The organism is Streptomyces sp. NPDC056883, assembly GCF_042788835.1.
GTDB classification, from domain to species: domain Bacteria; phylum Actinomycetota; class Actinomycetes; order Streptomycetales; family Streptomycetaceae; genus Streptomyces; species Streptomyces stoeckheimensis.
Genome location: NZ_JBHUBS010000012.1, coordinates 68642 through 125449, shown reverse-complemented (window position 1 = coordinate 125449; position 56808 = coordinate 68642). Strand labels below are relative to the sequence as shown.

Annotated in this window: 50 protein-coding genes and 1 pseudogene (1 of these 51 running past the window's edge); 28 read left to right on the top strand and 23 right to left on the bottom strand. The window is 72.6% G+C overall.

All coding sequences use genetic code 11. The features are described 5' to 3' along the window. On the bottom strand, positions 1-46 hold the 5' portion of the coding sequence (locus tag ACFRU2_RS26915; protein WP_382976555.1) for an acyl-CoA dehydrogenase family protein. The gene continues 1187 nt to the left of window position 1, outside the view; the window shows 46 of its 1233 coding nt (coding positions 1-46); it begins with the start codon at positions 44-46; its stop codon lies beyond the left edge, outside the window. A 205-nt stretch (positions 47-251) separates the two neighbouring features. Here ACFRU2_RS26915 and ACFRU2_RS26910 point away from each other — a divergent pair, with 205 nt between their 5' ends. Together ACFRU2_RS26910 and ACFRU2_RS26905 are read left to right on the top strand one after the other, a co-directional pair. Further along, positions 252-1487 carry an acetyl-CoA acetyltransferase gene (locus ACFRU2_RS26910; protein WP_382976553.1) on the top strand — a complete coding sequence of 412 codons (1236 nt, stop codon included), beginning with the start codon at positions 252-254 and terminating at the stop codon, positions 1485-1487. Between the two features lie 96 nt (positions 1488-1583). Further along, complete coding sequence (locus ACFRU2_RS26905) at positions 1584-2516, top strand: D-alanyl-D-alanine carboxypeptidase family protein (protein WP_382976551.1); 933 nt, start codon at positions 1584-1586, stop codon at positions 2514-2516. A gap of 131 nt (positions 2517-2647) precedes the next feature. On the opposite strand, the gene ACFRU2_RS26900 is transcribed toward ACFRU2_RS26905, so the two are convergent. Next, positions 2648-3097 (bottom strand): hypothetical protein, encoded by a 450-nt coding sequence (locus ACFRU2_RS26900; protein WP_382976549.1) that lies wholly within the window; start codon positions 3095-3097, stop codon positions 2648-2650. A gap of 139 nt (positions 3098-3236) precedes the next feature. Between ACFRU2_RS26900 and ACFRU2_RS26895 the strand changes: the two genes are divergently transcribed. Beyond that, the gene (locus tag ACFRU2_RS26895) at positions 3237-3914 is read left to right on the top strand and encodes a pyridoxal 5'-phosphate synthase (protein ID WP_382976547.1); all 678 of its coding nucleotides are present in this window, start codon (positions 3237-3239) and stop codon (positions 3912-3914) included. Positions 3915-4137: 223 nt separating this feature from the next. Here ACFRU2_RS26895 and ACFRU2_RS26890 read toward each other — a convergent pair whose 3' ends face one another. Then, positions 4138-4590, bottom strand: coding sequence for a Zn-ribbon domain-containing OB-fold protein (locus ACFRU2_RS26890; RefSeq protein WP_382976546.1), 453 nt, complete (start codon positions 4588-4590; stop codon positions 4138-4140). Between the two features lie 225 nt (positions 4591-4815). Between ACFRU2_RS26890 and ACFRU2_RS26885 the strand changes: the two genes are divergently transcribed. The 4 genes from ACFRU2_RS26885 (at position 4816) to ACFRU2_RS26870 (ending at position 10265) form a co-directional block, all read left to right on the top strand. After that, positions 4816-6018 (top strand): flavin-containing monooxygenase, encoded by a 1203-nt coding sequence (locus ACFRU2_RS26885; RefSeq protein WP_382976544.1) that lies wholly within the window; start codon positions 4816-4818, stop codon positions 6016-6018. A gap of 97 nt (positions 6019-6115) precedes the next feature. Further along, on the top strand, positions 6116-6457 hold the full coding sequence (locus tag ACFRU2_RS26880; protein WP_382976542.1) for a DUF5713 family protein: 342 nt from the start codon (positions 6116-6118) through the stop codon (positions 6455-6457). Between the two features lie 326 nt (positions 6458-6783). Then, positions 6784-9018, top strand: coding sequence for an acetate--CoA ligase family protein (locus ACFRU2_RS26875; protein WP_382976540.1), 2235 nt, complete (start codon positions 6784-6786; stop codon positions 9016-9018). A 443-nt stretch (positions 9019-9461) separates the two neighbouring features. Then, positions 9462-10265, top strand: a complete 804-nt coding sequence (locus tag ACFRU2_RS26870) for an enoyl-CoA hydratase/isomerase family protein (RefSeq protein WP_382976538.1) — start codon at positions 9462-9464, stop codon at positions 10263-10265. Here the strand turns inward: ACFRU2_RS26870 and ACFRU2_RS26865 are convergent, their stop codons facing one another. Then, positions 10266-11051 carry a VOC family protein gene (locus ACFRU2_RS26865; protein ID WP_382976536.1) on the bottom strand — a complete coding sequence of 262 codons (786 nt, stop codon included), beginning with the start codon at positions 11049-11051 and terminating at the stop codon, positions 10266-10268. A gap of 260 nt (positions 11052-11311) precedes the next feature. Here ACFRU2_RS26865 and ACFRU2_RS26860 point away from each other — a divergent pair, with 260 nt between their 5' ends. Both ACFRU2_RS26860 and ACFRU2_RS26855 read left to right on the top strand, forming a co-directional pair. Further along, positions 11312-11974 carry an HD domain-containing protein gene (locus tag ACFRU2_RS26860; RefSeq protein WP_382976535.1) on the top strand — a complete coding sequence of 221 codons (663 nt, stop codon included), beginning with the start codon at positions 11312-11314 and terminating at the stop codon, positions 11972-11974. Next, positions 11962-12975 (top strand): GlxA family transcriptional regulator, encoded by a 1014-nt coding sequence (locus ACFRU2_RS26855; protein ID WP_382976533.1) that lies wholly within the window; start codon positions 11962-11964, stop codon positions 12973-12975. Before ACFRU2_RS26860 ends, ACFRU2_RS26855 begins: the two co-directional genes overlap by 13 nt. Here ACFRU2_RS26855 and ACFRU2_RS26850 read toward each other — a convergent pair. After that, the gene (locus tag ACFRU2_RS26850; protein ID WP_382976531.1) at positions 12906-13808 is read right to left on the bottom strand and encodes a hypothetical protein; all 903 of its coding nucleotides are present in this window, start codon (positions 13806-13808) and stop codon (positions 12906-12908) included. The two genes, ACFRU2_RS26855 and ACFRU2_RS26850, sit on opposite strands and share 70 nt — an antisense overlap. A gap of 114 nt (positions 13809-13922) precedes the next feature. On the opposite strand from ACFRU2_RS26850, the gene ACFRU2_RS26845 reads away from it, so the two are divergent. Then, positions 13923-14540, top strand: coding sequence for a flavin reductase family protein (locus ACFRU2_RS26845; RefSeq protein ID WP_382976832.1), 618 nt, complete (start codon positions 13923-13925; stop codon positions 14538-14540). A 48-nt stretch (positions 14541-14588) separates the two neighbouring features. On the opposite strand, the gene ACFRU2_RS26840 is transcribed toward ACFRU2_RS26845, so the two are convergent. Next, positions 14589-15152: a dihydrofolate reductase family protein gene (locus ACFRU2_RS26840; RefSeq protein WP_382976529.1), complete on the bottom strand. Its 564-nt coding sequence runs from the start codon at positions 15150-15152 to the stop codon at positions 14589-14591. 135 nt (positions 15153-15287) lie between these two features. Between ACFRU2_RS26840 and ACFRU2_RS26835 the strand changes: the two genes are divergently transcribed. Both ACFRU2_RS26835 and ACFRU2_RS26830 read left to right on the top strand, forming a co-directional pair. After that, positions 15288-16193, top strand: coding sequence for a hypothetical protein (locus tag ACFRU2_RS26835; RefSeq protein ID WP_382976528.1), 906 nt, complete (start codon positions 15288-15290; stop codon positions 16191-16193). Further along, positions 16190-17074 (top strand): hypothetical protein, encoded by an 885-nt coding sequence (locus tag ACFRU2_RS26830; protein WP_382976526.1) that lies wholly within the window; start codon positions 16190-16192, stop codon positions 17072-17074. Before ACFRU2_RS26835 ends, ACFRU2_RS26830 begins: the two co-directional genes overlap by 4 nt. Positions 17075-17129: 55 nt before the next feature. Here the strand turns inward: ACFRU2_RS26830 and ACFRU2_RS26825 are convergent, their stop codons facing one another. From ACFRU2_RS26825 to ACFRU2_RS26815, 3 genes are all read right to left on the bottom strand, one after another. Continuing rightward, entirely contained in the window at positions 17130-18197 is a 1068-nt protein-coding gene (locus tag ACFRU2_RS26825; RefSeq protein ID WP_382976524.1) for a Zn-dependent alcohol dehydrogenase, read from the bottom strand. Next, positions 18194-19429, bottom strand: coding sequence for an acyl-CoA dehydrogenase family protein (locus tag ACFRU2_RS26820; protein WP_382976521.1), 1236 nt, complete (start codon positions 19427-19429; stop codon positions 18194-18196). The genes ACFRU2_RS26825 and ACFRU2_RS26820 overlap by 4 nt, the downstream gene beginning before the upstream one ends. Before the next feature lie 184 nt (positions 19430-19613). Further along, entirely contained in the window at positions 19614-20534 is a 921-nt protein-coding gene (locus tag ACFRU2_RS26815; RefSeq protein ID WP_382976519.1) for an SDR family oxidoreductase, read from the bottom strand. 120 nt (positions 20535-20654) lie between these two features. Between ACFRU2_RS26815 and ACFRU2_RS26810 the strand changes: the two genes are divergently transcribed. Next, positions 20655-21581 carry a cyclase family protein gene (locus tag ACFRU2_RS26810; RefSeq protein WP_382976830.1) on the top strand — a complete coding sequence of 309 codons (927 nt, stop codon included), beginning with the start codon at positions 20655-20657 and terminating at the stop codon, positions 21579-21581. Between the two features lie 63 nt (positions 21582-21644). On the opposite strand, the gene ACFRU2_RS26805 is transcribed toward ACFRU2_RS26810, so the two are convergent. The 6 genes from ACFRU2_RS26805 to ACFRU2_RS26780 form a co-directional block, all read right to left on the bottom strand. After that, on the bottom strand, positions 21645-22337 hold the full coding sequence (locus tag ACFRU2_RS26805; protein WP_382976518.1) for a hypothetical protein: 693 nt from the start codon (positions 22335-22337) through the stop codon (positions 21645-21647). Between the two features lie 136 nt (positions 22338-22473). Further along, positions 22474-22959: a hypothetical protein gene (locus ACFRU2_RS26800; protein WP_382976516.1), complete on the bottom strand. Its 486-nt coding sequence runs from the start codon at positions 22957-22959 to the stop codon at positions 22474-22476. 331 nt (positions 22960-23290) lie between these two features. Continuing rightward, positions 23291-23797 carry an ATP-binding protein gene (locus ACFRU2_RS26795; protein WP_382976514.1) on the bottom strand — a complete coding sequence of 169 codons (507 nt, stop codon included), beginning with the start codon at positions 23795-23797 and terminating at the stop codon, positions 23291-23293. Between the two features lie 363 nt (positions 23798-24160). After that, on the bottom strand, positions 24161-25102 hold the full coding sequence (locus tag ACFRU2_RS26790) for an acyl-CoA dehydrogenase family protein (RefSeq protein WP_382976512.1): 942 nt from the start codon (positions 25100-25102) through the stop codon (positions 24161-24163). A gap of 7 nt (positions 25103-25109) precedes the next feature. Continuing rightward, complete coding sequence (locus tag ACFRU2_RS26785; protein WP_382976510.1) at positions 25110-26273, bottom strand: acyl-CoA dehydrogenase; 1164 nt, start codon at positions 26271-26273, stop codon at positions 25110-25112. A gap of 5 nt (positions 26274-26278) precedes the next feature. After that, complete coding sequence (locus tag ACFRU2_RS26780) at positions 26279-27487, bottom strand: amidohydrolase family protein (protein ID WP_250742735.1); 1209 nt, start codon at positions 27485-27487, stop codon at positions 26279-26281. A 180-nt stretch (positions 27488-27667) separates the two neighbouring features. Between ACFRU2_RS26780 and ACFRU2_RS26775 the strand changes: the two genes are divergently transcribed. Continuing rightward, entirely contained in the window at positions 27668-29221 is a 1554-nt protein-coding gene (locus tag ACFRU2_RS26775; protein WP_382976508.1) for an AMP-binding protein, read from the top strand. Positions 29222-29298: 77 nt separating this feature from the next. On the opposite strand, the gene ACFRU2_RS26770 is transcribed toward ACFRU2_RS26775, so the two are convergent. Then, positions 29299-29817 carry an EF-hand domain-containing protein gene (locus ACFRU2_RS26770; protein WP_382976506.1) on the bottom strand — a complete coding sequence of 173 codons (519 nt, stop codon included), beginning with the start codon at positions 29815-29817 and terminating at the stop codon, positions 29299-29301. Positions 29818-30139: 322 nt separating this feature from the next. On the opposite strand from ACFRU2_RS26770, the gene ACFRU2_RS26765 reads away from it, so the two are divergent. After that, entirely contained in the window at positions 30140-30718 is a 579-nt protein-coding gene (locus tag ACFRU2_RS26765; protein WP_382976504.1) for a sigma factor, read from the top strand. Then, positions 30715-32118: a maleylpyruvate isomerase N-terminal domain-containing protein gene (locus tag ACFRU2_RS26760; protein ID WP_382976502.1), complete on the top strand. Its 1404-nt coding sequence runs from the start codon at positions 30715-30717 to the stop codon at positions 32116-32118. The genes ACFRU2_RS26765 and ACFRU2_RS26760 overlap by 4 nt, the downstream gene beginning before the upstream one ends. Positions 32119-32163: 45 nt before the next feature. Here the strand turns inward: ACFRU2_RS26760 and purU are convergent, their stop codons facing one another. Further along, a complete protein-coding gene (gene purU, locus ACFRU2_RS26755; protein WP_250742740.1) occupies positions 32164-33039 on the bottom strand; it encodes a formyltetrahydrofolate deformylase in 876 nt (291 codons plus the stop codon). A 19-nt stretch (positions 33040-33058) separates the two neighbouring features. Beyond that, entirely contained in the window at positions 33059-33505 is a 447-nt protein-coding gene (locus tag ACFRU2_RS26750) for a hypothetical protein (RefSeq protein ID WP_254387724.1), read from the bottom strand. A 231-nt stretch (positions 33506-33736) separates the two neighbouring features. Between ACFRU2_RS26750 and ACFRU2_RS26745 the strand changes: the two genes are divergently transcribed. Then, complete coding sequence (locus ACFRU2_RS26745; protein WP_382976500.1) at positions 33737-35098, top strand: ABC transporter substrate-binding protein; 1362 nt, start codon at positions 33737-33739, stop codon at positions 35096-35098. A 29-nt stretch (positions 35099-35127) separates the two neighbouring features. Here the strand turns inward: ACFRU2_RS26745 and ACFRU2_RS26740 are convergent, their stop codons facing one another. Continuing rightward, positions 35128-36495 (bottom strand): hypothetical protein, encoded by a 1368-nt coding sequence (locus ACFRU2_RS26740; RefSeq protein WP_382976498.1) that lies wholly within the window; start codon positions 36493-36495, stop codon positions 35128-35130. 214 nt (positions 36496-36709) lie between these two features. On the opposite strand from ACFRU2_RS26740, the gene ACFRU2_RS26735 reads away from it, so the two are divergent. Both ACFRU2_RS26735 and ACFRU2_RS26730 read left to right on the top strand, forming a co-directional pair. Beyond that, positions 36710-38386, top strand: a complete 1677-nt coding sequence (locus tag ACFRU2_RS26735; protein WP_382976496.1) for a hypothetical protein — start codon at positions 36710-36712, stop codon at positions 38384-38386. Positions 38387-38460: 74 nt separating this feature from the next. Continuing rightward, positions 38461-40143: a hypothetical protein gene (locus ACFRU2_RS26730; RefSeq protein ID WP_382976494.1), complete on the top strand. Its 1683-nt coding sequence runs from the start codon at positions 38461-38463 to the stop codon at positions 40141-40143. Positions 40144-40209: 66 nt separating this feature from the next. Here the strand turns inward: ACFRU2_RS26730 and ACFRU2_RS26725 are convergent, their stop codons facing one another. Further along, complete coding sequence (locus ACFRU2_RS26725) at positions 40210-41589, bottom strand: transcriptional regulator (RefSeq protein WP_382976493.1); 1380 nt, start codon at positions 41587-41589, stop codon at positions 40210-40212. Positions 41590-41808: 219 nt separating this feature from the next. On the opposite strand from ACFRU2_RS26725, the gene ACFRU2_RS26720 reads away from it, so the two are divergent. From ACFRU2_RS26720 to ACFRU2_RS26685, 8 genes and pseudogenes are all read left to right on the top strand, one after another. Continuing rightward, positions 41809-42489, top strand: coding sequence for a bifunctional DNA primase/polymerase (locus tag ACFRU2_RS26720; RefSeq protein WP_382976491.1), 681 nt, complete (start codon positions 41809-41811; stop codon positions 42487-42489). Positions 42490-42647: 158 nt separating this feature from the next. Then, positions 42648-43520, top strand: coding sequence for an ABC transporter ATP-binding protein (locus tag ACFRU2_RS26715; RefSeq protein WP_382976489.1), 873 nt, complete (start codon positions 42648-42650; stop codon positions 43518-43520). Then, a complete protein-coding gene (locus tag ACFRU2_RS26710; protein WP_382976487.1) occupies positions 43517-45184 on the top strand; it encodes a transporter in 1668 nt (555 codons plus the stop codon). Before ACFRU2_RS26715 ends, ACFRU2_RS26710 begins: the two co-directional genes overlap by 4 nt. Positions 45185-45263: 79 nt before the next feature. Then, positions 45264-45734, top strand: coding sequence for a hypothetical protein (locus tag ACFRU2_RS26705; RefSeq protein WP_382976485.1), 471 nt, complete (start codon positions 45264-45266; stop codon positions 45732-45734). After that, positions 45731-46363: a hypothetical protein gene (locus ACFRU2_RS26700; RefSeq protein ID WP_382976483.1), complete on the top strand. Its 633-nt coding sequence runs from the start codon at positions 45731-45733 to the stop codon at positions 46361-46363. Before ACFRU2_RS26705 ends, ACFRU2_RS26700 begins: the two co-directional genes overlap by 4 nt. Further along, positions 46363-47115 (top strand): annotated as a pseudogene (locus ACFRU2_RS26695) (putative T7SS-secreted protein); the annotation flags it as partial. The gene ACFRU2_RS26700 and the pseudogene ACFRU2_RS26695, both read left to right, overlap by 1 nt. An 18-nt stretch (positions 47116-47133) precedes the next feature. Further along, a complete protein-coding gene (locus ACFRU2_RS26690) occupies positions 47134-48069 on the top strand; it encodes a toxin glutamine deamidase domain-containing protein (RefSeq protein ID WP_382976827.1) in 936 nt (311 codons plus the stop codon). Between the two features lie 315 nt (positions 48070-48384). Then, positions 48385-49650, top strand: coding sequence for a YrhB domain-containing protein (locus ACFRU2_RS26685; RefSeq protein WP_382976481.1), 1266 nt, complete (start codon positions 48385-48387; stop codon positions 49648-49650). Here ACFRU2_RS26685 and ACFRU2_RS26680 read toward each other — a convergent pair. Both ACFRU2_RS26680 and ACFRU2_RS26675 read right to left on the bottom strand, forming a co-directional pair. Next, positions 49634-50203: an NAD(P)H oxidoreductase gene (locus tag ACFRU2_RS26680; RefSeq protein WP_382976479.1), complete on the bottom strand. Its 570-nt coding sequence runs from the start codon at positions 50201-50203 to the stop codon at positions 49634-49636. The genes ACFRU2_RS26685 and ACFRU2_RS26680 overlap by 17 nt on opposite strands. After that, positions 50200-51288, bottom strand: coding sequence for an NADP-dependent oxidoreductase (locus ACFRU2_RS26675; RefSeq protein ID WP_382976477.1), 1089 nt, complete (start codon positions 51286-51288; stop codon positions 50200-50202). Before ACFRU2_RS26675 ends, ACFRU2_RS26680 begins: the two co-directional genes overlap by 4 nt. Positions 51289-51455: 167 nt before the next feature. Here ACFRU2_RS26675 and ACFRU2_RS26670 point away from each other — a divergent pair, with 167 nt between their 5' ends. Then, entirely contained in the window at positions 51456-55181 is a 3726-nt protein-coding gene (locus ACFRU2_RS26670) for a BTAD domain-containing putative transcriptional regulator (protein WP_382976475.1), read from the top strand. Between the two features lie 395 nt (positions 55182-55576). Here the strand turns inward: ACFRU2_RS26670 and ACFRU2_RS26665 are convergent, their stop codons facing one another. Next, complete coding sequence (locus ACFRU2_RS26665; RefSeq protein WP_382976473.1) at positions 55577-56482, bottom strand: alpha/beta fold hydrolase; 906 nt, start codon at positions 56480-56482, stop codon at positions 55577-55579. Between the last annotated feature and the right edge of the window lie 326 nt (positions 56483-56808).

The window sequence follows — 56808 nt, the reverse complement described above, 5'->3', positions numbered from 1 at the left end:
GGGTACGGCGCATCTCGTCCTGCTCCGCGGTGAAGGCGGCATCCATCGTCGGGCTCCTCCCCGTATCTGACGGGCCGTCATGTTAGGGCGGGCGGCGCCAGAAGCACAGGGGGGCGGCGGGGGCGATAGCGAGGCGACGACCCCGGACCGGCAAGCACCCGAGGGCACCTGAGGGCAGCTGAGGGCAGCTGAGGGCAGCTGAGGGCAGCACCTCTAGCATCTGACGGTACGTCAGTTGTACCGTCAGTTCCATGCCTGGACCCCTCTCCGTCTCAGCCACCGCCTCCGCCGACTCCGCCACCTCCGTCGCCGCCGGACGTCAGGCCCGGCCCCGCCGGGTCGCCGTCGTCGGCGTCGCCCTCTCGGACTGCGGACGGGTGGACGGCCCCACCCCGTACGCCCTGCACGCGCAGGCCGCCCGCCGGGCCCTGGCCGACTCCGGCCTGGACCGGTCGGTGATCGACGGCTTCGCCTCGGCCGGGCTCGGCATCCTGGCGCCCGTGGAGGTCGCCGAGTACCTGGGCCTGCGCCCCACCTGGGTCGACTCCACCTCGGTCGGCGGCTCCACCTGGGAGGTCATGGCCGCCCACGCCGCCGACGCCATCGCGGCCGGCCACGCCAACGCGGTCCTCCTCGTCTACGGATCCACCGCGCGCGCCGACATCAAGGCCCGCCGCCGCACCTCGAACCTCTCCTTCGGCGCCCGCGGCCCGCTCCAGTTCGAGGCCCCGTACGGGCACACGCTGGTCTCCAAGTACGCGATGGCCGCGCGCCGCCACATGCACGAGTACGGCACGACGCTGGAGCAGCTCGCCGAGGTGGCGGTGCAGGCGCGGGCGAACGCCGCCACCAACCCGGACGCGATGTTCCGCGACCCGATCACGGTCGACGACGTCCTGTCCTCCGGGATGATCGCGGACCCCTTCACGAAGCTGAACTGCTGCATCCGCTCGGACGGCGGCTGCGCGGTCCTGCTGGCCGCGGAGGACTACGTACCGGACACGGCCAAGGAGCCCGTCTGGATCCTCGGCTCCGGCACCGCCGTCTCGCACACCACGATGTCGGAGTGGGAGGACTTCACCGTCTCCCCCGCGGCGGTCTCGGGCCGCCAGGCCTTCGCCCGCGCCGGGCTCACCCCGGCGGACGTGGACCTCGCCGAAATCTACGACGCCTTCACCTATATGACACTGGTCACCCTCGAGGACCTCGGCTTCTGCGCCAAGGGCGAGGGCGGCGCCTTCGTGGAGAAGGGCCGCCTCCTGCGGGACGGCGAATTCCCGGTCAATACGGACGGCGGCGGACTCTCCGCCTGCCATCCCGGCATGCGCGGCCTGTTCCTGTTGGTCGAGGCGGTACGCCAACTGCGCGGCGAGGCGGGGGCGGGCCAGGTGCGCAAACCAGGTGGAACCCTCCCACAGGTGGCCATCGCCTCCGGTACGGGCGGGTGGTTCTGCTCCTCGGGCACCATCATTCTCGGACGGGACTGATCTCCTTGTCGGTCAGGCTGCGTAAGCTCCCGGAGGGGCCGGCACCTCGGTGCCGACGGCCCCTTCGGGGAATCTCCAGCCATCACGGGAACTGACTTGATATCGAACCTGCTGCGGCGCTCGCGCGCCGCTCTCGCCATCACCGTCGCCACCGGCGCCCTCATCGCGGTCGCCTCGCCCGCCCAGGCAGTCACCGGACCGCCGACCCTCGCCAAGTCGCTCTTCCTCATGGACGGCACCACGGGCGCCACCCTCGCCAGCAAGGCCGGCGACACCAAGCTCCAGGGCGCCAGCACCACGAAGATCATGACGGCCTACGTCGTCCTCACCTCGCCGGGCATCGACCTCAACAAGAAGGTCACCGTCCAGCAGGAGTACCTGGACTACGTCGTCCGCGAGGGCGCGAGCACGGCCGGCCTGAAGGCCGGCGCCACCCCCACGGTCCGCCAGCTCCTCTTCGGGATGATGCTGCCCTCGGGCTGCGACGCCGCCTACGCCCTCGCCGACACCTTCGGCTCGGGCACGTCCCGGCAGGCCCGCATCAACGACTTCATCGCGAAGATGAACGCCAAGGCGAAGACCCTCGGCATGACCAACACGTACTACGACGCCTTCGACGGCATCTCGCAGCACGGCAACAACAAGATCACCGCGCGCGACCTGGCGAAGCTCACCCGCGCCGCGATGAAGGGCTCGACCTTCAAGTCGATCGTCAAGACCACCTCGTACAGCAGCGGCGGCACCTCCACCATCGCCACGTGGGCGAACACCAACCTGCTGATCAAGCCCGGCCACGCGTACCAGACCCAGGGCGCCATCGGCGTCAAGACCGGCAGCGGCTCGATCGCCGGCCAGTGCCTCGTCTTCTCGGTGACCCGCAACGGCAAGACCATCATCGGCGTCCTGCTGAACTCCACGGACCGCTACCCGGACGCCATCAAGCTCACCGACTGGGCCCTCGGCGCACCCACCGGCGCACCGGCGCTCCAGCGCAGCACCACCGAGCCGATCCCGGACGTCCTCGACTGATGCAGTGACGTACCAACGTCCTGACGCACCGAACTCCTGGCGCATCCGGACATCCACGGGGGCGTCCCGCCCGACCGAACAGGTCGGCGGGGCGCCCCCGTTCCGCGTTGCCGCTCGCGCTGCCAGTACGGCTAGTACTGCCAGCGGGCCTGCGCGCCGTCCATCCGGCAGTAGATCATCCGCCGGTTCGCGGCGTGGGTGGAGCGTCCGAGGTCGGCCTTGCGGCAGAACTGGCCGGCGTTGTAGCAGTTCCCGGCGTTGGAGACGATCTCGCAGACCCCGCTCGGGGGCTCCTGCGGCGCCTTGGTGGCGACCGGGGGCTTGGCCGTGCTCCGGCTGGGAGTGGGGGCCGGCTTCGGGTCCGCGGGCGTCGGCGTCCGGGTCTGCGGCGGAGCCTTCGTGGGCGTGGGGGTCGCCGTGGGCGTGGGAGTCGGCGTGGGAGTCGGCGTCGGCGCTGCGGAGGTGGCGGTCGCGGTAGGGGTGGTCGTTGCCGACACGGAGACGGACGGCACGGCGGGGGCCCCGCCACCCCCCGGAGCGGGCCCGCAGGCCACCGCGACACCGGCAACGACCAAGGCCACCAGGGCTCTTCGTATACCGCCGGCTCTGACGCCGCCGCTGTTATCCATTCCTACGTCTCCCCACGCTCACGAGTCACGTAAAGCACGTAAAACCCGCACATCCTAGTGACACCCAAGCCGCGTGGTGTTCGATTGAGAAATGACGAGCGACTTCGGCGACTTGAGCGACTTCCACACCACCCTGCACTCCCTGCGCGTCTGGGACGGCCCGCTGCCCTCCTTCGACACGGCCACCGCACCGGCCGAGCCCCTCGCCCTGTTCCGGGAGTGGTTCACGCACGCCGCCAAGGCGGGACAGCCCGAGCCTCACACGATGAGCCTGGCGACGGTGGACGCGGACGGGCACCCGGACGTACGCACGGTCATGCTGCACGACGCCGACGAGCGCGGCCTGCACTTCGCCTCGCACTCCACCAGCACGAAGGGCCGCCAGCTGGCGGGGCAGCCGGCGGCGGCGCTGGGCTTCTACTGGCCGTCGGTGGCCCGCCAGATCCGCATCCGGGGCCGGGTCACCGCGTGCGATGCGGTGGAGAGCCGCGCCGACCTGGCGGCCCGCACGCGCGGAGCGCTGGCGGCGGCGCTGACGGGGCGCCAGAGCGAGGTACTGGCCTCCCGGGAGGAACTGGCCGCCGCCGCGGCGGTGTCCTGGGAGCGGGCCGGAGCGGAGCCGGACGCCCCGGCGCCCACGTGGACCCGGTACGTCCTGTCCCCCACGGAGATCGAGTTCTTCCAGGGCGACGCGGCCCGCCTCCACACCCGCCTCCACTACACCCGCACCCCCACCACCCCGTGGACCCACCACCTCCTGTGGCCGTGACCTCACCTCCAGCCGTCCGGCACGTGAGGCGGCCGGGGCCACTAGAGCCGTCCGGCGTTTGAGGACCGGGGTCCGGGGCGGAGCCCCAGGGGGGTCCGGGCGCAGCCCGGTACCCCCCTCCAGCCCGTCCGGCGCTTGAGGACCGGGTCAGGGCAGAGCCCTGGGAACGGTGGAAGGGCGGGTAGGGGACAGCCCCGCAGGGCCGAGCCACCCGCACCCGGGGTCAGGCCGCGCGCGGAGCGAACACCGCCACCCAGACACCCTCCGCCGCCTCCCGGAAGGTCACCTCCAGCTCCATGCCCACCCGCAGCTCCACCCCCGGCCCCGGCCCCGCCCCCTCCCCACCCACGACCTCGGTCATCATCCGCAGCCCCTCCGCGAGATCCACCACCGCAGCCACGTACGGCACCCGCTCCCCGAAGGGCGGCAGGTCGTTCCGGTGGATCACCGACCAGGTGTACAGCGTGGCCCGCCCGCTCGCCGTTTCCCACGTGACCCGGTCCTCCCCCGCCCAGCAGGCCGGGCAGAACTCCCGCGGATAGTGGTGCGCCTTGCCGCACTCCCCGCAGCGCCGCAGCAACAGCCGCCCCTCCGCGGCCGCGTCCCAGTAGGGCCGCGTGAAGTCGTCGATCTCCGGCAGGTCGAACCGCGCAGCCGTACCGGCTCCAGTACTCACGACACCACTCCTCCGGGGCGAAACCCACCTGAACTCATCTGACGTACCGTCAGTTCACCGGATCCCACCCCCATCCCACAAGCCCCCACCCCCCGCGCAGCCCACCGCGCCCACCCGGCGACCCACCCCTCACCCCCTCCCCCACCACTCCCCGTAATCGATCCGCAACCGATTCCCTCCTCGTCCGAGACCCACCGCCCCCGTACGGCGATACGCTCACACCTCATGCCCGGAGTCCCCGCAGCACCCGACCTGTCCACCCAGCCCCGCCCGGTCTACGTGATCGGCGCCGGCCCCGGCGGCCTCGCCGTAGCCGCCGCGCTGCGCGGCCGCGGGATCCGCGCGGTGGTCGTGGAGAAGTCGGACTCGGTCGGCACTTCCTGGCGGCGGCACTACGACCGCCTCCACCTGCACACCACGCGCCGCCTCTCCGCCCTCCCGGGCCTGGCCATGCCGCGCCGCTTCGGGCGCTGGGTGGCGCGCGAGAACGTGGTGCGCTACCTGGAGAAGTACGCCGAGTTCCACGAGCTGGAGATCGCCACCGGCATCGAGGTGACCCGCATCGAGCTCGCCACGGACTCCCACCCCGACGGCCCGGACGCTCCCGCCGCCCCCGGCTGGACCCTGCACGCCACCGGCGGCCGCGTCATGGCGGCCCGGGCGGTCGTGGTCGCGACGGGCTTCAACCACACCCCCTTCGTCCCCGACTGGCCCGGCCGGGACACCTTCCCGGGCCCCCTCGCGCACGCCGCCGAGTACCGCAACCCCGCCCCCTACGCCGGCCGGGACGTCCTGGTCGTCGGCGTCGGCAACACGGGCGCCGAGATAGCCGTCGACCTCGCCGAAGGCGGCGCCGCCCGGGTCCGGCTCGCGGTGCGCACCGCCCCGCACATCCTGCGCCGCTCCACCGCCGGCTGGCCCTCCCAGCGGACCGGGATCCTGGTCCGGCGCCTCCCGGTCCGGCTCGTCGACCGGCTCGGCGCGATCGTCGGCAAGGCCTCCGTCCCGGACCTGTCCGCGTACGGACTCCCGCGCCCCACCACCGGCCTGTACAGCAGGGTCAAGCAGGGGGCGATCCCGATCCAGGACGTCGGCCTGATCGACGCGGTCCGCACGGGCCGGGTGGAGCCCGTGGCCGCGGTCGCCTCCTTCGACGGAGCCGAGGTGGTCCTCGCGGACGGTTCGCGGATCACCCCGGACGCCGTGATCGCGGCCACCGGCTACCGCCGCGCCCTGGAGGGCCTGGTCGGCGGGCTCGACGTACTGGACGACCGCGGCCGCCCCCGTACGCACGGCGCCAAGACCCCGCCGGACGCCCCGGGCCTCTATTTCACCGGGTTCACCAACCCCATCAGCGGCAACCTCCGCGAACTGGCCCTGGACGCCGAGAAGATCGCCAAGGGCATCGCCCGCACGGTAGGCGCGTAACCGTCCTCCCAGCGGTCCCCCACAGCACCGGGCCCGTTGTCAGTGGCCCGGTGCAGCATCGGCGTATCAGACCTCGACGGACCAACGGGGGATCACCATGTCGATCACGAACCACCACGCATCAACCCACGCCTTCCTGAAGCCGCTCTACGAAGACGCGTACTACCCCGATCACGTCCTCGACAAGGGCCGGGACATCCTGCTCCGCCTCTGCGCGCGCATCGAGGCCGAGCGGCCCGCGGACCTGGCCGGGCTGTACGTGCTGACGGGGGCGGCGACCGAAGAGTTCAACCTGCTGGAGGCGGAGTTCGAGGCCGCGGGGAGCGAGATCGAGACCGTGGCGCGCGAGGAGATAGCCGAGGACTTCGCGTTCGTGGCCTCCGCGTACGGATTCCCGGACGCGGACGTCGAGCAGCTCATCGCCCCCCGGGAGTGGTGAGCGCCCGGGGAGCGGCCCAACTGCCTGCCCGGCCGAGCGACCGCCCCCGCACGGCCGTCCCGACCCCCTGACCTCGGCCGAATACTGGTCTGGACCGGACCCCCGCGATCTGAGACCGTTCCCTGAACGGCCCCGCGAACCGGCCCGCACCCCACCCCGGGAGCCGGTCCGGGCACACCCTTGGACCGGCCCGCGAGCGTTCCACACATCACCTCCACCAGCTTTCCTGTGCATCCCTGTTCCTGACGGCACGTCAGTTCAGTAATCTGACTACGCGTCAGTTATTGAGATTCGTCGAGGTTCATCGAGCAGGAGCGGGCGGAACGATGCTTGGATCTACTCACGGCACCCTCACCACCGACTTCCGCGCACGTGTCGAGGCCTGCGGGGAGACCCCCAGGACGGCCGTCCACTCCACAGCGGCTCCGTCCGCCGAGGACACGGTCGCGCTGGACGTCAGCGGTCGGCCCCTGCACGCCGACGCTCCCGACCTGGACCGGTTCTTCCGGCCCGAGTCCGTGGCGGTCATCGGCGCCTCGGACGCCGAGGGCAGACCGAACACCGGCATCACCCGCCAGCTCATCGCCTGGGCGGAACGCGTCGGTGCCCGGCTGCACCCCGTACACCCCACCCGGGCCACGGTCTTCGGGCTGCCGTGCCACGCCTCGGTGGCCGATCTGCCCGAGCAGGTGGACCTGGCCGTCCTCCTCGTGGCCGATCCGCTCCCGGTCGTGGAGCAACTGGCGGAGGCCAAAGTGAAGTTCGCGGTCGCCTTCGCCTCGGGCTTCGCCGAGACCGGCGACGAGGGCGCCGCCGCACAGGCCCGCCTGGGCGCCGCCGTACAGCGCTCGGGCCTGCGCCTCCTCGGACCCAACACGAACCTCAACGCCTTCGAGAAGTTCCGCGAGGACCTCGACGGCCCGGCCATCGCCCTCATCACCCAGTCCGGCCACCAGGGCCGGCCGGTCTACACCCTCCAGGAGCTGGGCATCCGCCTCTCCCACTGGGCGCCCACCGGCAACGAGGCCGACCTCGAAACCTCCGACTTCATCTCCTACTTCGCCGAGCAGCCCGAGGTCGGGGCCATCGCCTGCTACGTGGAGGGCCTCAAGGACGGCCGGCAGTTCCTCCTCGCCGCCGACCGGGCCGCCCGCAACGGCGTCCCCGTCGTCGCCGTCAAGGTCGGCCGCACCGAGACCGGCGCCCGCATGGCCGCCTCGCACACCGGGAAGCTGACCGGCGCGGACACCGTCGTGGACGCCGCCATGCGGCAGTTCGGCGTCATCCGCGTCGACGGCCTGGACGAACTCCAGGACACCGCCGCCCTCCTCGCCCGGGCCCGCAAGCCGCTCGCCGAGGGCGTCGTCGTGTACTCCATCTCCGGCGGCACCGGTGCCCACTTCTCCGACCTGGCCACCGAGGCGGGACTCACCCTCCCCACCCTCTCCCAGGCCAAGCAGGACGAACTGCACCAGTGGATCCCCCCCTACCTGGGCGTCTCCAACCCCGTGGACAACGGCGGCCACCCCGTGGGCGACTGGCGCGGCCGCAAGATCATCGACGCGATCCTCGCGGACCCCTCGGTCGGCGTCCTGATCTGCCCGATCACGGGCCCCTTCCCCCCGATGAGCGACAAACTCGCGCAGGACCTGGTCGACGCGGCCGAACAGACAGACAAGCTGATCTGCGTGATCTGGGGCTCCCCGGTCGGCACGGAGGAGGCCTACCGCACCACGCTCCTCGGCTCCTCCCGGGTCGCCACCTTCCGCACCTTCGGCAATTGCATCACCGCCGTCCGCGCCTACCTCGGCCACCACCGCTTCACCGCCGCCTACCGCTCCCCCTTCGAGGACGCCCCGCGCACCACCTCGCCCTCCTTCCGCAAGGCCCAGGCCCTCATGCGTCCGGGCCAGCAGCTCAGCGAGCACGCGGCGAAGCAGCTCCTGCGCGCCTACGGGATACGGGTGCCCCGGGAGCAGCTGGTGACCAGCGCGGCAGCGGCCGTACGGGCGGCCGGGCTGGTCGGCTACCCGGTGGTCATGAAGGCCTCGGGCCCCCAGCTCGCCCACAAGACCGAGCTCGGCCTCGTGAAGATCGGACTGACCTCGGCGAGCCAGATCCGCGACGCCTACCGCGAACTGACGGACATCGCCCGCTACGAGAACGTCCCGCTGGACGGGATCCTCGTCTGCCAGATGGTGGAGCGCGGCGTCGAGATGGTCGTCGGAGTCACCCAGGACGAGCTCTTCGGCCCCACCGTGACCGTCGGTCTGGGCGGGGTCCTGGTGGAGGTACTGCACGACGTGGCGGTCCGCGTGCCCCCCTTCGGGGAGGACCAGGCGCGGGCGATGCTCGGGGAACTCCGGGGGCACGCGTTGCTGGAGGGTGTCCGTGGAGCGCCTCCCGCCGACGTCGACGCGCTGGTGGAGGTCATCCTCCGGGTCCAGCGGATGGCGCTGGAACTGGGCGACGAGCTGTCGGAGCTGGACATCAACCCGCTGATGGTCCTCCCCCGAGGCCAGGGCGCGGTCGCCCTGGACGCCCTGGCCATCTGCCGCTGACCCCCGGCGGGGGCCCTGCGGGGCAAAGTCCCCTACCCGCCCTTCCACCGTTCCCCGGGCCAGCCCGGACCCCGGTCCTCAAACGCCGGACGGGCTAAAAGAAGAGGGCCCGGGCTGCGCCCGGACCCCCTGGGGCTCCGCCCCAGACCCCGCGCCTCAAACGCCGGCGAGGCTGAGATTGTCCGGCTGGAAAGCTCGCGGGGTCGGATCGTCGCCCGGCCGGGGGCGGAGGGCTGCGGCCGGGTCGGGGACGGGGACGGGGTGGGGTGTTGGCCTGGACGTAGAGCGTGATTTGTGGCGCTAGACCACGCCGCGCCCTGTCGAAGCTCGGGGCAGGGCGCCTAAATCATGCAGTCCAGGCCAACACCCCACCCCGGCCCCGGCCCCGACCCACCACCCGCAGCCCACCCATCCACCCACCCACCCACGAACAGGAGTCCCACATGGCCGGCACGCCCGAGGACGAAGTCCTCCACCGTTTCGAGAGCGGTGTCTGCTGGATCACCCTCAACCGGCCGGAGGCCATGAACGCGGTCACCTGGGACCAGCGCGAGCGCGTCATCGGGCTGCTCGCCGAGGCCTCCGCCGACCCGGACGTGCGGGCCGTCGTCATCACCGCCACCGGCAAGGGCTTCTGCGCGGGCGCCGACCTGCGCGGGGCTCCGGCCGCCCCGGCGGAGCGGGTCGTCGGCGACGTGGCCCGCATGATCCGGCTCGGCGCGCAGCGGCTGATCACGGCCGTGCTCGACTGCGAGAAGCCGGTCATCGCCGCCGTGAACGGCACCGCGGCGGGCATCGGCGCCCACCTCGCGCTCGCCTGCGACCTGGTCATCGCCGCCGAACCGGCCCGTTTCATCGAGGTGTTCGTCCGCCGCGGCCTGGTCCCCGACGGCGGTGGCGCGTACCTCCTCCCCCGCCTCGTGGGACCGCAGAAGGCGAAGGAGCTGATGTTCTTCGGGGACGCCGTCCCGGCGGCCGAGGCCGAGCGGCTCGGGCTGGTGAACAAGGTGGTTCCCGCCGAGGCACTGGAGGAGACCGCCCGGGAGTGGGCGGAGCGCCTCGCGCAGGGCCCCACCCGCGCCCTGGCCCTGACGAAGCAGCTCGTCAACGCCTCCCTGGACGGTGACCGGGCGACGGCGCTCGCCGCCGAGGCCACCGCCCAGGAGCTGAACATGACCACGGCCGACGCGAACGAGGGGGTCGCCAGCTTCGTGGAGCGCCGCACCCCGAAGTACCTTGGCCGGTAGCTACATCCGCGGGTCCGGCGTGAGCAGCGCGAACACCGCTCCCGCCGGGTCCGCCGTCCACGCCATCCGCCCGACCTCCGGAACGTCGGCGGCGGGCATCAGCACCGAGCCGCCGCCGCCCCGGATCGCGGCCACGGTCGCGTCCACATCGGCGACGTTGAAGTACGGCACCCAGCGCGGGACTTCATCCCCCGCGCCGTCACCCTGGGGTGCGACGCCGCCGAAGGAGCCGTCCTCCTGGTCCCCGTCGGCGATGCTCAGTACCCGGTACGTCATCCCGGGGGCCTCCATCTCGGCGGAGCGCCACCCGAAGAGGCCGGCGTAGAACTCGACGGCCGCAACCGGGTCGGGTACGTGCAGTTCCGCCCAGATCAGGGTGTTCACCTCGGAGGCCCGCCCCAGCCCGGCGGTCTTCCCCGGCTGCCAGCACGCGAACTCCGCACCCTGCGGGTCGGTGAACTGTGCCAGCCAGCCCTCCCCCATCACGTCCCCGGGCTCCATGCGCACCACTCCGCCACCCGCCCTGACGGCCGCCGTCGTCTCCTGGATGTCGGGGGTGTCGAAGTGCAGCATCCACGCCGGGGTGGCGCCCTCCTCGGTGAGCGGCCCGAGGGCGGCGACGGTCTTGCCGTCGACCTGGAAGAAGCCGTAGCCGCCCGCCTCCGGGCCGAGGGAGACGTACTCCCACCCGAAGACGCCGGTGTAGAACGAGACGGCCCCGTCGGTGTCGGGGCTCCCGAGGTCGAGCCAGTTGGGCGATCCCTTGCGGAATTCGGTGCCGAGCATGAGGGTCCTCCTGTGCGTGCGCGCTGCTGCGGGGCCGGGTCCGGGGCCTGCCTCCGGGCCCCGACCCCCGCCACGATGCCGAGCCCGTACGGGGCACGCGCCCCGGGGAGCCCCGCACGTCGGTGGAATCACCCGTACGGCCGCGCCCCCGCCCATGTCCGTATCTGTGGGATGTATGGCCCGACGGCCATGGCGCGAGGACGTGCGGGCCCCGAAGACTGGTGGGGACCCGCAGGGAGCCCACGAAGGGACGACCGGACATGACGACGACACCGACGAGCAACGCGTACACCCACACGCCACCAGTACCCGTACCGGACTCACGGCTCGCGAAGGAGGCGACCGAGCTGGTCCGGGACGGTGTGAGCGAGCTGCTCTACGACCATTCCCGCCGCGTGTACTTCTTCGGCAGCCTCCAGGGCCGGCGCCTGGGCATCGAGGCGGATCCCGAACTGCTCTACGTGGCCGCGATGTTCCACGACCTCGGCCTCACCGAGCCCTTCCGTGCCAGCGGCCGCCGCTTCGAGGTGGACGGCGCCGACGAGGCCCGCCGGTTCCTGCGGACCCACGGGGTCCCCGAAGACGCGGTGCGCCGGGTGTGGACGGCGATCGCCCTGCACACCACCCCGGGCATCCCGGAGTACATGGAACCCGAGGTGGCGCTGGTGACGGCGGGCGTGGAGTACGACGTGCTCGGCATCGGCTACCACGACCTCTCCGAGGCGGACCGTGCGGCGGTCGTCGCCCTGCACCCGCGCCCGCGGTTCAAGGAGCGCATCCTGCGCGCCTTCGCCGACGGCGTGGCGCCCAAGCCCGGCACCACCTTCGGCAACATCAAGGCCGACGTGCTCGCGCACCACGTGCCCGGTTTCGAGCGCGGGGACTTCGTCCGCGTGGTCCTGGACTCCCCGTGGGACGAGTAGCCGCGCGGCCCGCCCCGCACGGCGTCGTCATCGTCGCCTTCGACGGCGTGCAGCTGCTCGATGTCACGGGGCCCGCCGAGGTGTTCGGCACCGCCAATGTCCACGGCGCCCGCTACGAGGTCCGGATCATCTCCCCGGACGGGGCCGAGGTCCGCACCTCCTCGGGCGTGCGCATCGGCGCGGACGGCGGCCCGGACGGCCTGCCGGCCCGGCCCGGCACGCTCGTCGTCCCCGGCCGCAGCGACTGGCGGCGGGCCGTCTCCGATCCGGCCCTGACGGGCCTGGTCGCCGAGCTCGTGCGCCGCTCGCGCCGGGTCGCCTCGGTGTGTGCCGGGGCCTTCGTGCTGGCGGAGACCGGGGTGCTGGACGGGCGGCGGGCGGTCACGCACTGGCGGCTGGCGGCGCAGCTCGCGGCCGCGTACCCGCGGGTGCGGGTGGAGGCGGATCCGCTGTTCGTCCGGGACGGGCACGTCGTCACCTCCGCCGGGGTGACCTCGGGCATCGACCTCGCGCTGTCCCTGGTCGAGGAGGACCACGGGGCGGCGATCGCCCGGGAGGTCGCGCGGGAGCTGGTCGTCTTCATGGCCAGGCCCGGCGGGCAGTCCCAGTACAGCGCCCGCCTGACCCCGCGCGAGGCCGGGCATCCGGTCCTGCGCGGGGTCATGGACGCCATCGGGGCCGATCCGCGGCTCGCGCTCGACGAGGTCTCCCGGGACGCCGGGGTCAGCGCCCGCCACCTCGCCCGGCTGTTCCGCGCGGAGACCGGGATGACGCCGGGGCAGTACCTGGAGTCCGTCCGTCTCGAAGCCGCCCAGGCGCTCCTGGAGGCCGGTGACGATCCGGTGGACGCGGTGGCCGCGCAGTCGGGCTTCGGTTCCGCGGAGACGATGCGGCGGGTGTTCCAGCAGAGCCTGGGCCTCGCCCCGACCTCCTACCGCAGCCGCTTCCGCAGCACGCGCACGTCCCAGCTGTCCGGGTCGCCGATCAGCACGAACAGCTGAGGCTCCTCCTCCGTGCCCGCCACCTGCCAGTTCAGCACGGCGTTCGCGCACCCCGGGACGGCGAGGGTCACGCCCGCCCCGTAGCTGCCGGCCGCCCCGGCGTCCTCCCAGGTCCCCTCCCCCGAACAGCGGCCCGCGTCGTCGAATCCGTGGTCCACCGGGAGGCCCTCCGCCTTGACCGCGCCCTGGTCGTCGAGTTCCAGGTCGGTTCCGTCGCCGCTCCACACGCCGACGTAGTCGGCGCGCTCCAGGACCGGCGGCTCGTACGGAGGCATGAGGAAGCCCGCGACGAGGGCGGTGGGTACCGCGATCACGGACGCCGCCAGCGCCCACAGCCGCACCCGGCCCTTCGTCCGCTGCCGCATCCGCGCGAACACCGCGACCCCTACGGGGATCACCCCGGCGGCCGCGATCCAGCCCCAGGTGGCGGCGTACGAGGTGCGCATGATCAGGGCCACCGGTGCGGCGTACGCACCGGCGAGCAGGACCACCGCCGGCAGGGCCCACCGGGGCGCCGGGATCCGGGTGCGCACGCCCGCGGCGTTCGAGAGCAGCATCACCGGGGTGGTGAAGAGCGTGCCGTGCACCAAGCCCGCCCCGAGGGCCAGCGGCGGGAGGACGATGCATCCGAAGACCACCGCGAAGACCAGGCCGATGGCGAAGGTGCCGTAGCCCCCGCCGTAGGCGTCGCTCTCGCCCGGAGCGGCCCACCAGAACAGCGTCCCGGCGAGGAACTGCACCCCGGCGACGGCTCCCGCGCCGGGTGCGATACCGCCCCAGGAGCCTCTGCTCCGCGGCGCGACGGCCACCTGGTTCACCATGCGATCCCCCACGTCCACACTCTGCGGAACCTCTATTGAACACGTTCAATTGATGCGGACCCTACACCCCTCTTCCCATCTGACGAACCGTCAGGTTCAATCGGTGATGTGATGGGACACGCAGGGATGGCGGCCACCGTCGTCCGATACCTCAGATCAGTCGGCTCCCTCCCCTCCGCCGCCGCGGAGCCCGGGACCGAACCCGTCGAAGCACTGCCCCGCCCCGATCTGCGGGCCGTCGGCGAAGACGAGCGCGCGCCCGTCAGCCCCGCCGAATTCCGCGTCGTACTGGGGAACTTCGCCACCGGGGTCACGATCATCACGTCCCCGCCCGGCGAGGACGAGGACGGCCCGGCAGGCTTCGCCTGCCAGTCCTTCACCGCGCTCTCCCTCGACCCGCCGCTGGTCACCTTCATGGTGGCCCGTACGTCGACCACCTGGCCCCGCATCGCGCGCACCGGGGTGTTCTGCGTGAACATCCTCGGCGCCGAACAGGGCGACCTGTGCCGGGCCTTCGCCGTCAGCGGCGCCGACAAGTTCGCCGGCGTCACCCACACCCCGGCCCCGGTCACGGGCTCGCCGCAGCTCGACGCGGTGCCCGCCTGGATCGACTGCCGGATCCACGCCGTGCACACCGGCGGCGACCACCTCATCGTCGTGGGCAAGGTCGAGGCCATGGGCGCGGCCGGCGAGGGCGCACCCCTCCTCTTCCACAAGGGCCGCTTCGGCCGCCTCGCAGAGTGACACCCCTCGCCGGGTCCCGCCGGCGCCGCGACTCCCCGCGACGGACGCTCAGCGCCTCGTCTCGTACCTGGTCAGGATCACGCCGCAGGGGAGCGTCCGCGTCTCCACCAGGTTCAGGTTCACCCAGTTGTCCAGCGCGGTGAAGAACGGCGTGCCGCCGCCCACCAGGACCGGTGCGGTGGCCAGCAGGTACTCGTCGACCAGACCGGCCCGCACGGCCGCCCCGGCGAGCGTCGCACCGCCGATGTGCATCGGGCCGCCGTCCTCGGCCTTGAGCCGGGTGATCTCGGCGACCGCGTCGCCGGTGACCAGGCGGGTGTTCCAGTCGACCTCGTCGATCGTCGAGGAGAACACCACCTTCGACAGGTCCCGCCAGCGGCGCGCGAACTCGATCTCCGCCGGAGAGGCCCCGGGCTGCAGGTCGCCGGTCGGCCAGTAGGAGCTCATCGCCTGCCACAGCTTGCGCCCGTACAGCTCCAGGTCGATCGCCACCAACTGGTCGGACCAGAAGCCGAACAGCTCGTCGCTCGGCACGCTCCACCCGATGTCGTCGCCGGGCGCGGCGATGTAGCCGTCCAGGGACAGGTTCATGCCGTAGATCAGTTTCCGCATGGCGCCAGCCTTCCGTGAGCCGGTCCCGGGCGTACGGACCGGCGCGCCGCCGGAGCCCGTCGGCGGTGGGCGTAGCCCACGGCCTCGGCGAAATCCTCCCCCGCTATCCTGCGGATCTCGAACAGGCGGGGGGCCATGGGAGACACGTACGAGCCGGGGCGCAGCCGGTGGACCGGCATCACCGGCTGGCTGATGGTGGGGACCGCCCTCGGCGCGCTCCTGTGCGCGCTGACCCCGGTCTCGCCGTACCCGCCGCTGACCGCCGAGCTGTGCTTCGCCGGCGCCTCCACCGTCTTCGCCTGCTGCTGGGTCGTGGCCTCGTACCGGGCCCGGATCGGGCCGCTGGACAAGCCGCAGACGCTGCCCCGACGCCGCCGCGGGGAGGACTCGCTGCCCTGGATCTTCGCCTTCGGGATGCCGTTCGCGGTGGCCGCCGCCCTCATGGTGCTGTTCACCGGCTCCAGCAAGACGGGCAAGGAGATCGAGCGGCTCGACCGGACCGGCTACGCCCAGCACCGGGTCACGATCGTCCGGCTGGCCGGCGACCCGGTGCACACACCGCCCTCCGAGGACAGCGACGGCTGGTACAACACCGACCTCGTGGTCCGCGTCCCCTTCGACGCCGGGCCCCGGGAGATCGCCCTGAAGGCGTACCACACCAGCCGTTCCCCCGAGCCGGGCATGCGGGTGCACGCCTACTTCGCCCCGGCCCACCCCGAGGAAGGCGTGACCGGGGAGTCCTTCCGGAGCAGTGCCCTGCTGCTCGAAGGCTTCGTCCTGGTCTTCGCCGTACCGATCCTCATCGGCGCGGGCGCCCTCACCAAGGCGTTCATGGCGCCCTACCACCTGGAGGGGCTGCGCCGCTTCCGCCCCGGCGTCCATCTGCCGGCCCTGGCGATCCTGCTGTGCGGCCTCGTCCTGCTGCTGCCCGTGGCCCTCGAATTCCAGGTCCACGGCTACAACCGGCTGCCCGCCTTCCTCGCGAGCTTCACCCCGGCCCTGGCCCTGGCCTGGGTGTTCGTGGCCCGGAGGCGGTGGTGACGGGGCACAGCCGGTGGACCGGCATCACCGGCTGGCTGACGGTGGGCTGCGCGCTCGCCGCGATCCTCTGCGCCCTGTTCTCCGTCTCGCCCTACCCGCCGCTGACGGCCGAGCTGTGCCTCGCCGGAGCCTCCGCCGTCTTCGCCTGCTGCTGGATCGTGGCCTCGTACCGGGCCCGGATCGGTCCGCTGGACAAGCTGCGGCCACTGCCCGACAACCGCCCCTCGGACCGGGTGCTGAGCTGGCTGTTCGCCTTCGGGGTGCCGTTCGCGGTGGCCGCCGCCTGGATGGTGGGTGTCACCGGTTCCAGCGAGACGGGGATGGAGCGCGAGCGCCTGGAGCGGATCGGCTACGAGCAGCGCGAAGTGGAGATCGTCCGGCCGGTCGGCGATCCCGCGTACACCCCGCCCGGGAACGACACCGCGGGTTTCTGGACCGCCGACCTCCTCGTGCGCGTCCCCTTCACCACCGGCCCCCACGAGCTGGTCCTGGAGGGGTACACCACCGCCCACCGGCCCGCACAGGGGATGAGCGTGGACGCCTATTACGCCCCCGGCCACCCCGAGGAGGGCGCCTCGAAGTACTGGGACCTGGATTTCGGCCGGGCCTTCGCCTACTTCATGGCGGCGCTCTTCGTCCTGCCGATCCTCATCGGAGCGGGCGCCTGGATCAAGTCGGAGATGTACGACTCCCAGGTGGAGGACCTGCGCCGGTTCCACCCCCGCCTGCACCTGCCGGTCCTCGGCATCCTGCTGTGCGGGCTGCTCCTGCTGCTGCCCGTGGCCCTGGAGTTCGAGGTCGGCGGCTTCCACCGGCTGCCCGCCTTCCTCGCGAGCCTGACCCCGCTGCTGGCGCTGGCCTGGGTGGCCCGGGAGAGCTGACCCGGTACCCGCCCGCGCGCAGCAGCGGTCGCGAGACCCACGAGATCCGGCGGGCTCAGAACGTGAGGACCCCGCGGGCCACCCGCCCGTGGTGGGCGTCGTCCACGGCCTTGGCGAAGTCCTCCACCGGGTAGACCTCCGTGACCAGCTCGTCCAGCAGCAGCTTGCCCTGCCGGTAGAGCTCCGCGTACAGCGCGATGTCCCGCTGCGGGCGCGAGGACCCGTACCGGCAGCCCATGATCGTCTTGTCCAGGTACATGGACGAGACCTGGAAGGCCGCCTCCTCCTTGAAGCCGGGCACGCCGAGCAGGATCGCCTGCCCGTGCCGGTCCAGCAGGTCGATCGCCTGCCGGATCAGCTTGACGTGGCCCACGCACTCGAAGGCGTGGTCCGCGCCCGTGGGCAGGATCTCCTTCACCGCCGCGGAGGAGTCCGCCACCGCCGAGGCGTCGATGAAGTGCGTGGCGCCGAACTGCCGGGCCACCGCCTCCTTCGCCGGGTTCGCGTCGATCGCCACGATCGTCGTGGCGCCCGCGATCCGCGCGCCCTGGAGCACGTTGAGCCCGATGCCGCCGGTACCGATGACGACCACGCTCTCGCCCCGGTCCACCTTCGCCCGGTTCAGCACGGCGCCCACGCCCGTCAGGACCCCGCAGCCGATCAGCGCGGCCGAGGTCAGCGGGATGTCCTTCGGGATCTTCACGGCCTGCACGGCCTTGACGATCGTCCGCTCCGCGAAGGCCGAGTTGGACGCGAACTGGAAGAGCGGCTTGCCGCCCCGCGAGAACGGCTGCCCCGGCATCCCGATCGCCTTGCGGCACATGGTGGGCCGGCCGCGGTCGCAGTCGGCGCACGCCCCGCAGTTGGCGAGCGTGGACAGCGAGACGTGGTCGCCGGGCGCCACGTGCGTCACCCCGGAACCGACCGCCTCCACCACGCCCGCGCCCTCGTGCCCCAGCACCACCGGCGGCGGGAACGGGATCGTCCCGTCGATCACCGACAGATCGCTGTGGCACAGTCCGGCCGCCGCTATCGCGACCAGCACCTCCCCCGGCCCCGGGTCCCGGATCTCCAGATCGTCGACCACCTGGGCCTGCTTGCCGTCGAATACGACGCCTCTCACCTGGACTCCTTAGGCAGGCCGAGCACGCGCTCGGCGATGATGTTGCGCTGGATCTCGTCCGAGCCGCCGTAGATGGTGTCGGCGCGGGTGAACAGGAACAGCCGCTGCTCCTCGTCGAGTCCGAGTTCGTACGGGGTCCCCGGCGACCAGTGCCCCGGCCCGGCCGTGGCCACCGCTCCCCGGACCTCCACCGCCAGCTCCCCGAGCCGCCGGTGCCAGCCGCCCCACAGCAGTTTGGCCACGCTGGGCGCACCTGGGTCCGCGTCCGCGGCGCCCAGCGTCCGCAAGGCGTTCCACCGCATCGTGCGCAGCTCGGCCCACTGCCGTACGAGGCGTTCGCGCAGGACCGGGTCGCCCGCGCCTACATCCACGTACGCCCGGACCACCCGCTCCAGTTCGGCCGCGAAGCCGATCTGCTGGACGAGCGTGGAGACCCCTCGCTCCAGCGCGAGCAGTCCCATGGCCACGGACCAGCCGTTGCCCTCCCCGCCGACCACCTCGGCGGCGACGGCCCCGTCGAAGAACACCTCGTTGAACTCGGAGGTCCCCGACATCTGCCGGATCGGCCGCACGTCGACCCGGCCCGGCTGGTCCATGCGGACCAGGAGGAAGGACAGCCCGCGGTGCCGCGCGGACCCGGCTTCGGTACGGGCCAGGACGAAGCACCAGTCGGCGTCCTGGGCGAGCGAGGTCCAGATCTTCTGCCCGGTGACGCGGTACAGCCCGTCTGCCGCGTCCGCCACCGCCGTCGTACGGATTCCCGCGAGGTCGGAGCCGGCGCCCGGTTCGGAGTACCCCTGGCACCACAGCTCCTCGCCGCGGGCGATGCCGGGGAGGAAGCGGGCCCGCTGCTCCGGGGAGCCGTAGGCGATCAGGGTCGGCGCGAGGAGGTTCTCGCCGATGTGGCCGACCCGGGCCGGAGCGCGCGCAGCCGCGTACTCCTCGGCCCACACGACCTGCCCGGTGAGGGAGAGCCGCCGGTTGCCGTAGGGGCCCGCCTCCGCACGACCGGCGCCGACCGTACCGCCTTCGGGGTTCTGCCAGCCCTGGCCGATCCACCCGCCCCGGCCCAGCTCGCGCTCCCACGCACGCCGGATCTCGACCCCCTCGTGCTCGCTGCCGGGCCCGCCGAGGCCGCGCGCCGCCTCGTACGGGCCGGTGAGGTGCTCGGCGAGCCACGCCCGCGCGCGGCCGCGCAGCTCCTCGTCCTCCTCATCGAAGCCGAAGTCCATGGTCAGTGCCCCCTCGGGTGCTGTCCGGCCGCAGGGCCGTCTCTTTCGGGTCTTGCCGGTCCGGCCCGCGTGCCCCGTCGCCGGGCGGTACGGGCCCGGCACGGTCCGGGCGGGACGGCCGGGGCCGGTCCGTGGCGCCGTGGCACGCATGCACGCCGATCCACCCTGAACGCCCGGCCAGGGCTTACGCGTTGGGGCGGTCCTTGGCGGCCGCCGCCTTGGCCATGGCTTCGAGCTGGGCGAGCATCGGCATCGGGTCGGTGCCCACGGTCCCCGGCAGGAAGTCGGCGATCTTCTCGGGGGTCCAGGACCCCTCGGCGTAGCCGGCGCGCAGTTCGCGGGGCTGGGCCCAGACGGCGATCTTCGGGCCGGCGATCGTGTAGACCTGCCCGGTGATCTTCTCCCCTCCGACGGCCACGGCCCGGTCGGAGAGCAGGTAGGTCACGAGCGCCGCCACGTCCTCGGGCTCGCCGATCTCCTTGAGCTCCATCGGCACGTTGGCCGACATCCGGGTGCGCGCGACGGGTGCGACGGCGTTGGCGGTGACCCCGTACTTGGCCAGGCCCAGCGCGGCGGAGCGGACGAGCGAGATGATCCCGCCCTTGGCGGCGCTGTAGTTGGCCTGGGCCACGGAGCCCTGGTGGTTTCCGCTGGTGAAGCCGATCAGCGTGCCGGTGCCCTGGCGGCGCATGACGGCGGAGGCCGCGCGGAAGACGGTGAACGTGCCCTTGAGGTGGGTGGCGACCACCGGGTCCCACTCCTCCTCGGACATGTTGAACAGCATCCGCTCGCGCAGGATGCCGGCGACGCACACGACTCCGTCGATGCGTCCGTATTGGGCGAGCGCGGTGTCGACGATGCGCTGGCCGCCCGCCATGGTCGAGATGTCGTCGGCGACGGCAACAGCCTCCCCACCGGCGGCGATGATCTCCTTCACCACCGCTTCGGCGATCTCGCTGGTGGGCTCGTTGCCCTCCATCCCCACGCCGTAGTCGTTGACGACGACCCTGGCACCCTCGGCGGCCGCGGCGAGTGCCACGGCCCGTCCGATGCCCCGGCCGGCGCCTGTGACGGCGACGACTTTGCCTGCCAAGAAGTTCCCCACGTCCGGCCCCTTCCCGCGTTTTCTGACGGTCCGTTAGATTCTATGGGCAGTCAGATGCGCGAGCACAAGCCCCAGTTCGCCTCAGCCGTTCATTTCCCCTCCGAGGAGCTGATGAGATCGATGTCCATGCCCGCCGAGTTCCACGACATCGCCAAGCGCGTCAACAACTGGGGCCGGTGGGGCGCCGAAGACGAGATCGGCACCCTCAACCTCATCACCGACGAGGTGGTCCGCGCCGCGGCGGCCGAGATCCGCACCGGGCGCCGCATCCCCCTGGCCCTCCCCCTCAAGGAGGACGGGGTGCAGTCCGGCATGATCCCCGGCCGGATCAACCCGCTGCACACGATGGTGCAGATCAACCAGGAACTCTTCGGCCCGGGCACGGTGGCCTGCAGCGACGACGCGGTGACCTTCGGCCTCCAGGCCGGCACCCACTGGGACGCGCTCACGCACGTCTCGCACTCGGGGAAGATCTACAACGGCCGCCCGGCCGGCACCATCACGGCGCACGGGCGGGCCGAGTTCAGCGGCATCGACAAGGCCGGGCACATCGTCTCGCGCGGCGTCCTGCTCGACGTGGCCCGCGCCAAGGGCCTGGACCGGCTCCCCGGCGGCCACCCGGTCACCCCGGAGGACCTGGAGCAGGCGGAGGAGTTCGGCGGGGTCACCGTCCGCGCGGGCGACATCGTCCTGGTCCGCACCGGCCAGGTGCAGGTCTACCTGGCGGGCGACAAGCACGGCTACGGCTACCCGTCCCCCGGCCTGTCCGTCCGCACGCCCGAGTGGTTCCACGCCCGGGACGTGGCGGCCGTCGCGAACGACACCCTCACCTTCGAGATCTTCCCGCCGGAGATAGACAACCTGTGGCTGCCGGTGCACGCGCTGGACCTGGTCGAGATGGGCATGCACCAGGGCCAGAACTGGAACCTCGAAAAGTTGTCCACAGCCTGTGCGGAAGAATCCCGCTACTCCTTCCTCCTCTCGGCCATGCCGGAACCCTTCGTCGGCGCGGTGGGCACCCCGGTGGCCCCGGTCGCGATCCTCTGAGCGCACAAAGCGGTGGCCCCGGATCCGTCGCGGATCCGGGACCACCGCCCTGCACGCCTGAGGTCAGCCCTTGGCGCAGATCACGTCGTACGGGCGGCCCACCGCCATGGTCAGCTGCATCGGCTCGGTGGTGCCGGAAGGGCACTCGGCCTTCGTCTTGACCAGGCCGAGCACCTTGTACGCGCCCTGTCCGCCCGAGGCGCACGGGACTTCCTGCGCCTGGTCGGTCACGCAGTCGCCCTGGACCAGCTGGCCGCCGCCGGCGCCCGCGTCACCGGGGTGCTCACCGGTCAGGTTCCGGCCGCAGACGGTGTTGGTGGGGATGCCGCCGCCCGACTTGCTCGAACCGTAGGAGATGCTCACCTGGATCATCAGGTCGGTGCCGGGCGGGCACTGGATGGCGCCCGGCAGGATGCTGGCGTCCTTGATGTCGATCGCCTTGAAGGTGGCACCGGACGCCGAGCACTTCTGCGGCCGGTAGCCGTCCGGCTTGTTGTCCGGGTCGGGGCCGCCGCAGTCGCCCACCGCCCACGTGCTCGACGTGTCGGAGGAGGACTCCGGGTTCCCGGGGTCCTTGGACGCCGCGGCGGAAGGCGAGGTCGAGGGCTTGGCGTCGTCCTTGCCGCCGTCCTTGCCGAGCCACTGGGACGCTCCGTAGATGGCTGCGGCGACCAGGACGAGGACGAGGAAGACCGGGAGCTTGCTCCCGGTCCGCCTCGGGGCGGGCGGAGGCGTCACCTCGTACGGGTTTGCCATGTGCTCCTCCTGCAATGAGGGTGGACCTTCGGGGTGGGACGACGCGACAGGGACAGAGACACGTCATGTACACCTCATAGTTCCACGGGAGCCGCGGGCACCCGACCACCGGCCACCCGGGGTCGCACGCCAACGCTCAGTCGCAGGGCGGCGGTTCGTCCGCCAGGGGGCGGAAGGTGACCGCGAGGTCCGGGGCGTGGCGGACGAAGCGCGCCTCGACCGCCGAGACGAGCACCATCGTGCCCGCCGTGTACGCGTCCGTCCTGACGGCCGGGTCGAGAGCGCCCTCCGGCACCTCCGGCTCGGCGCGCCACCAGCGGCCGCCGAACTTCGTGTACCGGATCCCGCAGTGCACGTACAGTTCGTGCGGGTACGGGACCCCGAGCGCCGGGCCGGCCGGACCGGACGGCGCCGCCGTCGCGGCGGGCGGAGCCGGAGCCGACGTCCGGGAGCCGTCGGCCGACGGCCACGGCGGGGCGAGGACGGCCAGCACCGCGACGGCCGCCGCCAGCCCGGCACCGGCCGCCCGGCGGCGCCTGCGGATCAGGGCCGCCGCCCGGACGGCGGCGTGCGGCGTCGGCGCCGCGACGAACTCCGCAAACGATTCTTCGGATGGCTCCACCCGGCCACACCCCCTCACCCTCAACACGACGTGGCGGGGCCATCGCATTGCACGGCGGCGGGTCCGACTTCACCGCTTCGGCACCGACGGCCGGAGGCCGGCGCAGCGGCGCGAAGCCGGGGAGGCCCGCCAGGGCCGATCCGTGCGAGCGGCGCGTCAAAAGCAGAGGTTCTGCGGGTGGCGGCGGCGCGCATGCACGCCCCGAGCGCGGCACGGCGGCCGCCACCCCACGACCCGCACTCGTCAAGGCAGGACCTGACCCTTGGCGTCCCCTCGCGACGAATCGTTCAACACAAGAGTGATCACCAGTTGACGAACCGTCAACACCTCGTTAGAGGTACACGCGCGGTTCCCGGATCGAGCCCCGGATTTTCGCCCCGCCCAGGGACTCCTCCGCGGGCCTTTCCGCAGGCCGTTCCGCGGACTCCTCCCCGATCCCCTCCGCGGTCTTCTCCTCGCGGTCGATCTCGCACCAGATCCGCTTGCCGGCGCCCTCGCGCTGCCAGCCCCAGCGGTCCGCCAGCCCGTCCACGAGTTCCAGCCCGCGACCGCCCGTGTCGTCGCCGGCGGCCTGTCGCGGGGACGGGGCCCGGTCGCTCGCGTCCGCGACCTCCACCCGCACCCCCGGCTCCCCGAAGAGCATGCGCAGCACGGCCGGACAGCCGGTGTGCACGACGGCGTTGGTGACCAGCTCGGAGATCAGCAGGATCAGGGTCTCGGCGAGCGGCTCGTCATCCCCTATGCCGCAGCCCGCGAGCCGGGAGCGGGCCCATCGGCGGGCCCGGCCGACCTCGGCGGGGTCCGGTCCTACCTCCAGCTGAACCTGAAGCACCTGCACCGCTCACACCATCCGAACCGGCGGACACTTCGCCTCGCGACAGGGCGGGGTCACCGAGTGTGACCCCCTTGCCGAGCAGCATGGTTGACATACAGTCACCACAACAAGCGCTTCGGGCATATTCCAGCGTGAAGGAGTAGGCGTGGTGCATACTGTGCGGCGCTCGCGCCGCTCAACCGCTCGCATTCCCGGGAGCGTACCGGAGCGGCCCCCCGCCTCCGGGCCGCAATGAGTCGGGCGAAGGACACAAACCGATATCAACTCTCTGTAATCGGACATGCATCCCGCGCCGTCCCTCCCGTACCCCTCCGTCACAGCGAGCGAGCACACGGCCCGCAGCCCTGACCACTCAGACCGCGCCGCCTACTCCACCGCCGCCAGCAGCTCCGCCGCCAGCGCCTCCTCCGCCTGCGCCGCCGTCCGCCACTGCTCCGCCCGCACCCACGCCCGCTTCAGGTGCAGGTGCACGTCCGCCTCCCAGGTGAAGCCCATCCCGCCGTGCACCTGCAGACAGTCCCGGGCATTGCGTACGGCCGCCTCGTCGGCCAGCAGCTTCGCTCCGGCCACCTCCGCCGGATCGGCCGTCACGGCGGCCGCGTAGACCGCCGTACGGGCCACCTCCGCCCGCACCAGCATCTGCGCGCACAGGTGCTTGACCGCCTGGAACGCCCCGATCGGCTGCCCGAACTGCTCGCGCTCCTTGGCGTACCGCACCGCCAGCTCCACCGTGCGCAGCGCGCTGCCGAGCTGCAGGGCCGCCGTCAGCAGCGCCCCCGCGTCCCGGTAGGCACCGGCCGCCACCGGCTGCCCCGGCAGGGAGACCCGGGCCAGCGGGGTCAGCGGGTCCGCGGAGCGCACCGGCTCCCCGGCGTGGTTCCAGCCGGCCGGATCGACCGGTTCCCCGTCCGCGCCGAGGACCGCGTCGGCCTCGCCGAGGTGGGCCACCAGCGGGCCGTCCATGTCGAAGGCCGTCACCACCGCCTCCCCCTCCGCGGCACCCGCCACCAGCCCGGCCGCCAGGTGCGTGGCGACCAGCGGGCCGGGCAGCAGTGCCCGCCCGGCCTCCTCGAAGACCAGGACGGCCTCCGGGAGTCCGAGCCCGACCCCGCCCTCGTCCTCCGGGAGCCGCAGCGCGAAGAACCCGGCCGCGCCGAGCTCCCGCCACAGGGCCCGGTCCACGGACCGGCCCGTGGCGGCCGCCCCGTCCACCGAGGCGCGCAGCGCCTCGCGGTCGTAGCGGCCCGCCAGGAGGTCCCGTACGCCTGCCCGCAGGTCCCGCTGGTCCTGCGTCGGCTGGAAGTCCACGGAACGCTCACCTGCCCTTCGGAAGGCCGAGGATCCGCTCGGCCACGATGTTCTGCTGGATCTGCGAGGTGCCCGCCGCGATCGTGTACGAGAGCGAGGAGAGCCGGTCCAGGGTCCACTCCTCCTCCAGCGAGAGGGCCTCGGCCCCCAGCACCTCGGCGGCCGTGTCGTACAGCTCCTGGCGCGCGTGCGAGTACGCCAGCTTGAAGACGCTGCCGCCGATGCCCGGGACCCCGCCCGAGCGCTCGGACTCGCTGACGTTCCACTGGGTGAGCCGCCACAGCGCACCGAACTCCCCGTACAGCCGCCCCAGCCGGCGCCGCAGCACCGGGTCGTCCCAGCGGCCGTTCGCCTTCGCGGTGCGCGCCAGCTCGCCCAGGGTGCGCCGGCAGGCGACGACCTCGCCGACGAAGGCGGTGCCGCGCTCGAAGGACAGGGTCACCATCGTGACCCGCCAGCCGTCGTTCTCCGCGCCGACCCGGTTGGTGACCGGGACCCGGACCTCGTCGAGGAACATCTCCGCGAACTCCGTGGACCCGGCCAGGGTGCGCAGCGGCCGGATCGTCACCCCGGGCGCGTCCATCGGCATGGCCAGCCAGGAGATCCCCCGGTGCTTGGGGGTCGTCTCGCTGATCGGATCCGTCCTGACCAGCAGCTCGCACCAGTCGGACACCTCCGCGTGCGAGGTCCATATCTTCGAGCCGCTGATCACGTACTCGTCGCCGTCGCGGACCGCGCGGGTGCGCAGCGAGGCCAGGTCGGAGCCCGCGTCCGGCTCGCTGAAGCCCTGGCACCACATCTCGTCGCCGCGCAGGACGGGCGGCAGCCAGCGTGCCCGCTGCTCCGCGGTGCCCTCGGCGGCGATGGTCGGCCCGGCGTGCAGCAGCCCGACGAAGTTCGCGCCGACGTACGGGGCTCCCGCGCGCTCGGTCTCCTCCAGGTAGATCAGGTGCTGCGTGGGCGTGGCCCCGCGGCCGCCGGCGTCCACCGGCCAGTGCAGTCCGGCGTACCCGGCGTCGTACAGCCGGCGCTGCCAGCCCGCGTCGTAGGCGCGGCGGCCCGGCCAGTCGTCGGGCGAGGGCCTGGGCGGCAGCCCGGGGAGCACGTGTGCGAGCCAGGCGCGCAGCCGGGCACGGAACTCGCGCTCCTCCTCGGTATAGGTGAGGTCCACTGCGCCTACCGCCCCGTCCGCCGGTCCTTGTCGAAGTCAAGTCCGAGCATGCGAATGGCATTTCCGCGCATGAGCTTGTACACGGTTTCTTCATCGAGACCCTTGACGTGGTCGAGGGCGACCTCCTTGGTGTGCGGGAAGGTCGAGTCCACGTGCGGGTAGTCGGTCTCGAAGGTGGCGTTGTCGCGGCCGACGACGTCCAGCGAGGCGATGCCGTGCTTGTCACGGAAGAAGCAGCAGAACATCTGCCGGTAGTAGTACGTGGACGGCGGCTCGGGGATCAGGTCCTTGACCCCGCCCCAGGCGCGGTGCTCCTGCCACACGTCGTCGGCGCGCTCCAGGGCGTACGGGATCCAGCCCATCTGCCCTTCGCTGTACGCCAGTTTCAGCGTGGGGAACTTGACGAGCACCCCGCTGAACAGGAAGTCCATCATCGAGGCCATCGCGTTGTTGAAGCTGAGCGCGGCCTGCACGGCGGGCGGGGCGTCGGGGGAGGCGGCGGGCATCTGGGAGCTGGACCCGATGTGCATGTTGACGACGGTGCCGGTCTCCTGGCAGACGGCGAAGAAGGGGTCCCAGTAGCCGGAGTGGATGGACGGCAGGCCGAGGTAGGTGGGGATCTCGGAGAAGGTCACGGCCCGCACCCCGCGCGCGGCGTTGCGGCGGATCTCGGCGACGGCCAGGTCGATGTCCCAGAGCGGGATGATGCAGAGCGGGATGAGCCGGCCGCCGCTGTCCCCGCACCACTCCTCGACCATCCAGTCGTTGTACGCGCGCACGCAGGCCAGCGCGACCTCCTTGTCCTTCGCCTCGGCGAAGGTCTGCCCGCAGAAGCGCGGGAAGGTCGGGAAGCACAGGGAGGCCTCGACGTGGTTGAGGTCCATGTCGAGGAGGCGGGCCTTGGGGTCCCAGCAGCCGCGCCGCATCTCCTCGCGGGTGATGCCCTCCAGGGTCATCTCGTCCCGGTCGAAGCCGACGGCGGCGATGTTGCGCTTGTACGGGAACTTCAGGTCCTCGTAGATCCACCAGTCGGTCGGCGGGCCGTCGGGGTCCATGGTGATCACGTACTTGCCGCCGGTGTAGGCGAGCTCGCCGATGCCGGCGGTGAGCGCCTTGGGTCCGCGGTCGCGGTACTTGGCCGGCAGCCACACGTCGAAGAGGTGGGCCGGTTCGATGACGTGGTCGTCGACGCTGATGATCCGAGGCAGTTCCATGGTGTCCCCTCGCTGAATCCCGTTGGACCTGATCCGACATCCCGAATCTGATGGGGCGTCAGAAATCTGGAACCAAGCTAGCTCCCCACCCCTGGACCGACAAGCGTCCGCGCTCTACGCTCTGCGCTGGATCTGACTATCCGTCAGGTCATCTGGCGGCCAAGGGGAGGCGGGTCCGGGATGGCGGACAACAGCACCGCAGTCGAACTCAGCCGGTCCCGCACGCTCTGGGACCTGATCACCCGCCGGGCCGCCATGACCCCCGACGCCCCCGTCCTCATCGAGGCCGCCGACGACCCGGCCGACGACCGCCGGCTGACCTTCGCGGAGCTGCGCGACCGCTCGGAGCAGGTCGCGGCCGGCCTGTACGGCATGGGCGTGCGCCCCGGCACGGTGGTCGCCTGGCAGCTCCCCACCCGCATCGAGACCGTGCTGCTCTCGGTCGCCCTCGCCCGCATCGGTGCGATCCAGACCCCCGTCATCCCCTTCTACCGGGACCGCGAGGTCGGCTTCGCCCTGCGCGAGTCGAAGGCGGAGTTCTTCGCCGTCCCCGGCACCTGGCGCGGCTTCGACCACACCGCGATGGCGCACCGCCTCGGCGCGCACGGCGTCTTCGAGGCCTACGCCTCCCTCCCGGCCGGAGACCCCGCGGTGCTCCCCCCGCCCCCCGAGGAGGGCGTCTCGGTCCGGTGGATCTACTGGACCTCGGGCACCACCTCGGACCCCAAGGGGGTCCTGCACACGGACCGCTCCCTCATCGCGGGCGGCTCCTGCCTGGCCCACGCCCTGCACCTGTCACCGGACGACGTCGGCTCGATGGCCTTCCCGTTCGCCCACATCGCCGGCCCCGACTACACGGTGATGCTCCTGCTCTACGGGTTCCCGGCCGTCCTCTTCGAGAAGTTCGCGATGCCCGACGCCCTGGACGGCTACCGCCGCCACGGGGTCACGGTCGCCGGCGGCTCCACGGCCTTCTACTCCATGTTCCTCACCGAGCAGCGCAAGGACCCGTCCGCCAAGCTCATCCCCACCCTGCGGCTCCTCGCGGGCGGCGGCGCCCCCAAGCCCCCGGAGATCTACCACGCGGTCGTCCGCGAACTGGGCTGCCAGCTCACCCACGGCTACGGCATGACCGAGGTCCCCATGATCACGATGGGCGCCCCGGACGACACCGCGGAGAACCTCGCCACCACCGAGGGCAGGCCCCCGCAGGGCATGTCGATCCGCATCACGACCCCCGAAGGCGCGCTCCTCCCCCCGGACACCGACGGGGAGGTCCGCCTGCGCGGGGAGGCGGTCTGCCAGGGCTACCTCAACCGCGACCAGAACACCGGCGTCTTCGACGCCGACGGCTACCTGATCACCGGCGACCTCGGCCACCTCACGAAGGACGGCTACCTGGTCCTGACCGGCCGCAGCAAGGACGTCATCATCCGCAAGGGCGAGAACATCTCGGCGAAGGAGATCGAGGACCTGCTCCACAAGCTCCCCGCCGTGGCCGACGTGGCCGTCATCGGCCTGCCGGACCCGGAACGCGGCGAACGCGTCTGCGCCGTCGTCGAACAGCCCCCGGGCTCGGCCGCGCTGACCCTGGCCGAGGTGACCTCGTACCTCCGCGCGGAGGGCCTCTCCACGCACAAGCTCCCGGAGCAACTGGAACTGGTCGAGGCCCTGCCCCGCAACGACGCCCTGCGCAAGGTCCTCAAGTACAAACTCCGCGAACGCTTCGCCTAGCAGCCGACGGGGTGCTCACGGGCTCGGCGGGGCTGCGGGACTCCCGCCCCGCCGCCCCGCTCCCGTCCCGCCGGCGCCTACGCGTCCGGCGCGGCCACCCCGCAGTAGCCGGCGAAGGCCGCCAGGATCTCGTCCTCGGTGATGCGCCCGTCGCCGTCCGCGTCCAGCGCCGTCGCGACCGGGCCCGCCAGTTCCTCCGGCGTGCCCAGCACGCGCAGGACGCGCGCCGTCGCCACCGGGGTCGCACCGAGGCCGTCCGCATCCGCCGCCGCGATCACCGCCCGCAGGAACGGCCGCGCGATCTCCGCGAACCGGTGCGGGTTGTCCCGCAGCCGCTTCGCCGCGCCCGTGACGAACTCCTCGCGGGACACCCGCTGGTCCCCGTCCACGTCCGCGATGCCGGCCATGCCCTGCCAGAAGGCCTCCGCGCCGGCGAAGACGGCCTGGCCCTTGTCGGACCGGGCCGCCACGGCGAATTCGGCCAGGACCGCCTTGGCCGCCGTACTGAAGTCCTCCCGGTCGATGTACCCGGAGCCGTCCTGATCGAAGGTGGCGAAGCGGGCGGCGATCTTGCGCTCGTATTCTGCGCTGTCCATATTCGGCGTTCCGCCTTCACGTGTGCGGTGGGGTGCAGTTCAAGACAGGACAGGAGCGTAAGGCCTACGTGGCCTGCGCGTTAAGCGAAGCGGTCAAGGAGGTGGCCGCATCGAACCAGCGCACGAGGAGCGCGGTGGGGCGCGTACGCCTGTACCCATGTACTGGGCACTACATTCGCGTTCACGCCGCGCGACGTCCCTATCACGCAGGGCGCACGTCCGGGACGGGGTTCTGGCAAAACGGGCACACAAGGCTGGATGCCCACTACATTCGAGTGGTCGACACACGGCTGCGAAACCGGGAATCCCGGCTGGGGGCACGATGCCGAAGGACGCACCACCGCGCTGGGACCGCCGCATGCAACAACGCCTGTCCCGCGGCGAGGCCGCCGCGCTCGGCGAGCTGTACGACCGCTTCGCCTCGCTCGTGCACAGCCTCGCCCACCGGGTCCTCGGCGACGAGAAGGCCGCCGACCGGGTCACCCGCGAGGTCTTCGGCTACATCTGGGAGAACCCGGACGCCTACGACCCCAAACAGGGCTCCATGCGCTCCTGGGTCGCCCGCATCACCCAGGGGCAGGCCGTCGCCCGCCTGCGCCAGGCCGAACTGGGCAACGGCTCCCGCGAGGAACTGGAACAGAAGGTGCGCACCGCCACCGCGGCGGCCCGCGCCGACTTCATCGTCACCTCGATGCCCGCACCCCTGCGGGCCGCGCTCGAACTCGCCTACTTCAAACGCCGCGACTACCGCCAGGCCGCCGCCGACCTCCAGATCAGCGAGGACGAGGCCCGGCGCCGGCTGCGCCTGGGCCTGCAACTGCTGTCCACGGCCAACGCCGTCCCGCTCGACGACCCGGTCCCGCCGGGATACGGCCCCTCCGGATATGGAACCGCCCGATGACGATGCCTCCGAGCCCCTTCGGCGAAGAAGACGGCGAAGAGTACGAGCGGCACGAGCAGCCCCCGCACTCCGGCGGCCCGGCGCGCATACCGGGCCCGCGCGGGGCGGCCGACGACCTCGACCTCGAGGGGCCGGGGTACGCACCGTCAGCGGAAGGGCCCCTGGACCCCGACGACCTCGACGACCTGGATGCCCTCGACGACTCGGAGTACATGAAGTACCCCGAGATCTCCGCCCACCCCGCAGCACCGGCACCCGCCGACCCGGAGCCCGAGCCCGCCCCCGTCCCGGCCGCGCCCCCGCCCACCCACGCCGTACTGAAGTCCCTGCTCGGCGCATGGGCCCTGGCGGCGTGCTCCGCGGAGGAGACCCAGGCCGTCGAGGACCACCTCACCGAATGCGCGCGCTGCGCCGAGGAGGCCCTGCGGCTGCGCGACGCCGTGGGACTGCTGCACCCGGAGGAGAGCCTCGACCTCAAGCCGCTGCTGCGCTCGCGCGTGCTCGAGGACTGCCTCGGCAAACGTCCGGCCCGCATCCCGGTCCCGGTGTGGGCGAGCCCGTACGACACCGAGACGGCCCGGCTCGACGCGCTGCTGCGGGAGTTCGGGGACTCGGAGTGGCACACCCCGGTCCGGCTGAAGTGGTTCGAGGAGGAACGCCGCCAGTCGCGCCGGACCACGGTGGCCGGGGTCATCGGGCACCTGCTGGCGGTGGACGGCCTCGTGGCGGCCGCGTTGGGCCTGGACGACCCCCTGGGCCGCGACGCGTCCGCGGACACCCCGGCCGAGCGCACGGAACGGTTCTGGGAGGACTCCCCGTACCCGACCACCCGCCGGGTCCGCGAGCCGTGGCGGGAGCAGGGCCACACCCTGGTCCGCACGGTGTCCTTCGCGGGCCGCGGCGTGGCCGAGCTGGACGTGGACTACGGCGCCTTCGCGCTGCCCCTCGGGGACGCCTTCCTGGAGCGGGCCTTCGAGTGCTGGGTCCACGCCGTGGACATCGCGGAGGCGGTGGACTACCCGTACGGGCCGCCGTCCGCACCCCACCTGAACCGGATGATCGACCTGGCCGCCCGGCTCCTGCCGGCGGCCCTGGCCTGGCGCCGGCGGGCGGGACTGGCGGCGCCGCCGCGCGGGCTGGTCGCGGCGGGAGCGCCGGGCCGGACCCTGCACCTGGAGATCGAGGGGGCGGGAGGCGGCGGCTGGGACATCGCCCTGGACTCCCCCGCGGCGAAGCCCTCGCCGGACCACACGGTGGCCCGGATCGCCCTGGACGGCACCGAATTCTGCCAGCTCGCCGCGGGCCACATCTCCCCGGAGGACGCCGCGGTCGGCCAGGACGGCGACCGCGAAGCCATCCGCGACGTCCTCTTCGCGGCAGCGTCCCTGAGCCGGATGTAGGGCCCGGGCCCTGGCGGAGGGGCCCCGGCCGGGCCCCCTCCGGGATTACGTGAAGACGACCGTCCGGGTCCCGTTCAGCAGCACCCGGTGCTCGCTGTGCCACTTCACGGCCCGCGCCAGCGCCTGGCACTCCACGTCGCGCCCGATCGCCACCAGCTGGTCGGGGGTGACCTCGTGCCCCACCCGCTCGACCTCCTGCTCGATGATCGGGCCCTCGTCCAGGTCCGCCGTCACGTAGTGCGCGGTCGCACCGATCAGCTTCACGCCCCGGGCGTGCGCCTGGTGGTAGGGCTTCGCACCCTTGAAGCTCGGCAGGAACGAGTGGTGGATGTTGATGATCCGCCCGCTCAGCTCCTTGCACAGGGTGTCCGACAGCACCTGCATGTACCGGGCGAGGACCACGAGGTCGACGTCCTCGGCCCGCACCAGCTCCAGCAGCTGCGCCTCCGCCGCCGCCTTCGTGTCCTTCGTCACCGGGATGTGCACGAACGGGACCCCGTAGGAGCCGACCAGTTCCTCGAAGTCGGTGTGGTTCGACACCACCGCCGCGATGTCCACCGGCAGGGCGCCGATGCGGTGGCGGAAGAGCAGGTCGTTGAGGCAGTGCCCGAACTTCGACACCATCAGCACGATCCGCATGCGCTCGTCGGAGCGGTGGATCTGCCAGTCCATCCGGAAGGTGTCGCCGATCGCGGCGAAGCTGGCCCGCAGCTTCTCCACGGTCACCGGAGCGTCGGCGGCGAAGTGGACCCGCATGAAGAAGAGGCCGGTGTCGCGGTCGCCGAACTGCTGGCTGTCCTCGATGTTGCACCCGGTCATGAACAGATAGCTGGACACGGCGTGCACGATGCCCTGCTTGTCCGGGCATGAGAGGGTCAGTACGTACTGCTGCGTGGCCTGGGGCTGCGGGTCGTCGCTCATGACCCCACAGCCTTCCACATCACACCGCGCGCGTGAGGATCCTCAGGACGTCCAGTGAGCGCGGACGCGCGTCCGGGTCGTCCCCGTCCGCCGTCGCCAGCCGTACGTGGGCTTCGCGCGCGGCCCGTACCGCCTCCGGCCAGGCGTGGTGCTCCAGGTAGCCGGAGACCGGGGCGTCGGGGCCTATCTGGTGCATGATCCGCAGCACCCGCAGCACGGCGAGGTCGACCAGGGCCGCTTCCTGCGAGTCGCGGAAGATCGTGCCGACGTACTTCTCCGCGGACCAGCTGTCGAGCCAGGTGTCCTCGACGAGCCGGTACACGGCGTCGGTGACGTCCCCGTACCCCTCGGCGCCGGCCAGCCAGGTGTCCTCTTGGAACGCGGGGTCGGAGAGCATGTGCAGCGCCGAGCGCACGTTGCTGCGCCAGCGCCACCACGGCATGTCGTTGAGGGGCATGCCGCCCATGGTGGAGGAGCGGCCGCCGCGGCGGGAAGAGTTCTTCGAACCTTGGGCGAATGTCACGCTTTCGATCGTACGTTCCCGTTCGACGTGATCTTCAGGCGCCTGCGGCCGGGGGCCCGGACCCACCCGGCGCTCACTCAGCGTGTGGGCGCCACCCGTAATTCACCTGGGTGTCACCTGATGTTGTGTACACCTCACACTTCAGTTACCCGGGGCGCGGAATGGTGCATGCACATGACCACCCGGCGATGCGCAGCAGCACTGTCCCGCACCTTTCTGGCCCGGACCACGGCCATGGCGATGGGCGCGTGTCTCGTCGCCGGCTGCGGGGCGCTCCCCGGAGGCTCGGGGGGCTCCGGGGGCGCCGACACCCTCACGGTCATGACCTTCGCCCCGGTGGCGTCCAAGGCGACCAACATGCCCGGCATGCCGGGCATGGCCAAGGCCTACGAGCGCTGGGTCAACTCCAAGGGCGGCATCAACGGCCGCAAGCTCCGCGTCCTGACCTGCGACGAGCGCAACACACCCACCGGCGCCGCCGACTGCGCCCGCAAGGCGGTCGCCGAGAAGGCCGTCGCCGTCATCGGCTCCTACAGCCAGCACGGACGCGCCTTCCTGGCCCCGCTGGAAGCCGAGGGCATCCCGTTCATCGGCGGGTACGGAGTCTCCGCGGAGGAGTTCCAGTCCCCGCTCTCCTACCCCGTCAACGGCGGCCAGCCCGTCCTGGTGGCCGGCGCCGGCCACCAGCTGGGGCGCGCCTGCGCCAAGGTCGCCCTGGTCCGCCCCGACACCCTCGCCGGCGATTCCCTGCCCCTCCAGCTCAACTCCGGCCTGAAGGCCAACCAGATGGGCCCGGCCAGCGACATCCGGGCCGCCGAGGACTCCGCGGACCTCTCCGCCCAGGCCAACGAGGCACTGGCCGCCTCCTCCGCCGCCGCGCCGGCCGCGCCGGCCGCGCCGTCGAAGGGGGGCGCCAGTTCCGTGAAGGACGGCAAGGACGGCAAGGAGAGGGGCTGCGTGGCCGCCGTGCTCGGCGCCCGCACCGAGACCTTCTTCGACGCATTCCGCCGCGCCGACTCCCAGAACCGCAAACCGCAGGTCTCCTCCGTGCTCGGCTCCGTCAGCCAGGCCCTGGTCGACCGCACCGGCGGCAAGGAGAGCCCCTTCGAGGGCGCGTACGTCACGAGCTGGTACCCGGTCTCCACCGACCCGCTGTGGACGCAGATGCGCAACGTGATCTCGGACCACGCCTTCGGCGACAACGCCGTGGACCCCGACGACAGCGGTGCCCAGACCACCTGGATCGCGTACACGGTGTTCAGCGAGATGGTGAAGCGGTTCAAGGAGGACGAGGACCTCACCGGGCGCACCCTCACGCGCAAGCTCAACCAGTCCGACCCCGTCAAGACCGGCGGCCTGACCCCCGACCTCAGCTGGCGCTACCAGGACATGCGCGCCGTCTCCGGCTTCCCCCGCATGGTCAACGGCCGGGTCACCTTCCAGGTCGTCCAGCAGGGCCGGCTGGTCGCCCAGCCGGGCGGCGAACAGTCCATGGACATGACCAAGACCCTGGAGCAGGCCCCCCGTTCGAGCTAGGCCGTCTCCGGGGGGCCTCGGACGCGCCCCTACAGCTGGCTCTTGTCCCGCTTGGTGAGGCCGTACTTGCCCGCGATGGTGTTCCACATCCCGGCCGCGTTCTCCTTCGCCTTGGTGGCGTCGCCGCTCGCCTTGTTCCCGTCCGAGGCGTTGCCGGTCGACTTGGCCTTGCCGTCCTTGCACTTGTCGCCGTCGGACTTGAGGTCGTCCGCCCAGGACGCGTAGCTGTTGTCGGCCTCGGCGGAGGACTTCCACGCCTTGGTGAGGGCCGCGGTCAGCTTCGCGTTGTCCGGGAGCTGGTCCACCTTGAGCTCCTGGAGGCGGGTCACCAGCTCCTCGCGCTGCCGGGCCGCGTCGCGCAGGTCGGTGGCCGCCTGGTCCAGGTTGCTGCAGCCCTTGATGTCCTCGACGGCCTTGATCACCGCGGCCCGGCTGTCGTTGCTGTCCGCGAGGAGCTTGTCGAGCTGGACCGCCTGCGGCTGCGCGGGGTCCAGCGGAGCCTCCCCGCTGTCCGCGGCGGAGCTGCCGGGCTTGGGGGTGGGCGCCGCGGCGGCCGGGTCGTTGTTCTGCGCCTTGCCGTCACTGAGCAGCGCACCGACCCCGAGCCCGACGACGGCCAGGCCGATGACGACGGCGGCGATGATCGCGGGCGAGACCCTGCGGGGCGCGGGTGCGGCGTCCTGCGGCTGCTGGAAGTGGGGCTGCTGCTGGAACTGCTGCGGCGGGTACTGCTGTTGCTGCGGGTGCTGCTGCATGTGCTGCTGGTACTGCGGCGGTTGCTGCGGATGCGGCCGCCGCTGCGGTTGCGGCTGCGGGCTGAGCACCGGCTCCTGGATCGGGGGCAGTTGCTGCGTGTGCTGCACGTCCCCCCGGAACAGCCCGTCGAACCCGGCTGCGGGATCGGCGGGCGCGGCCGGGACCGGCGGAATGTACTGGGTCGCGGCCTCGTGGTGCCCGGGGGCGGCGGGGACCGGCGGAATGTACTGGGTGGCGGCCTCGCCGTGCGCGGGGGCCGCGGGGACCGGCGGTATGTACTGCGTGGCCGCCTCGCCGTGCGCGGGGGCGGCCGGGATCGGCGCGATGTACTGCGTCGCCGCCTCACCGTGCGCGGGGGCCGCGGGGACCGGCGCAATGTACTGGGTGGCCGCCTCCGGCAGCGGCGGGTAGCCGTAGCCGTGGGGGTCGCCGGGGCCCTCGTAGCCGGGGCCGGCGACGTGACCCTGCGGGTAGCCGTAGGCGGGGCCACCGGGCGCGGGGTAGCCGTAGGAGGGCTGGCCGTACAGGTACTCCGGCTCCACGCCGGGCTGCACGGGCGGCTGCGTCGGCGGCTGTGCGGGCACCGGCGGGCCCCACGGCTCGCCTCCCTGCGGGCTGCCGCCCTGTCCGCTCTCCGTCACCGGAACTCCCTCTCCGACCTGTCCGCGTCCGCGGAACCGTCGGCTCACGCTACCGTCCCCCGGCGAGTTTGCCAGTGTCGGCCTCGTCGCCGGGGCCCGTACCGGCCATCGGGTGTCCGGTATCGGCGGGATAGGTGCCGCGGCCCGTACAACCCTTGGGGCGGGCCGTCCGTCCAACCCCGCAGCAGTCACATGGACGCATGGGGGAGAACCGGTGAACAGCTTCAGAAGGACCATGACGGCCGTCGGTACGGCGGTCGTCATCGCAGCCGTGGGGGCCCTGGCGGCTCCCGCCGCGAGTGCGGCCGTACCGGCGGCACGGCAGGCGGCCCTGGCGGCCGACCCGGAGGCGAAGTCCGCGGCGATCGCGCTGCCGGCCGCCAGCGTCCGGCAGAACCAGAACAACCAGTTCATCGTCTTCGTCGACGGCAACGCGAGCGCTCCGAGCCGGGTGGAGGTGCGCCGGGCCGGCACCGACAAGGTCGTCGCCGTCGTCGACCAGCTCACGTACAACGACCCGGGTCCCGACGAATCGGGCGGTCCCTTCGTCCAGTGGTACGAGGGCGACAAGCAGCCTCTCGTCCTCGACGACATGACGGACTACGAACTGGACGTGTACGCCAAGGACGGCACCACCGAAGTGAGCCGCCGCAACGCCGGACGGTTCACCTACGCATTCGATGCCCGGGTCGAGGCGAAGTCCAGTCAGCAGGAGTTCTCGCTCGACGACCTCGACACGCAGGTCACCGGCTCGGTCACCGCCGTCCACCCGCGCACCGGGGAGCGGCTGCCGCTGAAGGGCGCCGCCGTCCGTGCCCGCCTGGGTGAGGGCCGGGCCGACGGGGTGTCCGACGCGCAGGGCAAGTTCACCACCACCGTCGCCGCCCTCGGCACCGAGAAGACCCTGGCCCAGACCGTGGCCCTCGCGAGCGGGGGCACCGAGGTGCCCGTGACGACCCCGGCGAAGATCCGGGCCCAGAAGTCCACGCTGACGCTGAACCCGACGGCGCCCCTGACCGCGCGGTACGGGACCGCCGTGCCCGTGCGCGGCAAGCTCACCCGCCTCGCGGACGACGGCACGGTCAAGCCCGCCACCGGCCGGAACGTCGCCGCCTCGGGAGCCGGGAAGGCAACGGCCTCCACCGGACCCGACGGGAGCTACACCCTGCTGCCCCCGCTCCTCAGGACCGGTTCCCTGGGCGTGTCCGTCCAGGACGCCTGGCTGCTGGGTGACGGCACGCGCACCGCGACCGTCGCGAAGGTCACCCACACGACCAAGGTCGTCGAGGAGAAGCTGGTCTCCACCGACAAGTACGGCGGGCTCACCTTCAGCGGCAAGGTCACCGTCGACGGCATCACCAGCCAGCAGGCGCCGATCCAGATCCAGTTCCAGCTGCGCCCGGGCACGTGGGTCACCCGCCAGTCCTTCACCGTGCCCTACAACAAGACGTTCACCGTGAAGGTGACCCAACCGAGCAGCCAATACCCGTCCGACGGCTGGCGGGTGTACACGCCGGGCACCTCCAACATCGGCCCCAGCACGGGTACCCAGGTGCTCCGCCAGACCCGCGCCGAAACCCAGATCACCGATGAGCACGCCGGACCGGACTACGTCGACAAGGGGAAGCAGCTGTCCGTCTCCGGAGTCCTGAAGACCTCCACCCCCGACGGGTTCGTGCCGTACCCCGGGCAGAAGGTCCGCTACTACTTCCGGCCCAACGGCTCCACCACATGGAAGGAGATGGGCACCTCCGTCTCCGGGGCCAACGGAGCCGTGAGCAAGAAGTTCACCGCGCAGACCAGCGGCTACTGGCGCATCCGCTTCGTGGACGCCGACGCCACCCACCTCGTCTCCACCGGCCACGAGGACCGCGTCAGAGTCACGGGCTGACCGCGTACAACCTCCAGGGCCCCTCGGTCGTCCAACCCGTGCAGTCGATCACACGTGACGCACGGGGGATTCCGGTGAACAGTTTCAAGAGGACCATGACGGCCGTCGGTACGGCGGTCGCGCTGGCGGCGGTGGGAGTACTGACGGCTCCCGCCGCCCACGCCGCACCCGGGGCGGCGCCGGCCGCGCGGCAGGCGGCCCTGACGTCCGACCCGGATGTGAAGTCCGTTCCGGTCGAGGTGGGGAGCGCCGGATTCGAGGTGGACGGGACCACGTTCAGCCTCTACGTCGGTGGCGGCTACAACGCGCGTCCGTACCGGGTCGAGGTGCGCCGAGCGGGCGCCGACAAGGTCGTCGCCGTGGTCGACAACCTCACGCGCCACGAGGACGGGATCGGCGAGTCGGGTACGACCGGCAAGGTGTGGTACACGAGCGGGCCCCTCGTCCTCGACGACATGGCGGACTACGAACTGGACGTGTACGCCAGGGACTACAAGGGCAATGAAGTGACCCGCCGCAACGCCGGCCGGTCCACCTACGCGCTCGCCGCCCGCTTCGAGGCGAAGTCCAGCCGGCAGGAGTTCTCCCTGGACGCCCTCGACACCCAGGTCACCGGCTCGGTCACCGCCGTCCACCCGCGCACCGGAGAGCGCCTGCCGCTGGCGGGCGCCCGCGTCAGTGCCCGGCTCGGTGAAGGCTGGGCCGACGTGGTGTCCGACGCGCAGGGCAAGTTCACCACCACCGTCGCCGCCCTCGGCACCGAGAAGACCCTGACCCACACCGTGGCCCTGGCGAGCGGGGACACCGAGGTCTCCGCGACGGCCCCGTCGACGATCCGGGCCCAGAAGTCCGTCCTCACGCTGACCTCCACGGCCCCCCTCACCGCCCGCTACGGAACCGCCGTACCCGTGCGCGGCAAGCTCAGCCGCCGGGCGGACGACGGCACGGTCAAGCCCGCCGCCGGCCAGAGCGTCACCGCCACGGGAGTCGGCACGGGGGAGGCCACCGCCGCCCCCGACGGCAGCTACACCCTGCTGCCCCCGATCTTCAGGACCGGCGCCGTGAACGTGGCCGTCGCCACCAGCAGCTGGCTGATCGGCGACGGCACGCGCGCCGCGACCGTCGCGAAGCTCACCCACACGACCAAGGTCGTCGAGGACAAGCTGGTCTCCACCGACAAGTACGGCAGGCTCACCCTCGGCGCCAAGATCACCGTCGACGGCATCACCGGCCAGCAGGCTCCGGTCGAGATCCAGTTCCGGACCAGCTCGGGCCAGTGGATCACCAAGACGACCCTCGCCGTGCCCTACAACAAGCCGTTCACCGCGACGGTCGCCCCGTCGCGCTGGTACGACGCCACCGGCTGGCGGGTGCACACGCCGGGCACCAAGAACATCGGCCCCAGCACGGGCGCCCGGGTGCTCACCCAGAACCGCGCCGAAACCCGGATCTCGGGCGAGCGCTTCGCACCGCTCAAGGCGGTCAAGGGGAAGCAGCTGTCCGTCTCCGGGGTCCTGCGGACCTCCACCCCCGAGGGGTTGGTGCCGTACGCCGGCAAGAAGGTCCGTTACTACTTCCGGCCCGACGGCTCCACCGTGTGGAAGGAGATGGGCACCTCCGTCTCCGGGGCATACGGAGCCGTGAACATGAAGTTCACCGCACAGACCAGCGGCTCCTGGCTCATCCGCTTCGTCGACGCCGACGCCAACCACCTCATCAGCAATGGCCGCGAGGGCCGCATCGAGGTCATCGGCTGAGCCGGCGGGACACCGGCCGGCCCCGCCGACCCCGCCAGCCCCGGTTCACGGGGCCGGGCGGCGGGGTCAGTGGACCGGCTCCAGGCGGGCCGTGAACTCCCGGGCCGCCGGTTCCTCCCGGTAGGGGTCCAGGCGGGTGCGGAAGTCCTCCAGGTACACCGCCCCGCGGTGCGAGCGGATGCCCGACAGGGCCTCCGCCGCCTGCGTCGCCGTCTGGCAGGCGGCTTCCACCTCGCGCTGCTGCACCCGCGCCGCCGCCAGCAGGAGCAGACCGATCGCCCGGCGCCTCGCCTTGCCCGCCGGAAGGTCCCGTAGGGCCTCCTCCGCGCGCTTCGCCGCCGCGTCGGCCTGCCCCAGGTCCCGGTGGCAGTGCGCCAGTTCGTCCGCGAGGTACGCCTGGTCGAAGTGCCGGATCCACTCCGGGTCGTCCCCCGACTCCGGCTCCGCCCGCTCCAGCGCCGTCAGCGCCCGCGAGGACAGCACCGCCGTCGACCGCGCGTCACCGAGCAGCGCGTGGCCCCGCGCCTCCGCCGCGTAGAACATCGCCTCCACCCGGGGGGTGACCTGGCCCCGCGTCCCCTCCTGTGCGGCTCTCGCCAGCTGCGCGATCTCCCTCGGGTTGCCCAGCTCGGCCGCGAGGTGGCTCATCGACGCCGCCAGCACGTAGCCCCCGTACGCCCGGTCGCCCGCCGCCTGCGCGAGCCGGAGCGCCTGGATGTAGTAGCGCTGCGCCAGGCCCGGCTGGCCGGTGTCCACCGCCATGTAGCCCGCCAGCTCCGTGAGCCGGGCGACCGCCGCGAACAGCGCCCGTCCGACCGGTTCCCGGTAGGCGCCGCCGATCAGGCCGGAGACCACCGAGTTGAGGTAGTGCACGACCACCGGGCGCACGTGCCCGCTGCCGAAGCGGTGGTCGAGGTCCTTCAGCGCCTGCGTGGTGGCCCGTACCGCCTCCACGTCCGACATCCCCACCCGTGAACCGCCGCTGCGCGCGACCTGCGCGTCGGCCCCGGTGATGAGCCAGTCGCGGCTCGGCTCGACCAGCGCCGAGGAGGCCACGCTCGACCCCGACAGGAAGTCGCGCCGCCCCACGTCGCTCCGCCACAACTCGCTGACCTGCTCGATCGCGCCGACGACGGTCGGGGAGAACTGCAGGCCGACACCGGAGGCGAGGTTCTTGCCGTTGGCCATGCCGATCTCGTCGATGGTGACGGTCCGGCCGAGTTTGCGGCCCAGCGACTCGGCGATGATCCCGGGGGCCCGGCCGCGCGGCTGCTGGCCCCGCAGCCAGCGGGCCACGGAGGTCTTGTCGTAGCGGAGGTCGAGGCCGTGCTCGGCCCCGCACATGTTGACGCGCCGGGCGAGCCCGGCATTGGAGCACCCGGCTTCCTGGATGAGCGCCTGCAGCCGTTCGTTCGGCTGGCGGGCGACGAGAGGCCTGGCTGCCATGAAAACCCCCAGAGACGCGGGTGATCGTTCGAAAGATCACTTCCCGCCTGATGTGCGGGGAATCTTCCCCATTGCGTCCTGTCGCTACCCACCTACGGCGCCCCGGCCTCCTACGCGCCCCCCGCGATGCACCGATGCGCCCCGCGTGCAGGATCGATGCTCCCGAGCCCGGCGGGTTTACGCCCGTAACCCCCGGTGACCGCAAGAGTTGTGTTGCACGTGGAAGAGACCATCGGAGTCACGGAGACCGCGCCCATCCCCCTGCAGCGCAGTGAGCCGCTGCTGGACCATGCCGTGCGGTACACGGAAGAACGGCACTGGGATGTCTTCGCCGGCACCTGGCTGGAGTCCGGCGACGGGCGCGAACAGTGCTCGTGCGGGGCCGCGGAGTGCCCGGCGCCCGGCGCGCACGCGGCGGGGAAGGACTGGGCCTCCCAGGCCTCGGGCAGCGCGGTCCAGGTCAGGCGGCTCTGGGGCAAGAACCCGAAGGCCGCCATCCTGCTGCCCACCGGCCGGACCTTCGACGCGCTCGACGTCCCGGACGCGGCCGGTTTCCTCGCACTGGCCCGGCTCCAGCGCATGCAGCGCGCCCTCGGACCGGTGATCGCCAACCCGGCGGGCCGGATGCTGTTCTTCGTCCTGCCCGGCGCCGGGGCGAAGGTGCCCGACCTGCTGCGCAAGATCGGCTGGCAGCCGGCCCAACTCGACCTGGTCGCGCGCGGCGAGGGCGAGTACGTGGCCGCGCCGCCGACCCGGATCGGCGGGCGCGGCTCGGTGCAGTGGGCACAGCCGCCGACGGCGGCGAACCGGTGGCTGCCCGACGTGGAGGAGCTGATCGACGCACTGGCCTACGCGTGCGGGCGCGAGGCGGCGGCGGAACGGGCCCGGCGCACGACCTGACCCACGGGCACCGGCACCGGTGCCAGCACCGGCACACAGGCTCTGACCAGCGGACATGTACGTGGGGAAACTCATGACATAAGTAACTGCTGCGCCTCTCCCCCGCCTCCTATGGTGAGAAAAGCAGGACACGGGGAACGAAATCGAGAGGCAGGCGCATGCCGGACCAGGGCGTTGCGACGGGCGGAGCGGACGGAACGGGCGGCGGTGTGCGACCCGCACCGTCCGCCGCACCCGCCGTGCGGGTAGAGGGTTTGTGGAAGCGGTTCGGCGAGCAGGTGGCCGTGTCCGGGATCGATCTGGAGCTGCCCGCCGGGCAGTTCGTCGGCCTGGTCGGGCCGAACGGCGCGGGCAAGACCACGACGCTGTCCATGGTGACCGGGCTGCTGCGCCCGGACATGGGCCGGGTCTTCGTCGCCGGGCACGACGTCTGGGCGGACCCGGTCGAGGTCAAGTCCCGCCTCGGCGTGCTGCCGGAGGGCCTGCGGCTCTTCGAGCGGCTCTCCGGGCGGGAACTGCTCGGCTACATGGGCCGGTTGCGGGGGCTGCCGGGCCGCGAGACGGACAGCCGGGCCACGCAGCTGCTGGAGATCCTGGACCTGGCCGGTTCGCAGAACAAGTTGATCATCGACTACTCGACGGGCATGCGGAAGAAGATCGGCCTGGCGGCCGCGCTGCTCCACAACCCCGAAGTGCTGTTCCTGGACGAGCCGTTCGAGGGCGTGGACCCGGTGTCCGCGCAGACCATCCGCGGAGTGCTGGAACGTTACACCTCCTCCGGAGCCACGGTCGTCTTCTCCTCCCACGTCATGGAGCTCGTCGAGTCGCTGTGCGACTGGGTGGCCGTCATGGCCGCCGGCCGGATCCGGGCCGCGGGCACGCTGGCCGACGTACGGGGCGACGCGCCCTCGCTGCAGGCCGCGTTCCTGGAACTGGTCGGGGCGCAGGGCCGGGCCACCGGCGAGTCCCTGGACTGGCTCGGCGGCGGCGCAGCGGCCAACGGCGGGAGCAACGGGGCGGGCGTCCGATGAGCACGCAGGCCCAGGCGACCGCCTTCGGGTCCGCCGCCTCCACCGGCGCCCCCGCCTCCACGGCCGCGGCCGTGAACATCACGCCGATCTTCGTCCGCCTCAAGCTGTCGCTCCTGCGCAACGGCCTCAAGGGCTCCTCGAAGCGCAAGGCCGCCTTCATCAGCGCCCTCGTCTTCGCCCTCGTCGTCGCCTTCTTCACCGTGCTCGGCCTCGCCCTGTTGCGCGGCAACGAGCACGCCGGCACGGTCGCCGTCCTGCTCGCGGCGATCATGGCCCTCTGCTGGGCCTTCGTCCCGCTGTTCTTCGCCAGCGGCGACGAGACGCTCGATCCGACCCGGCTGGTCATGCTGCCGCTGCGCCCGCGTCCGCTGGTACGGGCCCTGCTGGCCTCCTCGCTCGTCGGCATCGGGCCGCTGTTCACGCTGTGCCTGACCGTCGGCTCGGTGATCGCCGTGGCCCGGGGCGCGGCGGGCGCGGTGGCCGCGGTCCTGGCCGTACCGCTGCTGCTGGTCGGCTGCGTCACCCTGGCCCGCGCGGTGGCCACCGCCAACGTCCGGCTGCTGACCAGCCGCAAGGGGCGCGACCTCGCGCTGCTCAGCGGCCTGATCATCGCGGTCGGCGCGCAGGTGGCGAACCTGGCCCTCGGGCGGCTGCTCGAAGTCGGCGGCATGGAGCGGCTGGAGCCGGCCGCGGCGGTCGTCCGCTGGCTGCCGCCCGCGACGGCCCTCGGGATGGTCGACTCCGCGAGCGAGGGCGCGTACGGCATCGCGGCCGCCCAGCTCCTCATCACGGTCCTGGCCCTCGGCCTGCTGCTGTGGTTCTGGGAACGCACCCTGACCAAGCTGATGGTGAGCCCGGACGGTTCGACGATCGTGGCCGCCAAGGAGAAGGAGAAGCCTGCGGGAGGCGAAACCCGCGGCATCTGGTCGCTCCTGCCCGACGACCGTACGGGCGCGGCCATCCGGCGCTCGATGCTCTACATGGTGCGTGACCCGAAGACCAAGGCGGCCTGGGTGTCGTCCCTGACGATCGGCCTGCTCATCCCGGTCGCCAACGCCCTCCAGGGCGGCGGGTCGGTGTACCTCGCCTGCTTCGCCTCGGGCATGCTCGGCATGCAGATGTACAACCAGTTCGGACAGGACACCTCGGCGTTCTGGATGGTCGCGCAGACCCTGTCGACCACCCGTGACGCGTACGTGGAACTGCGCGCCCGCGCCCTGGCCCTCGCGCTGATCACCGTGCCCTTCACGGCGCTGGTCACGACGGTCACGGCTGCCCTGATCGGCGACTGGACCACCCTCCCCGGTGCCCTGGGGCTGGCCCTGGCCCTGCTCGGGTCGATGCTGTGCACCGGAGCCGTGGCCTCGGCCCGTTTCCCGTACTCGATCCCCGCGGACGGCGCCTTCAAGAACGCCGCTCCGGGGCAGGGCGCCCTGGCGTGGGGCGGCGCCTTCGCCGGGATGTTCGCCTCGGCGGTGATCTGCTCCCCGGTGATCGTGCTGGCCGTCTACTTCAGCACCACCGACCAGCAGTCCATGGCCTGGATCCTGCTCCCGCTGGGCCTGCTCTGGGGCACGGTCGCCGCCTGGACCGGCCTGCGGATCGCGGCCCCGAAGGTCCTGCGGGGTCTCCCCGAGATCCTGCTGGCGGTCAGCAAGGGCTGACGGTCGGCCGTACCTCCCCCTGCGGCCGGGAAATTGGCCGCCCCCAGCACCCCGTGCAAAGGTACGTTCGATTGATCGTATGGGGGGTTCCCGGGTGGGATTCGACGAGGAGTGGGCTCAACTGCGGGCGGAGGCGGCCGGACGGGCAGCCTCCGCACCGGCGGTGGTTCCCGTGGCGGGGTCCGATCCGGTGACGGATGCACGGGATACGGCGCTCGAGCGGCTGGCGGACTTCCGAGGCCGGCTGGTGCTGGTGCCCTTCGACGAACGCGGCGGGTTGTGGACAGCCGCACTCGGGGGCCTGGACTGGATCTGCGCGTTCACCGGCGAGGAGACGCTGGCCCGGTTCGCCGAGGCGCGCGGCGAGGCCGGGCGGGAGTGGCCGTACCGGATCGTGGTCGGCGCGCGGTTGCTGGACGAAGTGGTGCCGGCGCTGGACTTCCCGTGCGGGGTCGCGCTGGACGCGGCCGGTCCCGACGGCATGGTCTTCCCGCCCGTGCGCGGGATCGTGCCGGATGCGGCGGCGCTCGACGGGAAGGCAGCGGCATGAGCGGGGACGGTGCGGATCTCGACGCCTCGAAGGAGGCTCTGGGCCAGATCGCGCAGGGGATCACGCAGACGCTCGCCGAGCTGAAGGAGCTCGGGCTGGTCGGTGCGGCGAGCATGGGCCGCGGTTTCTCCAAGCTCGCGCTCTCGGGGATGGAGACCGGGCACGAAGGCCTCACCTCCACCCTGGACACCTTCTGCGGGCGCTGGGAGTGGGGGGTCCGTTCCCTCGTCCAGGAGGGCAACGCCTTCGCGGCGAAGGTCGGACTGTCGGCGGGGGCACTGCACGAGCAGGACCAGTACATCCAGGGCAGCTTCAAGGTGGTGGCCAACGCCGGGCTGGGCAATCCGTACGCATCCGAGGCGGACGTCGTCGGCAAGGACTGGGGCGAGGTCCTCTCCGAGAATCCGTACACGCAGATCCGGGACGCGGACTACAGCGGGGAGTCCTATGACCGAGCCTCCGAGAACAGCACGGAAGCCTGGAAGGGCACCCTCCGGGACCTGAACAGCTCCGGCCTGCTCCTGTCCAGCCAGATCATCGACTCCGCCGGGCTCCGGGACGAGGCCGACAGGGCGGTCGACGAAATCGCCGGCCCGGCCCCCGAAACACGGCCGGGCGGCGAGCACTGATGCCTGACTGGGGTGAACTCCTCGACAGGGGCATCGGGCAACTCGACCGCGGCGTGGACTCCGCCAAGCAGGCCATCGGCCACGGCATTGACGCGGCCACCGATGTGGTCGGGGCGGACCTCGACCACATCGGCGCGCACGACTGGGCGGACAAGGTCGAGGGCTTCGGCGACGAGGTGGCCTCCGGCCTCGGGGTTTCGATACGCGAGAAGCAACTCGGGCAGAGCGAGCAGCCCCACGAACTCATCCACGGCAAGCCGGCGACGATCCGCGAGTCGGCGGCGCATCTCATGGACTTCCGCACGGCCTTCGGCCGGGTCGGCCAGGGCATGAAGGCCCTGAACTCCGACCAGTGGAAGGGCGCTGCTGCCGATGCGTTCCGCGAGGAGTTCGCGATGCACCCGACGGACTGGTTCCATGCCGCCGATGCGTGCGAGGCCGCGGGCAGCGCGCTCCACGCGTACGCGGAAACGGTCGCGTGGGCACAGGAACAAGCCCAGGGCGCCATCGAGCTCCACCGGGCGGCCGTCAAGGCCCGCAAGGACGCCGCGGACACGTACGCGAAGCAGGCCGAAGCCTTCGAGGCGGCCGTACGGAACGGAGCGGCCGACCCCGGCCCCCCGCCCGTCTAGTCCACCGTGGGCACGGAGGAGATCAAGCGGGCCCAAGAGGTCCTCGCCGAGGCCCGCCGCCAGCGCGACGACGCGGCCGCCACCGCCGAACGGGCCGTCGCGGCCGCCACGCAACTCGCCCCGGCCGAGCCTCCGCCGATGCAGCGGGCGATGGGCGAGCTCCTCGATCAGGGAGGTGCCGTGGCCGTCGAGCTCAACCACGTGGTGGGCGGCGCGGCCAAGGGAACCGCGGGGATGCTGAACTTCGCCCGCGGCCTCAACCCGATGGACTTCTACAACCTCACGCACCCGGCGGAGTACGCGCAGAGCGTCAGCACGACCCTGGCCGGCCTCGTCTCCACCGCCGCCCACCCGGAGCGCATTCCCGGCGCCTTCATCGACAGCTTCAAGGACGACCCGAGCGAAGGCCTCGGCCGCCTGATCCCCGAACTCATCGGCACCAAGGGCCTGGGCGGAGCCCGGGTGGGGGCTCGGGTGGGGGCACGGATCGGGAAGGAAGCGCTGGAGGCGGGTACGGAGGGCGCGGCAAAGCACACGCCGCACCCGGGAAGCACTCCTCACGAGATACCCGACTGGAAAGACCTCGCCAAGCCAACGGATCAGGTATCAGAAAGAGCGATCCACGCGGATTCCGTAACACCGGATGAAGCGCAGGGATTTCTGGACGATCAATACCCTTGGCTCAAAGACATCAACAATACAAATGAGTACGGGTACACCGACAACTGCTCACACAATGTAGTGACAGTGGACCGGAGATTGGATGGGGTGGAGGTCTCGACCTCGCCGAAGATCGACCCGGACCACATCCCGCCGAAGGAACTCGGGCTAAAAGACCGCGAGCCCGGCGACTACGACTGGGTACACGGCTACGACGACATCATCCGCGACCTGGAATCGGCCGGAGAGGGCGCCCGAAGTGTGGTCTACATCGAGCGGGCGGACGGCACCGCTCACGTCTTCAACGCGGTCAATACCGACCATGGGGTAGTGTTCCTAGACGGCCAGAGCGGGACCCTGGCGAAACTGGAAGACGCTGCATATATCGGCCACATTCCCTACAAGAGGCAATAGATGACGCTCTCGTCAGCTGACGCGTTCGCCGCCGCAGAGGCATTCTTGACGCGCGCTTTTGAGCACAGCCAGCGCCGCTACACCATCGTCCTCCAGCCGGACCTTTCCGAAGAGTACGACATCGCCTGGGCCGTGCGCTTCGACTCTCGGGAACACCTCGATACCGGCGATCGTAAATTCGCTCCGCTCACACGCCTGGCCCTTGTCCCCACCGATGGAACAGCGCCGCATTTCCCGCCGTCGCACATCCCTGTGGCGGAATATCTGGCCTATGCGCGGCAAGGGGGCTGGGCAGGTGCGGGCAAGGGCGGCACCGTGAAGGCCGAGCCGTGGCAGCGGGCGCTGAAGTGGCTGCTCGACACCTACCACGGGCTCGTCGAGCTGGCGGGAACCGATCCCGTCGCCGAGGACGCGGGGACCTGGCTGTTCGCCTGCCGGGCCATCGAGCAGCCGGGGTACCCGCGGACGCCGATGCTGGCCGCGTCGGTCGTGGTGCCCAAGGACGCCGGACGGCCCTTCCATCCGGCGGCGGACGATCCGTGGGGGGACGCGGCGGCGTACACACGGGCTCCGGCGCCGCGAGACCCGCAGACGCAGGCACGGCGGCTGAACTCGCGCGGGTGCGTGGTGACCATGGCCGCCGCACTCGCCGGGGCTCCGTCATCCCCCTTGCCGTGGCAGCCGACGCATGAGGCGCCGGGCTGGTGGGAGTTGCTGCTGCGGCGCTACTTCCCCGACGCCGAACGGCTGCTGTGCGGGAGCTGGGACGAAGTGATCCGACGGGCCCGGGAGACCGGGCCCGACACCCAGGGTGTGGTGTGGGTCCGGAGGACCGTGGGCGGGGCCGAGGCCAGCGGACACCTCGTGTACGCGCACAACAACAACGGCAACGTGGTGTTCCTGGACGGGATGACCGGCGGCTTGGCACGGCTGGACGGCGCCGGAGTGCTGGAGCTCGCCTTCGCCCGGTTCCGGCCGGGGGCACCGCAGGCGGCGAAGGACGTGGACTCCGCCCGGCGCAAGGCCGAGCAGTGGCTGCGCAGCACCTACGAGGAGGCCGTCGAGCTGGTGGCCCCGGACGCGCGGGACGAGACCGCGCGCGGGTGGCTGTTCGCCTGCGAGACCACCCGCGCGCTACGGGACGGGGACTGGCGGCACGCCATGGTCGACGCCGCCGTGGTGGTGCCGAAGGGCTCCGAGGCGCCCTTCCTGCTGCCCAACTCCGACCCCTGGGGCTTCCTCGCGGCCTGGGACCGCGGCGACGCGGTGGGGCCCACGCCGCGGCCGTCCAGGGCCGACTGGTTCGCTTTCACGATCCGCGACCTGGGCGACGTACTCGACGTGTCCGAGCATTCGACGTTGACCGGGGCCGTGGAGGCCCTGTCGGCGCTTCCGGCCGGCGGGCGGGCACTCGTGTGGGTGCGGCGCGTCGACGGCCGGGGACGGCCGTCGACCGGGCTGCTGCTCACCGGGTTCCGTACGGCGACGGGCCCGGTGGCGCTGGTCGACGGGGCGGCGGAAGAGTTCACCGGCCTCGACGGGCTGCACGAGTGCGGGGTGAAGGTCATCCGGTACCGGTGACCAGGGCCGCGTCGGCCTCGGCGAGGGCCGAGGCGCCCGCGCTCAGGGAGTCGTAGACGAAGTGGACGGTGGCCCCCTCGATGCCGCAGTACTCCGAGATCCCGACGCGGAGCAGGCGGTCCACCGGCCCGTCCCAGCCCAGTTCCTTGAACTTCGCCTCCGGGTAGCTCACCAGCGGGATCCAGACCATCCGCTTGCCCTTCAGGAGCGGGGTGCGGAGCCCGTAGGCGAAGCCGTTGTTCCAGACCCGGTCGATCCAGCCCTTCAGGATGGCCGGCAGACCGAACCACCAGAGCGGGAAGACGACCACGAGGATCTCGGCGGCGGCGATCCGGTCCATGTGGGCCCGGGTCTCGGCGGAGTACTCCTTGCCGGGATCCGACCAGTCCGGCTCGTCCTCCGTGCCCATCCGGGGGTCGAAGCCCTCGGCGTGCAGATCGAGCACGTCGACCGTGTGGCCGTCTGCCTCCAGCCGGGCCACGGCACGGAGGGCGAGCTGGGCGGTGAGGGAATCGCCGCGGGGGTGGGCCAGGACGACCAGGGCGGCGCTCATCGGGCATCGGTGGTGGTGATGGTGGCGGCGGTGGCCTCCGGGGCGAGGCGGACCAGCATCTTGCCGGTGTTCGCGCCGCCCATCATGCCGAGGAAGGCCTCCGGGGCCCGTTCGATGCCGTCGACGACGGTCTCCTCCGTGCGCAGGCTGCCGTCCGCCAGCCATCCCGCCGCCCGGCCGATCCACTCCGGGAACAGGTCGAAGTGGCTGGAGACGAGCATCCCGCGCAGGGTCACCTCGCGGGCCGCGGCCTGGAAGAGGTTGTCCGGACCCACCGCGGGAGTGGTGGAGTTGTAGCCGCTGATCGCACCCACCAGGGCGATCCGCCCGCCCTGGCGCATCGCGCCGATGGCCGCCCGGAGGTGGTCGCCGCCGACCGCGTCGAGGTAGACGTCGATGCCCTCGGGAGCCGCCTCGGCGAGCTGGCCGGCCAGGTCGCCCTGGCGGTAGTCGACGGCCGCGTCGTAGCCGAAGCGGTCCAGGAGCGTGCGCGTCTTCAGCGGGCCGCCCGCCGAGCCGATCACCCGGGAGGCGCCCAGGCGCCGCGCCAGCTGCCCGGCGACGCTGCCGACCGCTCCGGCGGCGGCGGAGACGAAGACCACGTCGCCCTCCTTGACCGGGGCGGTGCGGGTCAGCGCCGCGTACGCCGTCAGTCCGGTGGTGCCGAGCGGACCGAGGTACGCGGACTGCGAGGCGACCGAGGGATCCACGACGGTGGCGGCGGCCGCGTCGAGGACCGCGTACTCCCGCCAGCCGAGGAAGTGCGAGACGGTCGCCCCGACCGGCACCGCCGCGGAGCGGGAGGCGACGACCTCGCCGATCGCGCTGCCTTCGAGGGCCGTGCCGAGGGCGAAGGGCGGGATGTAGGACGGGGCGTCGTCCATCCGGCCCCGCATGTACGGGTCCACGGACATCCAGGTGTTGCGGACGAGGATCTGGCCTTCGGCGGGCTCCGGGACCTCGGCGGCGACCAGCTCGAAGTGCTGCGGGCCCGGCTCGCCGACGGGGCGGGCGGCGAGGCGGACCTCGCGGGAGAGGGTGCTCTTGGCGGGGGCGGGGGCGGGGGCGGTGACGGTGACGGTCATCGGACTCTTCCTTCAGGTGTGTTCGGCGGCGGCCGCTCGGTCGCGGTCACAGGAGCACCATGTCCGGGGCCGCGCACGGGCCGCGCACGCGTCACGCACGGGCCGCGCACGGGGTCGTGCAGGCCCAGCCCGCATGCGGGCTGACGGTCGAGAAGTAACGTTGCGGCATGCGTTTCGAGGTGCTGGGGCCACTGACCGTCCGCACGGACGACGGGACTCCCGTGCCCGTCCGCGAGGCGAAGGTACGGGCCCTGCTCGCGGCCCTCCTCGTACGCGACGGCCGCCCCGTGCCGGTGGACCGGCTGATCGACGACCTGTGGGGCGAGCCCGGCGGCGCCGCCCCCGGCAACCCGGGCAACACCCTCCAGACCAAGGTCTCCCAGCTCCGCCGGACCCTCGCCGGGGCCGAGGACGGCGCACGCGCCCTGGTCGCGTACGGACCGGCGGGCTACGCCCTGCGCGCTCCCGCCCGGGCCGTGGACGCGGACCTCTTCGCGGAGCTGGCGGCGGCCGCGCGCAAGGAGGCGGAGCCGCGGCCCCGGGCGGAGCTGCTGGCCCGGGCGCTCGGGCTGTGGCAGGGGGACGCGTACGCCGACTTCCGGGACGCGGAGTTCACGCAGGCGGCGATCGCCCGGCTGGAGGAGCAGCGGATCACGGCGTACGAGGACCTGGCGGAGGCCCGCCTCGCCCTCGGCGAACACCACGAGCTCGCCGATGAGTTGACCGGCCCCGCAGCCGCCCACCCGTTGCGCCAGCGGCTGCGCGGCAGCCAGATGCGGGCGCTGTACCGCGCCGGCCGCCAGAGCGAGGCCCTCGCCGTCTACGCACACCTGCGCACCCTCTTCGCCGAGGAACTCGGCATCGACCCCGGCGCGGAGCTCAGGTCCCTGTACGAAGCCATCCTCCGCCAGGACCCCACGCTGGCGGGGCCGGGGGTGGGGGGCGCGACGCCGGTCCCGGGCGAGCCCGGCGGGGCCGGAGCGGCCGTCGCGGGCCCAGTCGGCGCGGGCCCGGCCGTCGCAGGCCGAGCCGTCGCAGGCCCGACCGGCGCGGGCCCAGTCGGCGCGGGCCCGGCCGTCGCAGGCCGAGCCGTCGCAGGCCCGACCGGCGCGGTCCCGGGCAGTCCGGGCCCGGGCAGCGGGGTGCCAGCCGTCACGGTCTCGGGCGGCGTAGGCCCGGGCGGCGCGGGCCCGGGTGACATGGGCCCGATCATCTCCAGCCCAACGGTCCCAGGGCTGGGCGTCGCAGGCCAGGCCGTCTCCGGCCTAGGCGGAGCTGGCCGGGGCGGCGTGAACCCGGCCGTCGCGGTCCCGGACATCGCCGCCCCTGGCAGCGCGGTCCCGGCCGTCGCGGGCCCGGCCTTCACGGCACCGACCGTCGCCGTTCCGGGCGGCGCGGGCACGGCCATCGCGGTGCCGGCCAGCCCGGTGGCGGGGCCCGGCCTGGTGGCCGGAGTCGGCCCGGTGGCAGGCGTCGGCCCGGCCGCAGGGCCCGGGGCCGCGGACGTAGACGGGTATCGGGGGCGAGAGTTCAGGGGTGGTAGGGGGAATTTGCCCGCCCCTGTCAGCTCCCTCGTGGGGCGCGAGGAGGCCATCGGCCGGGTGTGCGCGGCGCTCGGGGACGGCAGGCTGGTGACGCTGTGCGGGCCCGGCGGCGTCGGTAAGACCCGGCTCGCGCTCGCCGCGGCGGCCCGGCTGGAGGAGGCGCACCCCGACGGGGTGTGGTTCGTGGAACTCGCCGGCGCCCAACCCACGTTGGTTGCCGAGGCCGTGGCCGCCGCGATCGGGATGCGCGAGGACGACGCGGGCGGCGGCTCCGTGGAGGAGCGGCTCGCCGAGGCGTTGCGGCGGCGAGCGGCCCTGCTCGTACTCGACAACTGCGAACACCTGCTCCCCGCCGCCGCGGCCCTCGCCGACCGGCTCCTGCGCCACGCCCCCGGGCTCCGCGTCCTCGCCACCAGCCAGGAACCGCTCGCGCTCTCGGGCGAGGTGATCGAGGCCGTCGCCCCGCTCCCGGAGGCCCTGGCCATGGAGCTGTTCGCGGCCCGGGCGGCCGCCGCCGCGCCCGGCTTCGCCCTCGGCCCCCGCACCGCCGAGGCCGTAGCCCTGATCTGCCGCCGGCTGGACGGGATCCCGCTCGCGCTGGAACTCGCCGCGACGCGGGTACGGGTCCTGGGCGTGGAGGCCCTGGCGGAGCGACTGCACGACCGGTTCCGCCTGCTCAACCAGGTGCGCCGCGACGCCCCGGCCCGCCAGCGCACGCTGCGCGCGATGATCGACTGGAGCTGGGAGCTCCTCTCGCCGGCGGAGGCGACGGTGCTGCGCCGGCTGTCGGTGTTCGCGGGCGGATTCACCCTGGAGGCGGCCGAGGCGGTGTGCGCCGACGCGGGCGCGGGCGGGGGCGGGGGCGGGGCCGAAGCCGTGGGCGGAGGCGCCGCGGGCCACGGCATCCCCGGTCAGGACGTCCTCGATCTCGTCACACGGCTCGTGGACTGCTCGCTCGTGGTCACCGCCTACGGGGACTCCGCGTACGGGGACACGCGCCTGCGGCTGCTGGAGTCGGTGGCGGCGTACGGGCTGGAGCGGCTCGATGCCGCCGGGGAGACGACCGCGACCCGGCAGCGGCACGCGGAGTACTACACGGGGTTCGCCGAACGCGCGGCCGAGCGACTGCACGGGCCCGAGCAGGGCGAGTGGCTGCGGCGGCTCGACCGGGAGAGCCTCAACGCCCGGGCCGCCCTGGAGCACACGGGGGCCGGGGAGTTGGGGCTGCGGCTGGTCGGCGCGCAGTCCTGGTACTGGTTCCTGCGCGGCCGGATCCGGGAGGCCGCCGACGCCACCCGAGCGGCGGGCTCCACCGCCCTGCACGCCGCCTTCGCGCTGCTCGGCGGCGACGACAGCCACCTGGGCGGCGACTTCTCCGGCGCCGACCTCCGCGGGCAGTGGCTGCTGGCCTACGCCCGGTGCGGTTTCGGCTCCGGCGTACGGGAAGAGGAAGTCGCCCTCCTGCCCGCCCAGTTCCGCGAAACCGGCGATCGCTGGGGCGAAGTGGTCGCGCTCCTCACCCTCTCGACCTGGGCCCTCTACGACGGCGACCTCGCGGAACTGCGCCGCACCGCGGAGGCGGCCGCCGCGGCGTTCACCGAACTGGGCGACCGCTGGGGCCAGTTGCAGACCTCGGAGCAGCTCGGCATCCTCGCCGAGGTCACGGGGGACTACGCGACCGCGGCACGGCTCCACGAGGACGGCGTACGGGACGCGCAGGAACTGGAGCTGTGGACGCACGCCTCCTTCCGGCTGGCCCGGCAGGGCCGCATCGCGCTGCTGACGGGCGACCTCGCGCACGCGGCCGCCCTGCACGAGCAGGCCCTGCGGCTGGCGGAGGAGCAATGCCACCGCCCGGCCGAGCAGTTCGCGGCGATCGGGCTCGCCCTGGGCGCGCGGCGCAGCGGAGACCTGGACGCCGCCGAGGCCCGGCTGCGGCCGTGGCTCGACTGGAACCGGCGGCTCGGGGTGGACTCCGGGGCGGCGCTGATCCTGGCGGAGCTGGGGTACGTCGCGGAGCTGCGGGCCGACCCGGCCGCGGCGGAATCCCTGCACCGGGAAGGCCTCGCGGCGGCCCGCCGGACCGGGGACCCCCGCGCGCTCGCCCTGGCCCTCGAAGGCCTGGCCGGGACACTCCCGCCTGCCCGGGCGGCCTCCTTGCTGGGCACGGCGACTGCGCTGCGCGCCTCGGCGGGCACCCCGCGCCCCCGGGCGGAACGCACCGACACCGACCGGGCAACGGCCCGAGCCCGCGCGGCCCTGGGCCCGGAGGCCTTCGCGACCGCCTTCGCCACGGGCGAAGCCCTCCCCCTGCCGGACCAGCTCACGCTCCTGGACGGCGGCCCGTGACCGGCCCCGCACCCACGGGCGGCGCGGCACCGGGGCTGCCCTCCGATGTCAGCGCCGCGCTGGACGTCCTGCTCGGGACGGAGGACGCGATCCACCGCGCGCTGCACCTGCAAGTGCCGCACCTCCGGGCGGCCGGACGCTGCGCGTGCGGCTGCGGTACGACGTACTTCGACCTGGACGCGGAGCGGGCCTCACCCAACAGCCGCCCTCCAGCCGCCAACCGACCCTCCGCAGGGTTGCGGCCGGAAGGTCCCGCGCAAGGCCCCGTAGGGCCTCCACAGGGCCCGCAGGAGCGGGCGGCGGCGACGGGGGAGCCGGGGCCCCGCCCGGCAGCCACAGCCGCCCTCACCGGCCTGCCGGGGACCTGGTGGGCCCGGCCGACCCCCGCCGGCCCCTCACGCCGACGCCTTGATGCCCTCCAGGAACGGTTCCACCGCCGCGCGCCACGCCGTCGGGTGGTCGTAGTGGAGGTAGTGGCCGGCGTCCGGGATCTCGGCGTACTGGCCGGCCGGCAGGACGCGGACCATCTCCTGGGCCTCCGCCCGGCCCAGTTCGCCGTCCAGGCCGCGGACGACCAGCGTCGGGCAGCGGACCTGGGCGAGCTCCTCCCAGTGCGCGTCGTGCACCCACGTCTCCCGCGCGGTCAGCATCTGGCGGCGCGAGAACAGCGGGCGCCAGCCGTCGTCCGCCTGGTGCATGACCTCCGCGAAGAACTCGCCCCGGCCGGGATCCGGGCGCTCCACCCGCGGGTCGTCCTCGCCGAACCAGCGCCGCGCGGCGTCCTGCGTGGGGAACGGCAGCGGCCAGTGGCGGAACCATTCCTCCCACTCCTGCTGCGAGGCCTCGCCGAGGGCGGACGCCCGCATGTCGCAGATGACCAGGGCCGCCACGAGGTCGGGACGGCGCGCCGCGAGCTGCCAGGCCGTGAGGGCGCCCATGGAATGGCCGATCAGCGTCACCGGCGCGAGGCCGAGCTGCTCGACGGCCGCTTCGGCGTCGGCCACGAAGGCCTCGCGTCCGTAGGCGACGGAGCTGCCGGGGCCGGAGGTCGGGGGGCGCTCGCTCTGGCCGTGGCCGCGCTGGTCGAGGGCCACGACGCGGCGGCTCGCGCCGAGCCAGCGGGCGGTGCCCGCCCAGTGGAAGGCGCGGCCCATCAGGCCGTGCAGTAAGAGGGCCGCGGGCTCACCCGACGGCGACTGTGACGGCGACGGATCCGGCTCGCGCTCCGCGGCCGCTTCGCAGAACTCCCAGGCCGCCAGGCGTACGCCGTCGGCCCCCGTCACATCGAGGCGTCGTACCACCGCAGATGCACCCCCTTCGCTCCCGGCCACAGTATCGAACCCGTATTCGAAAACGGGGTTCTCGCCGCCAACACCGCTCTTTCGAGTGACCTTGCTCAAGGATTGACCGCCGCTGCCGATGGAGATCCTTTCAACAGGGAGGCGGGCCGCTCGGGGAAGACGGTCCGAAGGGATGACCTTGAGAGCTCGGGGCTCCAGGTCAAGCAGGGGAGGACCGGTCCCGGGGGGGGAGAGAAAAGGGAGAAGCCACCCCGCCACCCCCCCTTTCCCACCCGGCGTGCACCCCCCGTTTTCCCTTTCCCCTCTCTCCCCCCTCACACCCTTCC

Coding starts and splice junctions, on each gene's coding strand:
- ACFRU2_RS26910 (WP_382976553.1), top strand. CDS start 252: ATGCCTGGACCCCTCTCCGTCTCAGCCACCGCCTCCGCCGACTCCGCC.
- ACFRU2_RS26895 (WP_382976547.1), top strand. CDS start 3,237: ATGACGAGCGACTTCGGCGACTTGAGCGACTTCCACACCACCCTGCAC.
- ACFRU2_RS26885 (WP_382976544.1), top strand. CDS start 4,816: ATGCCCGGAGTCCCCGCAGCACCCGACCTGTCCACCCAGCCCCGCCCG.
- ACFRU2_RS26880 (WP_382976542.1), top strand. CDS start 6,116: ATGTCGATCACGAACCACCACGCATCAACCCACGCCTTCCTGAAGCCG.
- ACFRU2_RS26875 (WP_382976540.1), top strand. CDS start 6,784: ATGCTTGGATCTACTCACGGCACCCTCACCACCGACTTCCGCGCACGT.
- ACFRU2_RS26870 (WP_382976538.1), top strand. CDS start 9,462: ATGGCCGGCACGCCCGAGGACGAAGTCCTCCACCGTTTCGAGAGCGGT.
- ACFRU2_RS26865 (WP_382976536.1), bottom strand. CDS start 11,051: ATGCTCGGCACCGAATTCCGCAAGGGATCGCCCAACTGGCTCGACCTC.
- ACFRU2_RS26860 (WP_382976535.1), top strand. CDS start 11,312: ATGACGACGACACCGACGAGCAACGCGTACACCCACACGCCACCAGTA.
- ACFRU2_RS26845 (WP_382976832.1), top strand. CDS start 13,923: ATGGCGGCCACCGTCGTCCGATACCTCAGATCAGTCGGCTCCCTCCCC.
- ACFRU2_RS26840 (WP_382976529.1), bottom strand. CDS start 15,152: ATGCGGAAACTGATCTACGGCATGAACCTGTCCCTGGACGGCTACATC.
- ACFRU2_RS26835 (WP_382976528.1), top strand. CDS start 15,288: ATGGGAGACACGTACGAGCCGGGGCGCAGCCGGTGGACCGGCATCACC.
- ACFRU2_RS26820 (WP_382976521.1), bottom strand. CDS start 19,429: ATGGACTTCGGCTTCGATGAGGAGGACGAGGAGCTGCGCGGCCGCGCG.
- ACFRU2_RS26810 (WP_382976830.1), top strand. CDS start 20,655: ATGTCCATGCCCGCCGAGTTCCACGACATCGCCAAGCGCGTCAACAAC.
- ACFRU2_RS26805 (WP_382976518.1), bottom strand. CDS start 22,337: ATGGCAAACCCGTACGAGGTGACGCCTCCGCCCGCCCCGAGGCGGACC.
- ACFRU2_RS26780 (WP_250742735.1), bottom strand. CDS start 27,487: ATGGAACTGCCTCGGATCATCAGCGTCGACGACCACGTCATCGAACCG.
- ACFRU2_RS26775 (WP_382976508.1), top strand. CDS start 27,668: ATGGCGGACAACAGCACCGCAGTCGAACTCAGCCGGTCCCGCACGCTC.
- ACFRU2_RS26770 (WP_382976506.1), bottom strand. CDS start 29,817: ATGGACAGCGCAGAATACGAGCGCAAGATCGCCGCCCGCTTCGCCACC.
- ACFRU2_RS26765 (WP_382976504.1), top strand. CDS start 30,140: ATGCCGAAGGACGCACCACCGCGCTGGGACCGCCGCATGCAACAACGC.
- ACFRU2_RS26760 (WP_382976502.1), top strand. CDS start 30,715: ATGACGATGCCTCCGAGCCCCTTCGGCGAAGAAGACGGCGAAGAGTAC.
- purU (WP_250742740.1), bottom strand. CDS start 33,039: ATGAGCGACGACCCGCAGCCCCAGGCCACGCAGCAGTACGTACTGACC.
- ACFRU2_RS26750 (WP_254387724.1), bottom strand. CDS start 33,505: ATGGGCGGCATGCCCCTCAACGACATGCCGTGGTGGCGCTGGCGCAGC.
- ACFRU2_RS26745 (WP_382976500.1), top strand. CDS start 33,737: ATGACCACCCGGCGATGCGCAGCAGCACTGTCCCGCACCTTTCTGGCC.
- ACFRU2_RS26725 (WP_382976493.1), bottom strand. CDS start 41,589: ATGGCAGCCAGGCCTCTCGTCGCCCGCCAGCCGAACGAACGGCTGCAG.
- ACFRU2_RS26715 (WP_382976489.1), top strand. CDS start 42,648: ATGCCGGACCAGGGCGTTGCGACGGGCGGAGCGGACGGAACGGGCGGC.
- ACFRU2_RS26710 (WP_382976487.1), top strand. CDS start 43,517: ATGAGCACGCAGGCCCAGGCGACCGCCTTCGGGTCCGCCGCCTCCACC.
- ACFRU2_RS26705 (WP_382976485.1), top strand. CDS start 45,264: ATGGGGGGTTCCCGGGTGGGATTCGACGAGGAGTGGGCTCAACTGCGG.
- ACFRU2_RS26700 (WP_382976483.1), top strand. CDS start 45,731: ATGAGCGGGGACGGTGCGGATCTCGACGCCTCGAAGGAGGCTCTGGGC.
- ACFRU2_RS26690 (WP_382976827.1), top strand. CDS start 47,134: ATGCAGCGGGCGATGGGCGAGCTCCTCGATCAGGGAGGTGCCGTGGCC.
- ACFRU2_RS26680 (WP_382976479.1), bottom strand. CDS start 50,203: ATGAGCGCCGCCCTGGTCGTCCTGGCCCACCCCCGCGGCGATTCCCTC.
- ACFRU2_RS26675 (WP_382976477.1), bottom strand. CDS start 51,288: ATGACCGTCACCGTCACCGCCCCCGCCCCCGCCCCCGCCAAGAGCACC.
- ACFRU2_RS26670 (WP_382976475.1), top strand. CDS start 51,456: ATGCGTTTCGAGGTGCTGGGGCCACTGACCGTCCGCACGGACGACGGG.